General features: G+C 67.9%; 36 protein-coding genes and 1 pseudogene. 17 read left to right on the forward strand and 20 right to left on the reverse strand.

The features are described from left to right. Positions 1 to 397: 397 nt before the first annotated feature. The 16 genes and pseudogenes from ABT263_RS28075 to ABT263_RS28150 form a co-directional block, all read right to left on the reverse strand. Positions 398 to 559: pseudogene (locus ABT263_RS28075) on the reverse strand (family 1 glycosylhydrolase); the annotation flags it as partial. 292 nt (positions 560 to 851) lie between these two features. Then, positions 852 to 1106 carry a hypothetical protein gene (locus ABT263_RS28080; RefSeq protein WP_352294471.1) on the reverse strand — a complete coding sequence of 85 codons (255 nt, stop codon included), beginning with the start codon at positions 1104 to 1106 and terminating at the stop codon, positions 852 to 854. A gap of 4165 nt (positions 1107 to 5271) precedes the next feature. Beyond that, the gene (locus ABT263_RS28085; RefSeq protein WP_352294473.1) at positions 5272 to 6381 is read right to left on the reverse strand and encodes a type I-G CRISPR-associated protein, Cas3-extension family; all 1110 of its coding nucleotides are present in this window, start codon (positions 6379 to 6381) and stop codon (positions 5272 to 5274) included. Positions 6382 to 6383: 2 nt separating this feature from the next. Next, positions 6384 to 9461 carry a type I-G CRISPR-associated helicase/endonuclease Cas3g gene (gene cas3g, locus ABT263_RS28090; protein WP_352294475.1) on the reverse strand — a complete coding sequence of 1026 codons (3078 nt, stop codon included), beginning with the start codon at positions 9459 to 9461 and terminating at the stop codon, positions 6384 to 6386. Further along, a complete protein-coding gene (gene csb2 / locus ABT263_RS28095) occupies positions 9458 to 10930 on the reverse strand; it encodes a type I-G CRISPR-associated protein Csb2 (protein ID WP_352294477.1) in 1473 nt (490 codons plus the stop codon). The genes cas3g and csb2 overlap by 4 nt, the downstream gene beginning before the upstream one ends. Before the next feature lie 6 nt (positions 10931 to 10936). Then, the gene (cas7g, locus tag ABT263_RS28100; RefSeq protein ID WP_352294479.1) at positions 10937 to 12127 is read right to left on the reverse strand and encodes a type I-G CRISPR-associated RAMP protein Csb1/Cas7g; all 1191 of its coding nucleotides are present in this window, start codon (positions 12125 to 12127) and stop codon (positions 10937 to 10939) included. Positions 12128 to 13023: 896 nt separating this feature from the next. Further along, on the reverse strand, positions 13024 to 14361 hold the full coding sequence (locus ABT263_RS28105; RefSeq protein ID WP_352294481.1) for a GH1 family beta-glucosidase: 1338 nt from the start codon (positions 14359 to 14361) through the stop codon (positions 13024 to 13026). Between the two features lie 1183 nt (positions 14362 to 15544). Next, positions 15545 to 16138 (reverse strand): hypothetical protein, encoded by a 594-nt coding sequence (locus tag ABT263_RS28110; protein WP_352294483.1) that lies wholly within the window; start codon positions 16136 to 16138, stop codon positions 15545 to 15547. Continuing rightward, positions 16135 to 17445, reverse strand: coding sequence for a hypothetical protein (locus tag ABT263_RS28115; RefSeq protein WP_352294485.1), 1311 nt, complete (start codon positions 17443 to 17445; stop codon positions 16135 to 16137). The genes ABT263_RS28110 and ABT263_RS28115 overlap by 4 nt, the downstream gene beginning before the upstream one ends. A gap of 75 nt (positions 17446 to 17520) precedes the next feature. After that, positions 17521 to 18333 carry an ATP-binding cassette domain-containing protein gene (locus tag ABT263_RS28120; protein ID WP_352294487.1) on the reverse strand — a complete coding sequence of 271 codons (813 nt, stop codon included), beginning with the start codon at positions 18331 to 18333 and terminating at the stop codon, positions 17521 to 17523. 74 nt (positions 18334 to 18407) lie between these two features. Beyond that, the gene (locus tag ABT263_RS28125; protein ID WP_352294489.1) at positions 18408 to 19235 is read right to left on the reverse strand and encodes a zf-HC2 domain-containing protein; all 828 of its coding nucleotides are present in this window, start codon (positions 19233 to 19235) and stop codon (positions 18408 to 18410) included. Then, on the reverse strand, positions 19232 to 19762 hold the full coding sequence (locus ABT263_RS28130; protein ID WP_352294491.1) for an RNA polymerase sigma factor: 531 nt from the start codon (positions 19760 to 19762) through the stop codon (positions 19232 to 19234). The genes ABT263_RS28125 and ABT263_RS28130 overlap by 4 nt, the downstream gene beginning before the upstream one ends. 1084 nt (positions 19763 to 20846) lie before the next feature. Continuing rightward, on the reverse strand, positions 20847 to 21767 hold the full coding sequence (locus ABT263_RS28135) for a DUF3152 domain-containing protein (RefSeq protein WP_352294493.1): 921 nt from the start codon (positions 21765 to 21767) through the stop codon (positions 20847 to 20849). Positions 21768 to 22221: 454 nt separating this feature from the next. After that, the gene (locus tag ABT263_RS28140; RefSeq protein WP_352294495.1) at positions 22222 to 23160 is read right to left on the reverse strand and encodes an NAD-dependent epimerase/dehydratase family protein; all 939 of its coding nucleotides are present in this window, start codon (positions 23158 to 23160) and stop codon (positions 22222 to 22224) included. 131 nt (positions 23161 to 23291) lie between these two features. Continuing rightward, the gene (locus tag ABT263_RS28145; protein WP_352294497.1) at positions 23292 to 24350 is read right to left on the reverse strand and encodes a sugar ABC transporter substrate-binding protein; all 1059 of its coding nucleotides are present in this window, start codon (positions 24348 to 24350) and stop codon (positions 23292 to 23294) included. A 182-nt stretch (positions 24351 to 24532) separates the two neighbouring features. Continuing rightward, positions 24533 to 25327, reverse strand: a complete 795-nt coding sequence (locus ABT263_RS28150; protein WP_352294499.1) for an SDR family NAD(P)-dependent oxidoreductase — start codon at positions 25325 to 25327, stop codon at positions 24533 to 24535. A gap of 1294 nt (positions 25328 to 26621) precedes the next feature. Between ABT263_RS28150 and ABT263_RS28155 the strand changes: the two genes are divergently transcribed. From ABT263_RS28155 to ABT263_RS28200, 10 genes are all read left to right on the forward strand, one after another. Next, entirely contained in the window at positions 26622 to 27509 is an 888-nt protein-coding gene (locus ABT263_RS28155; protein ID WP_352294501.1) for a thiamine pyrophosphate-binding protein, read from the forward strand. 268 nt (positions 27510 to 27777) lie between these two features. Further along, complete coding sequence (locus tag ABT263_RS28160; RefSeq protein WP_352294503.1) at positions 27778 to 30216, forward strand: helix-turn-helix transcriptional regulator; 2439 nt, start codon at positions 27778 to 27780, stop codon at positions 30214 to 30216. Between the two features lie 437 nt (positions 30217 to 30653). Beyond that, positions 30654 to 32780, forward strand: a complete 2127-nt coding sequence (locus ABT263_RS28165; protein ID WP_352294505.1) for a helix-turn-helix transcriptional regulator — start codon at positions 30654 to 30656, stop codon at positions 32778 to 32780. A 389-nt stretch (positions 32781 to 33169) separates the two neighbouring features. After that, the gene (locus ABT263_RS28170) at positions 33170 to 33694 is read left to right on the forward strand and encodes a SigE family RNA polymerase sigma factor (protein WP_352294507.1); all 525 of its coding nucleotides are present in this window, start codon (positions 33170 to 33172) and stop codon (positions 33692 to 33694) included. Then, positions 33691 to 34392: a hypothetical protein gene (locus ABT263_RS28175; protein WP_352294509.1), complete on the forward strand. Its 702-nt coding sequence runs from the start codon at positions 33691 to 33693 to the stop codon at positions 34390 to 34392. Before ABT263_RS28170 ends, ABT263_RS28175 begins: the two co-directional genes overlap by 4 nt. Before the next feature lie 269 nt (positions 34393 to 34661). Next, positions 34662 to 35444 (forward strand): L,D-transpeptidase family protein, encoded by a 783-nt coding sequence (locus ABT263_RS28180; RefSeq protein ID WP_352294511.1) that lies wholly within the window; start codon positions 34662 to 34664, stop codon positions 35442 to 35444. Positions 35445 to 36863: 1419 nt separating this feature from the next. Further along, positions 36864 to 38276 (forward strand): GntP family permease, encoded by a 1413-nt coding sequence (locus ABT263_RS28185; protein WP_352294513.1) that lies wholly within the window; start codon positions 36864 to 36866, stop codon positions 38274 to 38276. Between the two features lie 223 nt (positions 38277 to 38499). After that, the gene (locus tag ABT263_RS28190; protein WP_352294515.1) at positions 38500 to 39366 is read left to right on the forward strand and encodes a hypothetical protein; all 867 of its coding nucleotides are present in this window, start codon (positions 38500 to 38502) and stop codon (positions 39364 to 39366) included. A gap of 135 nt (positions 39367 to 39501) precedes the next feature. Further along, positions 39502 to 40338, forward strand: coding sequence for an SAM-dependent methyltransferase (locus ABT263_RS28195; protein ID WP_352294517.1), 837 nt, complete (start codon positions 39502 to 39504; stop codon positions 40336 to 40338). Between the two features lie 222 nt (positions 40339 to 40560). Beyond that, positions 40561 to 41118 (forward strand): PadR family transcriptional regulator, encoded by a 558-nt coding sequence (locus tag ABT263_RS28200; protein ID WP_352294519.1) that lies wholly within the window; start codon positions 40561 to 40563, stop codon positions 41116 to 41118. 235 nt (positions 41119 to 41353) lie between these two features. On the opposite strand, the gene ABT263_RS28205 is transcribed toward ABT263_RS28200, so the two are convergent. The 4 genes from ABT263_RS28205 to ABT263_RS28220 are packed head-to-tail and all read right to left on the reverse strand — an operon-like array spanning position 41354 to position 45439. Continuing rightward, positions 41354 to 42331, reverse strand: coding sequence for an LLM class flavin-dependent oxidoreductase (locus ABT263_RS28205; RefSeq protein WP_352294521.1), 978 nt, complete (start codon positions 42329 to 42331; stop codon positions 41354 to 41356). Further along, on the reverse strand, positions 42328 to 43059 hold the full coding sequence (locus ABT263_RS28210) for an HAD family hydrolase (RefSeq protein WP_352294523.1): 732 nt from the start codon (positions 43057 to 43059) through the stop codon (positions 42328 to 42330). The genes ABT263_RS28205 and ABT263_RS28210 overlap by 4 nt, the downstream gene beginning before the upstream one ends. Beyond that, on the reverse strand, positions 43056 to 44141 hold the full coding sequence (locus tag ABT263_RS28215) for a zinc-dependent alcohol dehydrogenase (RefSeq protein ID WP_352294525.1): 1086 nt from the start codon (positions 44139 to 44141) through the stop codon (positions 43056 to 43058). Before ABT263_RS28215 ends, ABT263_RS28210 begins: the two co-directional genes overlap by 4 nt. Next, positions 44141 to 45439 carry an aspartate aminotransferase family protein gene (locus ABT263_RS28220; RefSeq protein ID WP_352294527.1) on the reverse strand — a complete coding sequence of 433 codons (1299 nt, stop codon included), beginning with the start codon at positions 45437 to 45439 and terminating at the stop codon, positions 44141 to 44143. Before ABT263_RS28220 ends, ABT263_RS28215 begins: the two co-directional genes overlap by 1 nt. A gap of 500 nt (positions 45440 to 45939) precedes the next feature. Between ABT263_RS28220 and ABT263_RS28225 the strand changes: the two genes are divergently transcribed. The 7 genes from ABT263_RS28225 to ABT263_RS28255 all read left to right on the forward strand — a co-directional run bounded on the left by ABT263_RS28225 (position 45940) and on the right by ABT263_RS28255 (position 54430). After that, positions 45940 to 46818, forward strand: a complete 879-nt coding sequence (locus tag ABT263_RS28225) for a LysR family transcriptional regulator (RefSeq protein ID WP_352294529.1) — start codon at positions 45940 to 45942, stop codon at positions 46816 to 46818. A gap of 453 nt (positions 46819 to 47271) precedes the next feature. Further along, on the forward strand, positions 47272 to 48402 hold the full coding sequence (locus tag ABT263_RS28230; protein ID WP_352294531.1) for an MFS transporter: 1131 nt from the start codon (positions 47272 to 47274) through the stop codon (positions 48400 to 48402). Positions 48403 to 48567: 165 nt separating this feature from the next. Beyond that, positions 48568 to 49065: a hypothetical protein gene (locus ABT263_RS28235; RefSeq protein WP_352294533.1), complete on the forward strand. Its 498-nt coding sequence runs from the start codon at positions 48568 to 48570 to the stop codon at positions 49063 to 49065. A 1154-nt stretch (positions 49066 to 50219) separates the two neighbouring features. After that, a complete protein-coding gene (locus ABT263_RS28240; RefSeq protein ID WP_502885877.1) occupies positions 50220 to 52133 on the forward strand; it encodes a 1-deoxy-D-xylulose-5-phosphate synthase in 1914 nt (637 codons plus the stop codon). Positions 52134 to 52159: 26 nt separating this feature from the next. Continuing rightward, positions 52160 to 52786: an MPN domain-containing protein gene (locus ABT263_RS28245; protein WP_352294535.1), complete on the forward strand. Its 627-nt coding sequence runs from the start codon at positions 52160 to 52162 to the stop codon at positions 52784 to 52786. Between the two features lie 4 nt (positions 52787 to 52790). After that, positions 52791 to 53651 carry an SgcJ/EcaC family oxidoreductase gene (locus ABT263_RS28250; protein ID WP_352294537.1) on the forward strand — a complete coding sequence of 287 codons (861 nt, stop codon included), beginning with the start codon at positions 52791 to 52793 and terminating at the stop codon, positions 53649 to 53651. A 575-nt stretch (positions 53652 to 54226) separates the two neighbouring features. Further along, positions 54227 to 54430, forward strand: coding sequence for a hypothetical protein (locus ABT263_RS28255; protein WP_352294539.1), 204 nt, complete (start codon positions 54227 to 54229; stop codon positions 54428 to 54430). Positions 54431 to 55118 lie beyond the last annotated feature (688 nt).

Below are 55118 nucleotides of genomic sequence, written 5' to 3' on the forward strand. Positions count from 1 at the left end.
GTGCCCGTCCCTGGATATGGGGCCGTCCAGCTCCGCCAATCCGACAACTACGACGCCGCTACGTATACCTGCTTTGAGGAACGTAGCACTAGCCATACCGCGGACGGTATATGGGTGCCCGCCGCATCCCGACCGCACTGATGGCATTGACGGGCCCGCGGCGCTCGTGATCAAGGCCGACCATCCTGGCGAAGCTCACCGTGCGCTGACGGCGTGCAGACCTGCCGCAGCTGCGACGTCCGCAGTCATGCCTCAGCGCCCGTGCGGCTCCCAGGCGGCGGTCGGTTGCGTCCAGGGAAGCGGTGTACGGGTCCTGCCCGGGTGGTCGTTTGGTGCGGCCGGAGTCTCCGTCTACTGTCTTGCCACGACGGACGACCGGAAGCTAACCCAGTTCGAGTCAAGCGATGCCGATCTGCGTCACCTTGCCCGGGAAGACCGGCCGGGCGTGGGCAGCGATCAGATCGCGGTACCAGGCATACGAAGCCTTCGGCGTCCGCCGCTGCGTCTCGAAGTCGACGTGGACGAGACCGAACCTCTGACTGAACAGCCCCTCGGCCCATCGAACAGGGTGTCATTGTAGTCGCGACCCTCTGCAGCCCCACTACCGCCGCGCAACCCGTGCTTGCAGTGTCCCCGAAGCAGAGGCTCCCCCGGCCGCCTGCGATGGAACTGACCCCTTGCCCCCGGCCGCCCGGCGAGAGCCATCACCGCACGTCAGGCAGTAGACAGCCTGCGCTGTTCGTTCCACGAGAAGTGACTCAGAAGCAGTGATGAGCAATGCCGGGTCCCCACCGGTCTGCCGCGCCGAAATTGGAGCGGAGCGGCAACCAAGGAGTGGGAGATCAGCCGCGTCACAGCGCAGCTGTGACGGTGCCGTACCGGGATGATGCGGAGCAACCAAGCTTGTCGGTCTGCTGGGCGGCGGTGCAGGTCGCACTGCGATGGTGCTGCGCCGGGACGGTGCGGAGGAGTATCCAGCCCTCGGTGCCTTCGTCGGCAGTGGTGATGCTGCGATGGTGCCGCACTGCCGCACCCGAAGGGAGCGGAACGACAACCATGTCGGTCACCTGGAGCTTGCGCGTCTCCAGGCTGCGATAGTGCCGCACCGGGACGGTACGAAGCCACGTTGCCAGCGGCGGTCTCCTCGCGGTCAACGCCTGACTGCGACGGTGCGGTGCGACGGAGGCCGAGGGGGTCCAGCGCGGGGCGACGTGTGGGCTGCGATGGTGCCGCACCGGGAGAGTATGGACCGACCGCGTTCGGCCACCGGACTCTGATCGCGGGCGACGTGCTGCGATGGAGCCACACCGGAGGTGCGGAGGCACCGTGCGCTCGGATCACAACCCGCGCACGGGCACGATGCTGCATTGAAGCCGCACAGAAGCGGTGCGGAGCCACGTGACACACCCGGCGTGGTCGACGTTGCCGCTTGCAGCTTCGATGGTGCCGCACCGAGGCGATGCGGAGCAACGCGGAGCAGCAGGCCGGACTGCAGAGGTGGTTCTGGACTCTGCGATGGTGCCGCACCGTGATGGTGCGGAGCGACGTGGAGACGTCGAAGATCTGGGCGACCGTGGAGCGGCTGCGATGGTGCCGCGCCAGTATGGCGCGGAGGGGCGTGTGCTGGCGTCCGAGCCGGTCAGGGCGTTCTGGGCGCTGTGATAGTGCCGCACCAAGAGGGTGCGGAGCGACGGCCTGCGACGCCGCACTCCTCGTTGAAGTACCGGCTGCGATGGTGCCGCACCGGGATAGTGCGGAGCGACGACACCCGCAACGGGGTGTTACGCCCGATCAGCCCGCTGCGATGGTGCCGCACCAAGAGGGTGCGGAGCGACGCGGGCAGCCCGTCCTATGGTCCGACGTGCAGCCGGTGCTGCGATGGTGCCGCACCGGGACGGTACGGAGCGACTTCCGCCGGGCTGGCATCAAGCTCGGTACGCCGAGTTGCTGCGATGGTGCCGCACCGCGAGGGGTGCGAAGTGACAGCCGGATACCTCCGCAACGACCGACATCGCCTGCTCGCTGTGATGATGCTGCACCAGGATGGCGCGGAGCGACTGAGCAGGGTCGCGTGGGTCGTAGGTCTGCAAGTCGCTGCGATGATGCCGCACCGATGAAGTGCGGTGGCAGCGGATGGTTCCGCCGGCGTGCGGGTACGCCAGAGTGGCTTCGATGGTGCCGCACCGGGAGGGTGCGGAGCGACGGCAGAGGCGACGCTCGAAAACCTCAGCGTGCTCATGCTGCGATGGTGCCGCACCCAGATGGTGCGGGGCGACCAGATCGGGTCTCCCGGGGTGTCCGAGAGCAGGCCGCTGCGATGGTGCTGCACCGGGATGGTGCGGTGCAACGGGGTGGTCGCTGGGGCGAGACGGCCCTTGCGGATGCTGCGATGGTGCCGCACCGAAGTAGTGCGGAGGCGCGACGAGGACGGCGGCATCCACTTCGCGTTCCAGGCGCTGCGATGAAGCCGCACCGACGGCATACAGAGGCGCTGCCGTGAGTAGGCCGTCATGCGGGGCGGTCGGCTGGCTGTGATGGTGCCGCACCGGGATGGTGCGGAGCAACATGGTCGACTTCTGATCGTCTGCCGCGCTGGCTGCGCGCTGCGAAGGTGCCGCACCAGGGTGGTGCGGAGGAACATCCTCGTGCTGGCGTGCGGCCTACGGCGTGTCGCTGCGATGGTGCCGTACCAGAAGCGGCGCGGGGGAGGCACTTGCCGTTGAGCCACTCGCCGGTTGGGTCGCACCGGGACTATGCAGAGCGACATGGCCTTGCCCGGTGCCATGGGCAAGGACCTGTGGCTGGGATGGTGTCGCACCGGGATGGTGCGGAGCGACCAGCGGGCCGTGCGGGTGGTGCAGGCGGTCGATCCCGGTGCGATGGTGTCGCACCGAGGTGGTGCGGAGCGATTGCGAGCTCGGGCTCGACGAGTTCCAAGACCTGCACCCGCTGCGATGGTGCCGCACCGGGAGGGTGTGGAGCGACCTGACACGGATTCGGGGCGACGGTCGGCCATGAAACGCGCTGCGATGGTGCCGCACCGGAAGGTGCGGAGCAACCCGGGCGAGACCCTCACCGTCACCCCATACCACATGGTCCTGCGATGGTGCCGCACCGCGGGGTGCAGAGGAGACCATGGCGCAACGCGAGAGCCGAAGCGAGCGTCAAGGACTGCAATGGTGGCGTACCGGAAGGGTACGGAGGGGACACTCTCGGCGGCAGCCGGCTGCTGGCCGCGACGCTGCGGTGGCGCCGCACCGGCACTGTACGGAGGGCCCCTCGGCCAGGCCATCCACTTCACGCCCGACGCCAAGCTGTGATGGTGCCGCATCGGGAGAGCTCGGGGTGACGGAGGCGGGGTGCGACGGGCACTCTCAGGTGCCGGAGCTGCTATGGTGCCGCACCGGCAAGGCGCGGAGGGACGAGCGGCTGGACCGGATCGAGCACGAGCTGCACCCGCCGCTACGGTGCCGCACCGAGGGGTGCGGAGGGACGGTCGAAATCCGGCGACCACTGCTGGCGGGTGACCCAGCTGCGATGGTGTCGCGCCGGCAGAGTACGGAGGGACACCAAGAAGGGCGAGCTCGCGGTCGAGGTCGAGGAGCTGCGATGCGGTCACACCGCGACGGTGCGGAGCGATTACATCGGCGCCCTGGCCGACATAGTCGGCGGCACATTGCGATGGTGCCGCACCAAGGTGGTGTGGAGGCGCTCTTGTTCTTGCCGCCAGGGGTTCCCAGCTTCAGGCTGCGATGGTGCCGCACTGGAATGGCGCGGAGCAACCAGGCCTGCGGCGACATTATCGACATCTACTACGCAATGCTGCGATGCTGCCGCACCGGGATGTACGAAGCGAACTGAGCTGGACCACTGGTGCCCTGATCAACCTGACGCTGCGCTTGTGCCACACCGAGACAGTGTGGAGTGACCAAGCATATGTCCGGTGGGGGTTAGGTGCGCTCGTCGCTGCGAAGGAGCCGCACCGGTGAGGTACGGAGCGACCAGCTCGTGCTGGACGCCTGGAGCTGGCTGAACCACCTGCGATGGTGCCGCACTGGAAAGACAAAGAGAGTCTGCTGGGCGACCTCGGGTCGGCCAAGTCCGTCCTGTGTACCGACTCCACACGGGTGACCCGCTGCAATGGTGCCGCACCGGCAAGGTGAGGAGGGATGTGCCGGCGTCCGAGCCCATGAACGCCTGGTCCGCGCGGCCATGGTGCCGCACCGAGAGGGTGCGGAGGGACTCCCGTCGGCGCCGCTGTAGCCGTGTTCGGCGACAACCTGTGATGGTGCCGCATCAGACAGGTGGACGGGCAGCGCGGCAGTCGGCTCAACCTCCGGCGGGTTGCTTCGATTCCCGTACCAGGAGGATGCAGAGGGATGCCGTCTGCATTCGCAGACTGGCCCAGGTCCAACTCGCTACGACGGTGCCGCACTGATGAGGTGCGGAGGCGCGCTCAGGAATACCGAGGGCGCGGGCCACAACTTCGAGCTGCAGTAGGGCCGCGAGCGGGTTAGGGGCCGTGCACAGAGCCCTCGACGTAGCTGCGATGGAGCTGGACCGGGATGGTGCAGAGCGAGCGGCCGGCGCGCGGGGCAAACGTGAGCCTGGATTCTGGTGGCCATGGAGCTGCAGCCGTGAGGCGCGGAGGAGCCTAGGAAGTTGTTGGCTACGCTGAACGGTACGAAGAGGCGGCGCGGGCGTCGGTTTCGCCGATGATGCGGTGGTCGCTGCGACCGTGCCATACCGGCAAGGTGCGGGCCGGACATCCAGCCCTCGGTGCCTTCGTTGGCCGTGGTAATGCTGCGATAGTCGTACCAAGAAGACATGGAGGAACCTTGCCCTTGCCCATGGCCGCCCAGGCAACGGGCAAGTCGCAACGGTCCCGCCACGGGAATGTGAGGAGAGACGCCGTGAGCCTGCTCGACCGCACTGATCCGCAGGTAACTGCGATTGTGCCGCGCCAGGAGAGCGCGGAGGGACGGCGGGTAGCGCTTCAGCTCTGTGCCAGCCCAGACTCTGCGATGGTGCCGCACCAGGATGGTGCGGAGCGACGACAGTTGAGCTGCCGGTTCGGTCGTTCAGCGGGCCAGTTGCTGTTTCAGCAGAGGCACTTTTAGGGGCAATTCGGGCCTACTGCTTCGGCGTGGTGGGGTGTCTTCATATGTGCTTGTGGTTCCGAAGCCGTGTCCGCCCTGGGTCTCGTTCTATGGGTTGGCGCTGTGGAGTTGTCAAGGATCGGGCTTTGGCGGGGTGGCCGCGGGGTGGGGTTCAGGGCCAGAGGTGGCGGCTGGCGGCTAGGGGTCCGTTGGATTGTTTAAGGCCGGTTCGGGGTGCGGTGTAGAGGGCGGTGACGCCGAGGTTGGTCAGCATTCTGGCATTGCGGTTCTTGCTGGGGTCGGTGGCGCGGACGGCGGGGTGTTCGAGCAGGACGGTCACGCAGGTGGTGGTGAGTGGTGGTGCCCAGGCTGGCCAGCGTAGGGCACCGCGGCTGTCAGTGGTGTCCCAGCTGGTGGCGGCTTGGGTGCGGCCGGTGGCACTGAGGCGGAAGGTGGCGAGGGCGTGGAGGGCGAGCCAGGTGGGGCCGGGGGCTCCGCGTTGGTAGGCCTTGCCTTCGGAGTTGGTGTGGGCGTCGCCGAGGGAGCGGTGGTCGAAGTTAGCGGAGGCGTAATCGGGGATGCGGCGCCAGCCGTCCAGGGCCGAGCGGATCTGCCGCGGGTCCTTGCGACAGCCGAGGACGGCTTTCTGCATCAGGCCGGTGATGGTCATCTGGCCGGCGGCGGCGATCAGCGGGGTGACGGGGGTGCGCCGCACCGTGGTGGGTCCCGGCTCCTCCGTGGGCTCCGGGTCGTTCTTGCCGGTCTTGGGTTTGGTGTCTTCGAAGCACATGACGTTGGCCAGGGAGGTGAACCAGCGGGCTTGGCGGTCGCCTGTCTCGCGTTCGGACTGGGCGAGTTCGCGCAGCGTCTGGTGCGCGGTGTCGACGCGCATGCGCAGGGCTTCGTTGGGGGCGGTGGCGTCCTCGCGTGGTCGGGTCAGGAGTCCGGGAACGTGCGGGAAGGAGTCCCAGACTTCACCCTCCGTGCCGGCTGCGTCGGCGTCCTCGCCCTCCCCGTCCTCCGTCTCGGCGGCGTCCGCGGGCTCCCCGGTTCCGCGGGCCGTCTTGACGGGCTTGGGCGGGAGGTGGGTGGTGAGGAGCTCGGTGAGGGTGTCGAGCGTGAGGGGTTGGTCGGTCGTGAGGACGGCTGCGCCGGCCGGGCCTTTCCAGTGGAGTAGGGGCTCGGTGGGCAGGGTTGCTGTGGTGAGTTCGAGGATGCCGAGGGCGGCGAGGAAGCCGAGTGGGTCGTCGGAGCGGAGTGCGGGGAGTACGAGCTGGTGCATGGTCAGCTGCCTTCTTCGGAGCAGGCGATGTCAGCGAGGCGCAGGACCGTCTCAAGGAGGGCCAGGCCCCAGAAGCCGTAGCGCCGGTTGAGATCACGGAAGCGGCGAGGGCCGTCCCAGTCGGTGCCGATCACGGTGCTGGAGACGGTGACGGTGGTGTCGTCGGGCATGGTGCACTCGACGAGGACCGGCTCGGGGTCGGCGAACGCGAGCAGCATCGGGCGGGCGTAGCCGTGATGGGCAGCGACGAGGTGGGTGACGAGGTCGTGGTCGACGCCTCGGGCGGTGAGGGGGTTGGTGGCGAGCCAGGCCTGGACAGCGGCGGCACTGAGGGCTTCGTGCCGCAGGTCCTTGGACCAGTTGGCCAGCCGGGCGGCGCGTCGGCGGGCGGAGCGGTCGGCGGGGTCCATGCCGGACTTGGCGAGGGGCTCGGGCAGGGATTCGGCAAGCAGGCGGTCACCCGAGCAGAGCATGCACAGGAACCGAGGGTGGTGTTTTCCGCAGTCGTGGGCCCTGGCTGCCAGCACGACGGCGTCGACCAGGTCGTCGGGCAGTCCGACGGCCCGGGCGAAGTCGCGGGCGCGTTCGCCGACGGCCTGGTGGTGGTGCTTGAGGGTGACGGTGCGGGTGAGGCTGCTGCTGTCCGGGTCCTCGTCGTCGACGGCGATCCGGTAGCGGTCGGCGTCGGTGAGCCGGGGCGGGACGAGGGTGATCCGGCCCGACCCGCCGTGGTCGAGCAGTACCACCCCGGCCGCCGCACGTCCGGTGCGCCAGGCGGGGACTGCCAGCAGGGTCTCCAGGCGCCGGCGCAGCAGGGGGGTGTGTCGGGTGGGGCTGTCGTGTGGGGTGTCGGTGGGCAGGGCGGTGAGCAGCCGGGTGATCGCGGCGCGGACCGCGTCGGTCGTGTTCAAGGCGTCCGGGTCGTCGGGGTCTGTGGTGAGGTCGGTGTGGGCTTGCTTGATGATCGGGGTGAAGTGCTCGGGGGTGGTGCCGGTGGTGCTGGCCAGGACGGCTGGGTCGAGGCGTAGTGGGGTGCGGGTGTTGTCGGTGGGGTGGTCGCCGAGGTCGGGGACGGGGGTGTCGGGGTTGGTGGTCCAGCCGTAGGCGTCGTGGCCGCCGGCGGTGGTGGGCAGGACGAGGGTGGCGCCGGGCTTCAGGTCTTGGACGAGGCGTGGGGTGGTCCAGGTGCCGTCGGTCTCGCGTTGGAGGACGGTGATGCGTAGGCGGGTGGGTGGGTTGCGGGGTTCGGGTGTGGTGTCGGCGTTGGTGCCTTCGAGGTCGCTGGTGTCGGGGGTCGCGCGGGGTTCGGTGAGGAAGCGGCGCACCGCAGCGAGGGGCAGGGAGAGGGTTTCGGCGGTGTGGACGGGGGTGGTGCGGATGTGTTCGGCGAGGGCCTCGGTGTCGGTGGCATGGGTGGACAGATCGGCGCGCCATAGGAGTTGGACTTCGGGCTCGCCGGTGTCGAGGCCGTGGAGGAAGGGGGCGGGGGATTCGTCGGGGACGGGGATGGGGCTGGTGCGGGCAAATGCCTCCAGGCGCACCTGGTGGAGCGGGGGGATGTGTTCGCCGGCGCGGGTCAGGGGCGCGGTGTCGGTGTCCTCCAGTAGGCGGGGCAGGATGGCGGGGTTGAGGACCAGGCCGTCGAGGAGGCGGGGGATCAGCTCGGCAGGGTCCTGGGTGTCGTACGGCGTGGTGTGCTGGGCGAGCCACTGCCAGGTGTTGGCGGCGGCCGGGCCGTAGACGGGGATGCGGTCGGGTTCCTCGGGGTTGTGGGTGCGTACGAGGATCGCGGGTACGGGGCCGAGTTCGCCTCGGCGGTCGAGGCGCCCGAGGCGCTGCAGGGCGGACGCCCAGTCGCCGCATTCGCTGACCATCGCCCCGAAGGTGCAGTCGATTCCCACTTCGAGGGTCTGGGTGCTGATCACGACGAGGGGACGTTCGCGGTCCGGGTCGATGCCGGTAAGGAGTTCGGCCAGCGGGCCGGTGACGAGCAGGTCGCGCTCCGCGGGCCGGCAGCGGCCGGTCAGCAGCAGCACGTCCACGTCGGTACGCCGGGCCAGCGCTTCGCAGGCGGCGCGGGCGTGGGTGATGGTGTTGGCGATCACCGCGACCGCGGGCAGCCTCAGGATGGGCAGGACGGCGTCCAGCCCGGTCTCGGCCGCCAGGGCGAACGCCTCGGCGGGCTTCTTCGACCAGCTGCCGGCGTCCAGCAGCGTCACGTGGCGCTCGGCCGCGATCCGGCGCCCGGCGATCGGATGGGCGCGGTCGTCTTCACCGATGCCCAGGCGGGGACGGCCGCTGTTGGCGCTGGTCGCCGACAGGCTCACCACCCGAAGCGCCCGTGCAGCCAGCTCCGTGCGCGCCGCGGTCTGCTGGTAGAGCGCGGTGTCGGCGGCGGTCGCGAGCAGGGCCTTCGACAGGTGGGCCTCGTCCAGCGCGAGCAGGGCGTCGTGCCCGGTCAAGGCGGCGTCGATCGGAGCGCGCTGGGGGGAGGTGTGGTAGCCACGGAACAGCAAGCGGCTGCCGTACTGGTCCACGGTCGAGGTCACCACCAGCGGCTGGGCCGGGCTGCGTACCCAGTTCGACTCCCAACGGGTGCCGCCGCGCATCCGCACCACCTCCAGCGGCGACTGGCCTGCGCCGAGGTCTCGCAGCACGGTGGCGATCTTCGCCCGCACCGAGCCGGGTGGTGCCTCGGCGAGCGCCGCGGCCAGTTCCGTGGAGTGCTGGTGGGCCTGGTCGACCACGAGGCGCCGGTCGACGCAGAAGAACAATCGCAGCGGCACCGTCCGGTGCTCGCGGCCCAGTCCGCGGGAGTGTTCCCAGGCCAGGAGAAAGAGCCAGATGTCGATGAACGTGGTCTTGCCCAGGGCGGTGGGGACGTCGAGGTCGGGCCAGTCGGCGCCGTCGGCCACGGCGTCCAGGTAGGCGCTCTGCCACGGGAACGGCGCCCAGCCCTCGCACCCGTCGCACACCGCGGTCGCGGCCCCGTCGGGGCAGTGGGTGTGGTGGTGGACCTCCCGGAAGAAGGCCGGGAACTCGGCCGCCTCGATCGCCGGCGGCCGCTCGGTGCCCGTCACTGGTCGTCCTCCTGAAAGCCGGGCTCCGGGCAGCACAGGCCCAGGCCGAAGTTCTTCTTGCTGCCCAGCACCACCGGCCCCGTCACCGGCACCGGGAAGGTCAGGCGCACGTGGCAGCTCGGCAGCGGTCGCTCTCCGTCCTTGCGGCGCACCGGGAACCCGTCCACGCCCCGGGACCCGGGGACGAGCGCGCCGCGCGGACTCACCTGCACCTGCGCGGGTTCGGGCAGCCCGGCCGCGGCGCAGCTGGCCGCGACCGAGTCCGCCCACGCGGCTTCCTCGTACTTCTTGGGGAAGCGGTCGAGGACCATCGGCAGCACCGTGGTCCACACGGTCGAGGGCCTCTGCCACGTCCAGGGCTGGACGGTCTGCGGCCACGAGTCCTGGTCGGCGGGACTGACCCGTACCAGGTCCAGCGGTTCCCCGTTCGCGAACCGGATCCAGCGCAGGCCCCCGTCGTGGCGAAGGAGGGCGGCGAGCAGTGCCTTGCGGTCCTGCCTGGGCATCTCGCGGGGCAGGGCGATGCCCAGGCCGCGCAGCATCCCGTCGGCGTGGTGGTGGCCGGTGAACGGGAGCGCGAGGTAGGCGACCGGGCGCGGGCCGTCCGGGCTGTTCTTGTGGCCGTGGACCGTGGTCATGGCCTCGACGTCGTGGCCCATCGCCTCCAACGTGCCCATCACCATGCTCCGCAGCCGGCCGGTCAGCTCCAGCGTCCACCGCGGGTCCAGCGCCACGCCCGGGGCGAACGAGAACGTCAGCAGGTCACCGAACGGCCCCTCCGCTCCCGGCGTTTCGGGCCGGTCATCGTGCTCGGGGTCGAGGTAGTGGTGGGTGAGCGACTGGCTCCAGGCCGGCCGCTGCTCCTCGAACGCCTCCTCCAGCCAGGCCAGATAGCCGCGGTAGGGGATCCGGATCGGCCGCGAGCCCTTCGGGTACTCCCCGTTGGCAGCCGGCCTCCAGCACTGCCGCCACCCGCCCTCGTCACCGGGCTCGTCGGGGCCGCACCAGGCATCCAGCAGCCCGGACCCGGTCGAGCGACCGAAGTACGGCACCCGAAAGGCCAGTTCCTTCAGCGTCGGGGATAGCTCCTCCCCCGGCTCCACAGCCCAGCTGAACACCATCCGTGCCCCGGACAGCGTCTTCTGCGCCCACGCTCGCGGCACGCCGCCGGCGGTGCGTCCCGGCAGCAGGCCATGGGTCACCTTTCCCGGGTCCACGGTGTTGGTCACCACCCACGCCGCACGCGGGTGCTCCGCCTCCAGCGGCCTGGCCGGCACCGTGACCACCGGCGGCTCCTGCGCCTCCAGCCAGGTCAGCGCCATCCGGTGCGCGGCGTCGTCGAGGTCGGCATGCGCGACCAGCGCGCAGAACAGGCGGGCCGGGTGGGGCGGCCACTCGGCCCGCTCGCCGTCCATCGCGGTCGCCTGGTAGAGCGGCTCCAGCAGCTCCACCGAGATGTGGAAAGGCATGACGCTCTACTCGCCTTCCGCCTCGCCGATGCCCTCCAGGCGGAAGGAGCGCTCGATCGCCTGCTGCACCTGCGCGTTCGGCCGCAGCCGCACCGGCTCCTTCGACCACACCAGGCCCGCCTCCTCGGCCCGCGAGCGCGCGAACTCGAACAGCTCCAGGGCCTGCCCCACGGTGTCCAGCTCCAGCGGCTCCGTCACCGCCACGCCCTCACGCCCGCGGCCGACCCACTCGATCCGCTCCGACACCAGCAGCAGGTCACAGCCCGACCGCAGCCGCACCGCCGGCGCCGCGAACGCCAGCCGGTCCCCCAGCAGCGCCAGCGCCGCCAGCAGGGCCCTGCCTGCCCGCACGTACTCCTTCGGCGCATCACCGAAGCGCAGCGCCCTCAGGCCCGCCATAGCCAGCGTCGCGTTCCGCTCGATCGCCCGGACCGTCACCCCGCCCATGCCCTCAACCGGCGGGATCATGCCGTGCCCGACCGCCGACGCCTTGAGCGTCTTCCCCTTGCCCTTCTTGCCCGTGCCCTCGACCGGCCTCCAGCCGTCGGCGGTCAGCTCCACGTTGTCGCCGGGGAAGTTCCACTTGTCGAAACGCCCCGCCGCCCTCCTCCCGGACAGCGGATCCAGGCCCACCATCTCCGAGGTGTAGGTACGCGGCACCTTCAGCTGCACACGGCGCTTGCGGTGCGAGTCCCAGATGCCGAACACCAGGTCCGACGGCGCCGACTCCAGGAAGGCCCGCACGTCCCCCGTCCCCGTGTCACGCAGCGCACGGCCCGTGTCCGTCTCGTCGAACTTCACACCGGCCTCGTCCAACGCGTCCCGGAAATAGGCGTCGCGGGAACGGTGCGGCGCATCCAGGTTCGTCATCCGAAGCGCCCGGCCTTCCGCGCTCACGTGCAGCGCCAGATGCGGGACCACCGCATCCCCCAGATCGACGGCCTCCAACAGGGCCGTCTCGCAGCGGTTCGCCTGCGACTGCCGCTGGTCCAGCAGCACCACCCTTGTGCGCTGCCCGCCGACCCACCGGTCCTCGAACAACTGGCCCGGGCCGTCGGTCTCCTTGAGTTTCACCGTCGGCGGCGCCACCGGCGCCCCCACGCCCGCCACCGGCTCGTACTGGGCCACGATCCGGATCGCACCGTCCGCCGACAGCCCGCTCGCCGCCTCAGCCAACCGCTCGTACAACGCTTCCATGAAAACCCTCCTTGGACAGAACCTCTCGGACAACTCGCATCGAAGCAGCTCCCACCGACAACCCCCACTCATTTGAGTGACAGATCGTCATAACTTCTTTGAGATAGATGAATTGGACTAAGATGCGCCGACCGGCGGCTGACGGCAGCCATGTCCGCAGGGCCTCACGTTGCCAACACCACGCCGATTCACAGCAGTTGACCTCCGAAACCACCTACCGCCCAAGGAGCAACGGCCAGAGTAGAGTGAGCGGGCGCCCTCGAAGCAGGATGCATCGCCCTGGTGGAAGCGACACTGCACACCCGCATAACGACTCCGCCAGGGCGAACCAGAAACACGCTTCGGGAACCGAGACCTGGTTGCCCTGGAGGCGCCCATCGGCAGTCTGGCGCCATGCGGACGCACAGCCAGATGCTCCAAATCGGTATCGCACCGCGGCCTTCACCAGTGGACAGTCGTGCCGTCAGTACTCGGAAGCCTCTGCCCGGACCTCCATCGTCGCGGCCACGGCTCCTGGTATCTCGCAATGCCGAGGCAAGCAGCCGTCGACGATCGCCGGTCCCGGCTGCGTCGGGGCGGCCATCGCACACAAGCCAATGCCGAACGCGCGCAAGCACGAGCAATCGTCAATACGGGTACACAGATCGGGCTGGAGGCGACCGCGAAGGTGGGACCGCGGCTGCGGCCCCACGAGCGACACCCCTGTCGCCACATGTGGCGGCGGACAGACTCGGTTGTCGTGCCGACATAAGCCCCGAGGTGGCGTCCAGGGAGGTGGTGTACGGGTCCCGCCCGGGTTGTCGTTTAGTGCGACCGGAGTCTCCGTCTACTGTGCTCCGACAGCCCGGTCAGGCGATGCCCACCCGCGTCGCCTCTCCCCAGGAGCGCCGCAAGGCCTACCTCGCATGCCGGGCCCGATGGGCCGCGATGAGCTGGCGATACCAGGCGAACGAGGCCTTCGGCGTTCGGCGCTGCGTGGTGAAGTCGACGTGCACGAGGCCGAATCTTTGAGTCAACCCCTCCGCCCACTCCAGGTTGTCCATCAGGGACCAGGTGTAGTAGCCGCGGACGTCGACGCCGTCCGCGACAGCGGCTGCGAGGGCGTCGAGGTGGCCGGCGAGGTAGTCGATGCGGGGCTGGTCGTCGAGGGTCGCGGTGGTGGAGCAGCCGTTCTCGGTGATGGTGACGGGCGGGAGGGCGGTGCCGTAGCGGGTGTGGAAGGTGGTGAGGAGTTCGCGGAGGCCGTCGGGGACGACGGGCCAGTCGAAGGCCGTGCGGGGGACGCCTTCGATGGGGGCCTCGGTGAAGGGGAGGCCGGGGTCGGTGGGGGCGGCGATGCGGGTGGGGTTGTAGTAGTTGACGCCGAGGCCGTCGAGCGGGGTGGCGGCAATGAGTTCGAGGTCTCCGGGACGGACAGCGCCGCCGAGGTCGGGGCCGACGCCGTATGCCGACAGGTCGGGGTAGCGGCCGAGGAGCAGCGGGTCCGTGAACAGGCGGTTGTGGAGGGCGTCGTAGGCCTGCGCGGCGGCGAGGTCGGCGTCCGAGGAGGAGGCGGACCACACCGGGGTGAGGTTGTTGGCGATCATCACCGCCAGGCCGCGCTCGGACAGTGCGGCGGCAGCCAGGCCGTGGCCGAGGAGTTGATGGTGGGCGGCAGGCAGGGCGTCGAGCATCAGGGTGCGGCCGGGGGCGTGGATGCCGAGGGCGTAGCCGTAGACCATGTGCACGAAGGGCTCGTTGAGGGTGATCCAGGCGGGGACGCGGTCGCCGAGCCGGTCCGCGACCACCGCCGCGTACTCGGCGAAGCGGTGCGCGGTGTCGCGGTTCAGCCAGCCGCCCCGGTCCTCCAGGCCCTGCGGGAGGTCCCAGTGGAAGAGGGTGGGCAGCGGGGTGATGCCGGCGGCGAGCAGGGCGTCCACCAGGCGGTCGTAGAAGGCAAGGCCGGCCGGGTTGACCGCGCCCGCGCCGGTGGGCTGCACGCGCGGCCAGGCGATCGAGAAGCGGTAGCCGTCCAGCCCGAGGCCCTGCATCAGCGCGATGTCCTCGGGGTACCGGTGGTAGTGATCGCAGGCCACCGCCCCGGTGTGCCCGTCCCGCACAGCGCCCGGGCGAGCAGCGAAGACGTCCCAGATCGAGGCCCCGCGACCGTCCTCCTCAGTGGCGCCCTCGATCTGGAAAGAGGCAGTGGAGACACCCCAGCGGAACCCCGCGGGCAGGTCGAAGCGGTCCGGCATGGCATGGCCCCTTGTCCCCGATGGCGATCGACGAAGAAAAACGTGAGGAGAACTCATATTAGTGGCTCCTCAACGAAACACCAGCCCTCACACGACGGCTCGTAGCGCAAGCAAGGCCGGGCTCACGAACAACGCACGCGCGACGCTGCCGGGCGGCTCGAATCGCCGTACAACCGGTGACTTCCTGGATATGGCAGAACACGCGGGCGCACACCGGGCTGGTCAATGCCCGCACGGCGCAATGCCGGCCCGACTGGCCACGGGCGGCAGTACCGGCCTGGCCACCTCTGCGCTCTACTGACTCAACAACGTCGACGCGATCAACTCAATGCGCGACCTGTTCCCTGAGTTCGGCCATTCATTGCAGGCATCGTATGGATCACACCGGCGGCATGGAGGCGGGCGGGGCGCAGGAACAGGCGGGAAAGACCGAATGGCACTGCCTCACTGAGCCGGTCGGAGGCACAGGCCCGCCGCGAGGAAGACTGTCGGGCCAGACAGCGCAGCCGCCCCTGCCTGGCCCGGGATCACCGGCACATAGGGTGCCGATTCCTGCAGGAATGCACCGAAGGCTTGCGGGTGGTGCACGGGGCGCGTTGCCGGGCAAATATGCCAATGGCTCCCGCTGCTCAACCGCTACCCTGGGCCTGTTGCGCCTGTTGGCTCCGCTGCGATCAGAAGCCGCCTCTCCATGGACACAGCCCTGCTCCTGCTTGACCACGCCGTGAGCCAGGCGCGCCGCGCCGCTCACGCCATCGCGTGCGCCGTCGTCAGACTCGATGCCCGAGTCGACGGTGTGGTACGCGCATGGACCCAGCCACACGTCGCGCGACTGCGGGCGGGCCTTCGGCCGGCCGTACGAACCAATCGTGCGAGCGCCGTCGCGCGATTTCGTTCCGCCGATGCGCAGCGCTCCCCAGGCTTCCCGCCTGACGGCTCCTGAGGAGCATTTCCTTCCCTGTCTCGTCCCACGCCACCAGACCGGTTGCCAGTCATCCTCATGCCCCGGGGCCAGGGCCGGGCCCGGGGCCGGGCACCCACCGATGGAGCGAATCGGCTGGGATCGTGGAGGAGCCTGCTACGGACGACCAGCGGCTCCGGGCCCGCTATCCGGCCCCCGAAGCCCGAGCTGCGGCACCATGCGAGAGACCCGCTCACACCCGGAGGTCGGCGGGGGCCGGGCTCACCCGCGGCTCCCGCGCTGCGTGTAGGCGGCGACACCCACGACGGTCAAGAGGGCTGCCACTGTCGTAGAGGTGACAGTCCGAGGGTCCTGGACCATCCAGGTCAGTGCCTGTCCGCCGACGGAGTTGCGAGGTCCCACCACAAGCATCAGCAGAGCCCAGCCGATGGCTGGGACCCAGGCCGCCTGGGCCCCGACGAGCGCCGTGGCGAGGGCGGTCACGGCGGTGAGCGCCAGGACGGCCCACAGGAGGTTGCCGAAGGGCACGGCGTGAGCCCGCTTACCGGCGATCTGATGGACCGCAGCGAGCAGACCGAGGAGGGTCCCGCCGAGCAGTGACACCTGGAGGAGACGGATGAGCCGCCAGGGGACGGGTGTACCGTGTTCCAGTTCCTCGTCCGGGCCGGAGAGTGTACGGGCGATGGCGGCGATACCCAGCACTACGGCGATCAGTCCGACCATGCGGGCTGTCATCGGATCGTCCGACAGGTACCCGGCACAAGTAAGGCCGGCTGCGGCAAGAAAGACCAGGACGGTCGAAGGAATCGCCCGGCTACGGAGGTACAACGCGATCCCGCGCATGCCCGCCGTCATCGGCCCGCTCCCTGGTCCATGACGACGGCCAGCGGGTCCCCGCAGGTCAGCCCGGCCTTCCGAGCCTCCCCGATCCGGGGGTAGCGCTCCTCGACAGGAATTGCACGCAGGATGTCGTAGGCCTTGCGGGCGTCGGGGCTCAGCCTGTCGGCGGGACCGTCCAAGAGCAGTGTGGCGATCGCATCGGCGGCATAGCTCGCGTTGATTCCTTCCTGATCCCCGGTGTAACACCTGATGTCGATCGTGGCATTCCGGGCCACGACGGCGAGGAGTGTGTCGGGATCCCAGCGGATGCCGCCTTCCTGAGTTCGATAGGGAAGCTGGACACGGACCGTCGTGAGATCAGCGGAGTCGCCCGCAGGCTTACCGTCGTCCAGCAGGTGGCTAAGCGCCTCCTCCTGAACCCGCTTCGGGCCGCCGGGCACCTTGGCGAAGACGTCGAGCACCTTCTGTGCCGGACCCACGAGATCGGGGAGGGTGTTGCTGTGCACCTTGGTGACACAGATCCGGCTCTCTGCCGGTGTACAGACCAGAGCTGCGGCCTGCCGGTCAGGAACGATCGCACCGGACGGTGCCAGAAGCGTTCCGACGGCCACCCCGGCCACGGCCGGCGCCAGGGCCAGCGCCCGGGCGCGCGCAGTGGCGGCGACGGTCAGCAGGACGCCGGTGATACCGAGGGCGGCGAACCAAACGCCCTGAGCCACGGACAGCAACGGCAGCACCCGATGGAACTCGTCCGTCACCGGCAGCATCGGCAGTACGGTGTCCAGCAGTCGGTTGGCTGACCGGCCATCCCGCATCTGGCTGACCGTCAAGATCAGGAACAACAGCACTGCACCGACCGGCGCCGCGGCGGGCGCCGGCACCGCACGGCCGACACCGAGCCCGAGCACGGCCACGGAAGCTACGGCGAGCAGTCCCACCAGAACGCCGAGCGGCCACTCACCGGCACTGTAGGTTGCGTGCCCGGTGACCACTACGACGGCCCACCCGAGCACCGCCGCCACGGCTAGCACTGCCGCGCCGACGATCACCAGGAAGGCGGGAAGCAGCCGGACCGAGCGTGGCCGCGGCGTGGCGGCGAACAGCTCCGAGACCTCACCGCGCTGCTCCCGCCCGCCGTGCCAGATCGCGGCGGCCAGCGCCACCGGCAGGACGATCCAGGCGGTTCCCCGCATCGAATAGACCAGGGGTGCCCAACTGGCCGCCCATTGCTGGACATCCATCCAGAGAAATACCCGGGTCAGGGTGGCCAGCACCAGGAACAGCGCCAGGGCGATCGAACGCTTCGCCTCCAGACGCACCATTCGAAACATCGCAGTCTCCAACTACTAGGGGGCTCAGGACGTGCAGGGGTATCGGAAGGGGATCGCGTGTGCCGCCTATCCCTTCGAGCTGGCCATCAACTCGCGGTACTGGCGGAGGATTGCGGAGTAGCCGCGCTCGATGTCACTGTCGCCCGGGTCCATGTCGGTGCCGGCGGCACGGAGCTGGTCGACGTGGCCCGCGAAGACCTTGCGCCCCCCGTCGATCAGCACGACGCTCGCGCAGGCCGCGGCGACGTCCTCGACGAGGTGCGTGGAGACCAGGACGCAGGCCTGGGCACCGATGTCGCGCAACAGGGCGCGGAACTCCATGCGCTGGGCGGGGTCGAGGCCGACCGTGGGCTCATCGAGCAACAGGATGTCGGGGTCGTTGACGATCGCCTGGGCGATGCCGGCCCGGCGCAGCATTCCGCCGGAGAGCGATCCCATGCGGTCCTCGGCCCGGTCGGTCAGGTCGACCCGGTCGATGGCGTGCTGCACCGCGTCAGCGGACCTGCGACGGGGCACTTCCTTGAGCCAGGCCATGTACTCGACGAACTCGCGCACCGTGAAGCGCCGGTAGTGCCCGAAGGCCTGCGGCAGGTAACCCAGTCGGCGGCGGAGTTCACGCAGTTCGTTACGGCTGCGACAGGCGCTGCCGAGGAGCTCCAGCTCTCCGCCGTGCGGGGTCAGGACCGTGGCGAGCGTTCGGATCAGGGTGGTCTTTCCCGCCCCGTTGGGGCCGAGCAGGCCGTGGACGCCGGCGCCCAGGTTCAGGTCGATCCCGTCGACAGCGGCGCGGCGGCCTCGTCGCACAGTCAGCGCGCGAGCCTCGATATGGTGGGCGTACCTGGTGGGGGTGATGTCGCTCGCGATCCCGTTTTCGGGCATGGTCGTCTCTCCTCGCTGTGCGGGTGATGGTCGGTGCACGTGAAGGGCCGTGCCGACGAGGGAAGGTCCGGTGTTCAGCTCCGGCGTGTACGAGCTTCCCGGGGGTGCAGATAGGCGTTGCGGCACAGGCCGACGGCGAAGGCCAGAACCGCGGCCGCGGCCGCCCATCCCGGGGCGGCGGACTCCTGCAGGTAGAACGGAACGGTTCCGCCGTTGATGGCGGGGACGGCCACGAACAGGGTCCAGCCGGCGCCCAGTCCGGCCGTGGCGCGTTGGACACCCAGCACGCTGCCCAGCGCCAGGGCCGCACAGGTCAGCGCGAGCGCCGGCAACAGGATGAGCGCGGGCGCAGCGCCGGTGATCCAGCCAGCGGCCGCCAGGCCCGGGATGACGAGGGCCAGCACGGCCACGGTACGCCGCAGGACCAGGCCGAGCCCCGACCTCGGGGTCACGGAGATCAACTCATGAACCGGGTCCGAGTGTGCGCCCCAGCTCAGGGCCACTGCCAGCAGCGGCATCACCGGGGCCATCAGCAGGAGCATCGGGGAGTTGCGCGCGACGGCCGAGGGAAGGACCAAGGCGCCGAGCACGATCAGGACGACCGCCGCAGCCCACGGTCCCAGCGCCGGGGCCGCCCACCGGGCCAGTGCACCCCGCACCCGTCGCCACCGTCGACGGCGTACCGGCGACAGCGTCCCCGTGAGGCTCTCACGCACCTGGTCCATCAAGGCTGTGTCGGCCGGGCAGTGGGCGAGGGACACCTCACGCAGTTTGGCCTGGCAGTCGGCACACCGCTCCAGATGCGCCTCCAACGTCCACAGAGCCCCGGCGCTCGGCCCCGCGTCGGCGCCGGCGTCCAGCACGTAGCTCACCAATAGCTCGCGGGGGACGTGCGCAGTCATGACAGGGCCTTTCGCAAGTCGAGGCGGGCACGGCGGGCACGGGTCTTGACCGTACCTTCGGGAATCTGTAGCAGCGCGGAGGTTTCCCGTACCGTGAGCCCGTCGAGCACCATCGCGGTCAGCACCTGGTGCAGCTCGGGGGCGAGCCGGTCCAGTGCCGCACCCAGATCACCGTCGATCACGGCGTCCAGTGCCTCATGCTCGGCCGACGGCGCGGGGCCCGCGGCGGCGGCCGCGGGCGGAACGGTGCCGTGCCGCCCGCGCACCCGGAAGGCATCCACCAGCCTGCGGGCGGCGATCGTCCACAACCAGCCGCCGGCCTCTTCGCCGCGCATACTGTCCGCGAAGGACCCGGCTGCGCGCCAGACCGCCAGGTAGGTCTCCTGCAAGACCTCGGCAACCATCTCGTCGTCCGCACAACGCCGACGCAACCGCGCTGTCAGCCACGGGGCGCTGCGCCGGTAGAGCTCGTCGAACGCCGCGGTGTCTCCGCGGGAGATCCGTCTTACCAGCTGCGCCTCGGTCATCGAGGTCGGTGAGCGTTTCACGTCCTGGCCTGACGGAGCACTGGGCTCCGGGGTTCTTCTCGACAATGTGACCTGCACCACACCCCTGGGTTGCGTTGGTCCGGGGCAGCCGCGAGACGTCGGAGGAGCCTCTCCCCCACGGCCGAGGAGACCATCCATTGTGCGGCTTGGAGGTCACCATTGCCCGCGGGCCGGTGACGCGGCACTGCACCAACCCATCGAGAGGCGGGACGGCGAACCCACCCCAGTCGTCCCCGCCACAGCCTCGAGGATCAGCACCAGGCCATGGCACCGACCTGGGCGGTGGCCTTCGGGGAATCCCTGAGTGTGGGCCGCCGGGGTCGCTGCGCCGGAGGGAGCCGAGGGTTGGTTGGTCCCGCAAAGGTCTCCGAGGTACCAGAAGCGGTCGAATGTGGGTCGGAGCAAGCCACGGCGACAGGCGTGAGCACCGGGACGTCGACCCAAGGAGCTGCGGCAGCGGTGCACCGAGAGCATGGGGCGGATGGCGTCGGCCCGGCAGGAGATGAGGTGGACACCAACGAGCACATGTTGGGCGACGTACGACAGCCCGACCATCGATCCGGTCGGCCGTCCGCCGATCGGGCGCGAAAGGCGAAAGGCGTCGAGGTGCAGTGGGCGCTTGAACCTCGTGGGCTCGCTGCGCGCCGCCGGCCAACTGGAGCGTCTCGCCGACGCGGCCCTTCCCTGGCAAGTCCTGAGGCGGATGTGCCGGTGGTCCATGTCCTCGGCCACGGCATTCTCTCGGAGAAGAGCGACCGGCTCTCCCCGACCGCGCGGGGAATCCCGTGGAGCCGGCCGTCAGCGCGTGGATCGACGCGATCGAGGGGCACCCGCACAAGCCACGGCCGATGACGCTGCTGATACTCGACGTGTGCCACACCGGTGAGCCCGCCGTCCTGCGGTGGCACGCGCGCATGGACGAGACCGCGCGCCGCGCGCTGTTAGCGCCAACGCGGAGCAAGACGCCGCCACCGGTCGGGGATACCGCTCGCGATCACGCACCACATAGAACAGCCCGAGCCGGACCCTTGCCAGGATCAGGGCGGAACCGGGAAGAGGTCACTCAGGGAACTGCCGGACCTCCGAGGTAGGTACCCTTCGCATCGTACGGCCAGGCATTGGCCACGCAGCCCTTGAGGCCGTCGATCTGCTGCATCATGGCGGGCGCCGGCTTGCCCGGGCCAGGACATGTCTCATGCCCGTGGCCGATCCGGTGGCCGACTTCGTGGTTGATGATCAGCGCGCGGTACTCGTCGACCGGCCCACTGAACTCCGGCGAGCCGGTGTTCCATCGCTTGATATTGACGACCACCTGGTTTCCGACGCTGCAGTTCACCTCGCCATGAGTGTTGAGCCCGCCCTCAGCACAGATGGCATCGGTGGTTGCCGGTGAGGCGATTTTGACGACGAAGTCGTACGGACCACTGTCCACCAGCTGAAAACCGTTCTTTCCGTCAGTGATCCAGCTACGCTTGTCACTGAGGATGGAGTGGATCTGCTGAGCTGCGGCGTCCGCATCAACCCCCATGCCTTCCTCGGACTCCACGCGGTATCGCCTGATCTTTCCCTTGCCGACAGACGAGGACCGGCCGGTGGCAGTGACAAAGATGCCGGTGCCACGAGCGGTGGTTGGGGTCGGTGATGTGCTCTGGACCAGCCCGGGGGACGCACTCTGGCTGGGACCGGAGGCACGCGTGGACGGTAGGCCTGCTGGAGCTGACTGGGTGGCCGACCCCGACGTCGAGGGATGCGAGGGGACCGAAGTACGAGACGGCGATGCAGCCGCTGGTGAAGCCCCATCGTTCGAGTGCTGGCCTTGAAACCACAGAGCACCGCCCGCGGACACCGTCAGCACCACGACTATCGCCACGAATCCCATTCTGGGACGGTGCGGGCGTCGGCGCCGACCGCCCTCACTGGTCGCACGCGGGGGAGTCTCAAGGCGAATGTCCAAGTACCTCTGGTCGGATCCGTCGACGGCCATGGGCAGAACAGTCCAATCCTCCGGATATACCGGCTTGTTCCAATAAGGATGGGTTTGCGCTGATGAGTGGTCATAGCCGGGGCAGGCTGAACCTCAGCCGGACAATTTCCGAGAGACATGCCCATGCCATGAGCACCCAGAATCGAGTGAGCCGACTGTCGGTCGCGGTGGAGTTCGATCCCGCGGTTCAGCCCTGACGAAGGGAAGCCTCCCGGGCAGGCAGGATCCGACTCGAGCTTGGCCTGCTCAACGATGCAGCTCGCGGTTGATCTCCCCGCGCTTCCGCAAGTGGCCCACTGCCCATTTCACAAAATCGCCTGCGCGGCGCCGACGAGGAGGACCAGGCGGACCATCGGTCCCTCTGCTCCTGAAGGCGGTCGGCACCGGCTGTCGAAAACTGCAGGGCCCTCATGTCCGGTACAACTCGTCGTCCTGCACCTGGCATCGGAGTCTGTCAGTGCGTGGCGGTGTGGTCGTGGGGGTCGACTTTGTGGGCCCAGATGCGTCGGTATGAGCCGTGGGTGATGTCGTCGAGAAGGGTGGGACCGGTGGGGTTCCAGCGGAGTTCGGTGCGGGCTTTGGTGGAATCGACGCGGCTGTTGCTGGAGAGGGCGATGTCGACCCAGCGCTGGCCGAAGGCGGCGTAGGCGGTTTCGGGGCTGCAGCTGGTAGGGGTGGGGAGGTCGAGGAGGGTGGCGATGGCCTGAGCGATGTCGTGGAGGCTGGCTTCGTCGGCGGCGATGTTGTAGAGGCTGCCGGCGGTGGCGTACGTGAGGGCGAGGAGGTAGGCCTCGGCGAGGTCGGCGATGTGGACGTTGGCCCAGCGGTTTTCTCCGGGGCCTACGTAGAAGCTGCTGCGGTGGGCGATGGCGTGACGGATGAGCATGGGGAGCTGTTCGCTCGCACCGTCGCCGTAGATCATGGAAGGTCGGATGACGATGGTGTTGATGCCGCGGGAGGCTGCGGAGACGACTTCGTGGTCGGTCTTGACGCGGGTGGCGACGAGGGGGTCGGGGGTGAAGGCGTCGTCCTCGGTGTAGATGCGGTTGCCGGGGTGGCCGTGGGCGAGGTCGGTGTAGACGCCGGTGCCGCTGGTGCGGATGTAGGTCTTCCCAGTGCCGTGGAGCGCGTCGAGCATGGCGTGGGTGGCGGGAGCGTGGTCGGCACTGGCAGTGTCGATGACGGCGTCGACTTCGTGGGTGGCCTTGGTGATGGCCTCGGAGTCGTCGAGGGTGGCGAGCAGGGGACTGATGCCTCGTGCGTACAGGCTGCGGGCGGCATGTTCGGAGCGGACCATGCCGGTGACGTGGTGGCCGGCGATCTGCAGGCGGGTGCTGACGGCCTGGCCGATGTAGCCGTTGGCGCCGGTGACGAGGACCTTCTGTCGGGGCATGCTCACTGTCCGATCCGTGGAATGGAGGTGGTGTGGGGCTCCGGGGCGGTGCCCGGCGGTGGGCAGGTGCGGGGGCTGACGGGACGGGGTTCGGGTGGACACGGCACACCCGTGGCGGCCGTCCGGGCCGGCTAGTTGAGCTTCAGGGCGAAGCGGTCCGTGGGAGCTGAAGGGTTGTACGCCAGCGACAGTTGCTTCGCGTCGTAGCCGGTGGGAGTCGATCCGAATCGGGCTAGGTACTTGTCGACGTTGGCCTTGGTGACGACGATGCCGTCGAGGACCACCTGGCGCTGCGGCGGCATGAAGCCCTTGACGGCGTCGTAGGCCATGATGGTTGCGAACCCGCCGTCGATGTACTCACCGCCGGCCGCGCTCGCCAGCAGGTCACCCGACTGGACAGCCTGGATATTGTCGGGGTCGGCGTCCAGCCCTGAGACCTTCACCCTGGACAGCGCCCCCTTGGCCTTCAGAGCGCTGATAGCGCCGGTCGCGGCGTCGCCGTTGAAGACGAACGCGCAGTCGAAGCCCGGTCCGGGGTAGGCGGCCAGGAAACGCTCGGTGACCTGCTGCCCCTCGGAGGCGACCTCGGCCGGCCGGAACGTGTTCAGGATCTTCACCCCGTGGGCGGAGGCGTAGTCCTGGAAGCCCTTGAGCCTGTCGTCGGCAACGGAGTTGCCCTGTTCCCCGCTCATCGCCACGCAGGAGTCTGCACCCGCGTCCGTCAGCGCGGCCGCGGCGGCTTCGCCGTCGGCCCTGTCGTTTCCGACCACGTAGCCGACGTTGTACGCGGCGTTACTGCTGTCGGGGGTGACTCCCGGCCGGCGCGTCATAGCCACGCACTTGATCTTGGCTACCTTGCAGGAGCTGAGGATCGACGGCCCCACCGACGCTGTCACCGGGGCATAGACGATGGCGTGCACGCCCTGGCCGATGAGCTTCTGGATGTTCGTCAGCTGGATCGACTCGCTGCTGTTGGCGTTGACCACAGCCAGCTTCACCGCCAGCTGCTCGGCCACCTTCTGCGCGAAGGCGACGTTCTGTGCCCAGTGCGGGTTGGCCAGGGCGGGGACGGCGTAGCCGATCTTTATGGTCTTCCCGCTGTAGTTCTCCGTGTCTGCATCCAAGCTGCAGGACGACGCGGTGAGGCAGGTGGCCACAACCATGGCGGCGGCGGGTCCGGCTCTGTTCACGTTCTCCTCCTGGGTGGATGGTGCGGGGAGGTGTTACTTGACGGCCCCGACCATGCGCCGGTCCAACGCGACCAGAACGGCAACGACGATGAAGGACCATTTGTCGGGGCATGCTTGCTGTCCGACCCGTGGAGTGGTGGGAACAACCGCCAGGAGACGCCGAGGCGTCGAGCGACAGGACGTCAGAAGACGCTGCGGATGAGACCTCCGTCGATCCGCAGCGCGGCTCCGTTGATTTCGGAAGCTCTGGGGCTGCAGACGTACGTGACCAGGTCCGCTATTCCCTCAGGAGCGATCAGACGCTGGATCAATGATGTCGCCCTGGGGCTGCCCGGCCCCATGAACCTCCGCTCTGCCTCGTCCTCAGGCGTATCGGGGTAGAGCTGGCGGAGAAGCCCCGCGACGCCTTCGGTCCTCGTGGACCCGGCGACGATCGCGTTGACCGTCACCTCCGTCCCCTTCGAGAGTTCCGCAAGGCTGCGCGAGAGGGAGAGCAGCATGGTCTTGGTCGCGCTGTAGGCCGCCATGTCCGGCGCCGGCATGACAGCAGCCTCACTGGCCATCAGGAGGATTCGCCCCCTGCCGGACGCCAGCATGCGAGGCATGTAGTGACGCGACAGACGTACTGCGCTCATCACGTTGACGTTGAACATCCGGAGCCACGCTTCGTCGGACTCACTGAACAGGCCGGCAGCCTCGTAGATGCCCAGGTTGTTGATCAGAATGTCCACATCAGGGACTGCCGCGACGGTCCGGGCAGCACCGTCCGCGGTGCCGTTGTCGGCCATCACTCCCTCGAGCGAGGCCGATGGCACTGTCGCTCGTATGTAGTCCAACGCCGCAGCGAGTGAGCCCGAGGTCCGACCGTTGACGATGACGTGCGCGCCTTCCCGCGCGAGGCTGACCGCGATCTCGCGACCGATGCCACCCGTCGACGCGGTCACAAGGGCCCGCCTGCCCGTGAGGTAAAGATCCATAGGTACTCCAAATCACCCTTCGCGACGAGAGCTGCTCATCCGTTGTGCTGCATGCCCCAGAGGCCGGTCGTGCGGTACGACGACGGCGTCGCTGGACCGGGGACCCGACAAGGAACACCACATGAGGCATGCCCCTGGTTGCCCCAGCGGAATGTGGTCTTCCCGAGAGAACGCCGGACCGCAGTCCGCGACGGGAGGCCGGTACCCCTTCGGGCCTGCCTGTGCGGCCGGGAGAACCTTCCGCCGAGGCCCTCCGCACGGGCAGGACCAACGGCCGGAATCGAGTGCTATTCAGCTAGTCCGGGCCGCGGGCTGCCTCAGTCTGCGGCTGACCGCACAGCCGATACCGCCGGCCGAACTCTCCGCATGTTCATCCGACCGGACCACACTCCGCCGGAGCGGTTCGCCCTCCAGCCCCTCGGGGTCCGTCTGACGCGCGCCCTCCGGAGCACTTCATGGCCACGTTCGCACAAAACCGGACTGGTCTGTACAGGCCCCGCAGAGGCATACGCAGTATGCACAACGACTCCACACTAGAGCACTGAATGGACTAACCGTCTGCTGAGCGGGATCAATCGTCGAGGAACTTCTCGACCCCAGGACCCTGCATGCACCGCCGACCCAGGTCTCGACAGGACCTCCGCCCACCTGGCCACTCACACCGCACCAGCCACACGGACATCGCCCCGCAGCTGGCGCCACTCACACAGCACCGCCGGCGTCTGCTTCGACCGCCCGACCGCGCCTGTGCATCGATCGATCGCTTAGAGCTCGCCCCGCAGCGAATCTCCGCACCCTACTTCAACGTGGGAATCGGGAGGGCAACGGTCGAACCGCGGACGGAAAACCTCTGCGGCCAGGAGCACTCAGGACCTCGGATTGACAGCAGATCCTCATTTCTGCTTATGTCTTCCCACTTCAAGTTCAACGTTGGATTCCGGAAGGAGCGAGCATGCTGCCAGTCTCGGCCAACCTCTCTTGGCGCCGACCCACGGCCAACGCACCGACCAGCTGCGGCATCGCCGTCGGCGGGGCCCGGCAATGGTCACACCACTAGAACTCCCCTGCCGCCGACCAGGGTTGCCCACCGGCTAGTGATCGACCGGGAGAAGTCAGCGCCGGCTACCCCCAGACGAAGTCCGGCGCCGCACGAAACCCCCGACCCCGTTCTGCCCACGGACAGCACCAGAGGGGCAACCCCGACACGCCATGGCCGGCCACCGACCTGCAAGTCCCGCACTCAGCGGCGGACCGATTTCTGTCCAGCAGACAGTTTGTCCATACGGTAGGAAGAGTGAACGAGAAACATCCTGCCCACCCGGTCAGCGTGCCACTGGACCCTTGGCGCGTTCTTCTGATCAAGGAGAAGGCGAACCTCAGCCGCCGGGAAGCGCCGCGTCCGACCGGGGACTCGACAGCCCCCCCGTTCTCCTCCAGCGAGATCCTGGCGACTCTGTACTACGGCGTCTTGCGCATCCGACCCGCCGAGCCCGAGTGGCCCGACCGCGACAGATTCGTCTTCGGCGGACGGGCGACTGCGGCAGCACTCATGCCACTCCTCACCGACCGGGGCTTCCGCCCACCGAGTTCGCCGGACCAGGACCCCGGACCGGGCGCCGGATTCGGAGGACTGCACGATCCGACCCGAGTCCCGGGGGTCGACTTCGGCTCCGGATCAGCCGGTGCCGCCCTGCCAATCGGAGTCGGCATGGCGACGGCCGCGTGCCTTGCCGGACGGCAGTACCGCACCTTCGTTCTCCTGGACGAGAAGGAGCGGCAGGCGGAACACGTGTGGGAGGCAGCACTCGTCGCCGGCCGCCATGCACTCGGTAACCTCATCGCTATCGTCGGCCACCACGACCAGGGGCCAGACGGGCGATTCGTCGACACAGGACCCACCTCCCACTTCGCCGACAAGTGGACATCCTTGGGATGGGACGTCTTCCATGTCGACGGGCACAACGTGACCGCGCTTCTGCTCCTTCTACGAGCTCTTCGAGTGACAGACCGGAGTGCGCCCGCGGTGGTGCTTGCCAGAACGCACGGGGGAGAGTGGCTTCCACCCGATCGCCAGTCGCTACGACGCCTCTCGGAAGCAGCACCGGCACTGGGAGACGCCCTGACCGATTCCCACCAGGAGAGCAGCGAGCGCCTCACACATAGCAGATTGACAGGCCCATGAAGCCGTGAGTCGCACCCCCGAGCCCTCTGGCCCAATGCCGGTGCACCCCAACCGGACAACCGGCCGACGGAAGTTTGCATCAACTCCCGCCCGACCGCCCCTCGCCTCCCAGATCCAGCCTGACCGGCGAGCCATCCGCCCGATCGCGCAGGCCAGAAGATGACATGTCGAGCTCAAGGAAGCGTTGCCAGCATGCCACGTCCTCGTCACCGACCGGATCCCCTCGGAGTGCAGTCGGGCTCTGGCTAGCTTCTAAGGACGGAACGGAATGAGAACGGCAGATACGCATCAACTACGGGGCAGACAGGCTCAATTGAACAACCTACGGCTTGCTGCCGAGATACGCGGGCGGCACGGCTGGCTGGTCGCCCTTCGCGGGCATTCCGGCAGTGGGCGCTCGGCACTGCTGCGCGCGACTGCGCCATTGTGGCGCGCCGACGGCCTCCGGGTCACCCGTGCACCCCTGGAGCGGCCGGCCGTGGGTGTCCTGCCCGGCACCGTGCTGGTGGCGGACCAAGCAGACGTCACGCTGGACGCTCTCCTGGCGTGCAGGAAGCCGGGGTGCCTACTCGTAGTCACCTGCCTGAACGAAGATGCAGAGCTGACGGAACTCGCTGACCTGGTCATCGATCTTCCTCCCCTCGATGACGGCACTGCTGCGGCGTTACTCTGCGACGACTTCGGGCTGGATGCCGCCGCCGCCGCCGCCGTGCGCACGGCGCTCGGCCCCTGGTTCGGCAATCCCGGCACGCTCGTCGCTGTGATCGAGGACCTGGTGGCCAACAACCAACTCCGCCCAGTACGCGATCGCATGTGCCTCGCCGACCTCGAGACGCCGATCGCGCTCCCCGGCGACCACCCGTTGCTGCGCCGTGCCGCGAAACTGGGCGGTCCGTCCCAGTCCGTCCTGGACGCGGTTGCCGTGCTCGGCAGCTGTGATCTCGCCGATCTGCCGCACATCGTGCTTGCGTCCATGCCGGACGCCGGCCACGCGACAGATGCACTCGTTGAGCTCGGCGTCCTCAAGGCCGACAACGACGGGCGCCTGGGTGTCTCCTTCCCCGCCTTGGCAGCCTCCACGACCGCCCGTCTGGACCGACAGAACGTACGAGCCACGCATCGCCGGTACGCACGGCACCTTCTGCAAGAACGACGCCACGGACAGCCGATCGACGACGACGTCCTCGCCGACCACCTGGTGGCCTGCGAGTCGCCCCTGCCCGAGGCCGATGACCTCCCTGCCTGGCTGGCCGAGCAAGCACAGGAGGTGGCGAGGTTCGACCCGGACCGGGCTGCCGCACGCTGGACGGCCGCCTGGCGCCTCGGAGCTCCTGTCGACCCATTGCACTACACACTCAGCACGGGGAGGTACGAGGTGCTCCGCGAACTTCGTGTCGACGAACCTGTCACCGCAGACAGCGCACGGCGATGGGACCTCGCAGTTGTGGCCATGCTGGTCGAACTCAGCGGAGGCGAGCCGCTGCCCGCCCTCGCGAACGAGCAGCCGTGCCAGCTGGCAGCGTGGTGGATGGGACGACGAACATCTTGGAGCCCCGTGGCGCCCCGCCCCGACGACGGCGAACGACTCATGTCCACCGCGGAACTCAACGCACTCTTCCACGCGCTCAGCGTGCAGCCACGCGAGTGCATCGAGACGCTGCGGTCGGTGAGGGAACCGCAGGCCTTCGCCATGCGCGACGATCTCATCGAGGCCGGCTCCGCAGGGGACGTGGCCTCCGTACTCGAGATCGTGCTCGGGTCACGCTATCGCGTACCGAGAACGGGGGTGATCGCCGAGTACCAGCGGGTCCTGCAGAATTACGCATCGGCCGACTGGGAAGGTGCCCTTCAGGCCGTGCGGCAACTGGAGCTGTTGGGAGTCGGCACGAGCCCCGCACACCATCTCGCCCGTCTCTACGCGGCAGGCATCCACATCGCGCGCGGTGAACTACGGCAGGCCGGCACGTGGTTGGCTGCCGTCAGCCCGTCCCCCCGATTCGCCGTCGCCCGGGCAACGGTCGAAAGTATGTTGCTGCACCGGCGCGGGGCCTCGACCGCAGCGCTGAATCTGGCCCGGCGCGCACTGCACCACGCCCGGCGGGACGGCTTCAGACCGGGGCAGGAGCGCTTGCTGCTGATCGCCCTCCAGATCGCACTGCGCGCTGGAGACCGACTCCTGGCCAAGACACTCATGAAGGAGATAGAGGACCTCCACCGCCGCGAGCACTCCCGCTGCACCCGGCAGATACTTCTCCTGGGACGTGCTCTCCTGCACGGTGACCTGTCCAGCGCCGCCGCAGGAGTCGCACTGGTTCGCGAGCGGGGTCACCGCCCGGACCTCCTCTGGGCCTGCCACATCCTGGCCCAGTTCTGTGACGACCCCCAGCACGTCATCGACGAACTGAACGCCATTGCCCAGCACGACGGCCCGTCCTCGCTCCTGCCCGCGCAAGTGGACTCGCTGCTCGCGAAGTTCGGTTCACGCATTGCCCGTCCAACCGCCCGCGGGGCCTTTTCCGCCTACGACTTCCAAATCATCGGGATGATCACGTTGGGTTGGACCAACCGGCGGATCGCCATGCGGCTCGACGTCAGTGAGAAGACCGTGGAGAACTACATGACAGGTCTGCTGGCCCGCGCCGGATGCCGCTCGCGCGTGGAACTGGCCGCCGCCAACCTTGCCGGCAGGCTCCCGGAGAGCAACTGATGGCCGCGGTCGTGTACCCACGCCTCGGCGAAGCGATCGACACCGCCGTTGCCTCGGTCATGTCGGGCAGCCCTGGGTTGATCATCATCGCGGGAGCCTCGGGAGTAGGTCGCACGCACAGCCTCAGCACGGTCCAGGATGCTCTCGGGCGAAACGGCGTGGGCACCGTTCACCTCCCCCTTCCGCGTGACGACCGGAACTTCACAGAGCGCCTCTCCAGCGCAAGAACGCAGTCCTCATCGTCCGTGGTCCTGGTCGACGATCTCCAACACGCAGGCCGCGGGACCCTAGAGACCCTCGCCGGCCTCCAGGTACCGGTAGTGGGGACGTACTGCACTCCAGTCCGCCCAGAGCACGCCGGACTGCAGCACCTCGCACGCACCATCATCGCCCTCCGCCCGCTCGGACGCACTGACAGCGAACGTCTGATCGCGACGATGATCGAGGCGACGCCGACGCCCGAACTAGTGGACGCCCTCCATTCCAGCAGTCGGGGGCGTGCCGCCCTGTTGCGCCTGGCCATCGACGCTCACCGCGCCGGCGGGTCCCTGCGCGTTCTCGACGGTACCGCCTATCTGGCAAGGCCGGGCACGGTATCTGTCCCCGCCCCGAACCACCCTGTGCTGCAGCGGCTGCGGCTGCTCGGTCGGCCCGAGTGGGACGTACTCAAGGCACTGACCGTCCTGTACCCGCTGGGACCCACAGCTGAACAACTGCTCACGGACCGGCTGCGATTGTCGGCATCGGAGCTGTGTCACGTCCTTGCCCGTCTGTCACCCCACATCACTCGCACAACGGGCACCTGGCGCTTCCGGGTCCCCCTTGTCGAGGACTGCCTGCGGGAGCGGCTCGGACCCTGGGAGCGCCAGGATCTCTCGAGGTCGGCTGTCATCGCGTTGTGGGACGGAACCACCACCTGTCTCGATCCCGCCTACCTGCCGGACCGTCTGGTCGATGCGGGACGCCTGGTCGACACCGGGCGCGCAGGCCTCGAGCTCCTCGCCGCCGGACGCGCGGCGATGGGAAACGATCCCGTCCACGCCCAGCGATGGCTGCGTGCGGCGGCCAGGTCCCTGACCGATCCTGCGATGCGGGCTACGGCCCTCGCCCTGCATGCCGTGGTCTGTGGAAGCCGCCACGACCATCACCTGACGGTGAACAGCGCCGACCAGGTACTCCGTCAATGCGCTCACCTCGTCTCCTCCGACGTACTCCAGGAGATGCAGGTGACACGGCTGATCGCGCTCGCCGCCGGCCGGGAAACGGCAGCTCTGCATACCGTTGCCGAACGTGAATGGAAGACCCTTCCCGGCAGTGACGGCTGCAAGGCCGTCACCGCAGCGCTTGCGCTGTCGCTGCTCGGACGCTGGGGGCAAGCATCACGGACACTCTCCAACACCAGGGCCGCGTGGTCATCGGCCAACGCCACCACGGCCACCCACGGTGAGCTGCTCCGCGTGGAAACGGCGGCTCTCGCAGGCCGCACGACCGCTCTGAACCAACTGGTGGACGATCCAGCGCTGCTGCCACTGTTCCGGGAGCAACGCCACCGAGTCACCCTGCTGCGGCACCTGGCGCGGATCCTGGTCGGTCTGGGCGAGACAGCACGTGCCGAGCACCTTCTGGCCCAGCACGGCGGACAATCGATGCCGCTCTCTGACGCCGACAGTGCACTGATCGGGCTACGCACGGGGCAGTGGCGCCCAGCCCTCCGAGAGGCGAGGCCGGCGCTCGCCGACTCCGTGTCGGTCGGCCAACCGATCCCCCACACCGCGCTCCTCCGGGAGACCGCCATGGCTCTCGCGGCAGGCGGATGGCTCAGGCGCGCCCGAGCGGTCATCGAGCAGGGGCGGACGAGTCAGGCTGCCGTTCCTCATGTCCTGGACCTGGCCGAAGCCGAGCTCACGTTGCTGATCAACCACAGGGATCAGGCCCGGCGCCTCCTCGAACGCGGCTTGGCGAACGCCGCTCAACAAGGCCTCATGGTCAACACCGACGACATCTGGTTGCACATCCTCCTGCTGTGTCCGGACAGAGCGCACACCGCGCTGGCCGAGCTGAAAAGGGTGGCGAGACAGATGGGCACCGGGCGCGCCCGCCGGAACTACCTACTGGGGCGCGCCGTCGTGTACAAGGACCGTGGAGACCAAGCCGTGAGACTCGCCAAGGACCGCGATCAGCCGGCCGAGGTCGCGGAGACGCTCGAACTGGTCGCGCTGTACACCACCTGCGGAAGCACCCGCCTGCTGAGGGAGTCCTACGAGATCTACGGCGACCTCGACGCCCTGCTCCCCCGGGCACGACTGCGTCGAATCATGGCCACGAAGTCGATCTCCGTACCCGGCCGTACGGCAACGGTGGCGGAGACCGAACGACTTCTGGCGACCTTGGTCTCGGAAGGGCTAACGAACCGCGAACTCGCCAGAGTGCTGTGCACCACCGAGAAGAGCGTCGAGAGCAGGCTCACCCGTCTCTTCCAACGGGCGGGCTACCGGTCACGGGTTGAACTCGTGGCAGCGATGATGACCGGCCGCTACCCGGAGACACCACAGCCACGGGGCTGACCGGGACGACCGCGCCCTGCGCGAGGTGAGCCGACGAAAACAACAGCCGGCCAGCGGCGCCCGCATGCCGGCGGGCCGCATCCTCAGCAAGCCGGAGGAACAGCCCCAGGCTGGCAAGGAGCTGCGACAGTAGGCCCCGCCGAACGAGGACCGGGCTGCCGGGAACACTCCCGGCGTACGTGGTCGTCGCAATCCGCCCCCCTGCTACGCGGCGGACACATGCCGTGGCCACCGCAGTACGCAGCCTGCCGATGAGAGCACTCCTGCCGCTCCCCAACGAGCGGACCACTCGGAAGAAAGAAATTACCTCGCACCGAGGGCAACCCCGACAACTGCCGGGGTTGTTCCTTCAAGTGTGAGGCCAACGAAGACGGCAAAGGCAGAACTGCGTGAGTCACCAGCAGACCAATGAGGAACCGACCTTCGAGGAGTTCGTGACCTTTCGTGGAGACCGCTTGCATCGAATCGCATGGTTTCTGACCGGCGACGTCCACCTCGCCGAGGACCTCGTCCAGACAGTACTGGTACGTGTCTGGCCGAAATGGAACCGTGTGAAGGGGAACAACCCCGAAGCATACGTCCGTCGTGCCTTGATCAACACCCACGCGACCTGGTGGCGACGCCGTTGGCGCGGTGAAACTCCCACGAAGGACCTTCCGGACACCATCACCAGCCCGGATGTCTTCGGCGACATCGATCTGGAACATGACTTGGCCTCCGCGCTTCGCATGCTGCCGCCCCGACAGCGCGCCGTGGTCGTGCTCCGCTTCTTCGAAGATCTCAGCGTCGAGGAAACCGCGGACGTTCTGAACTGCCACCCGGGGACGGTCAAGAGTCAGACGTCCAAAGCATTGCGAAACCTCCGTCGGCATCTCTCCGAGCCGGAATCGATTTGCATTGGTGAACGTGTATGAACCCCATCGACGAAGAGTTGCTGCGCACCGTCCTGGAGCGGACCGCTCCGATCAGCTCGAACCCGCAACGCTTCGAGGAGGTGAGTGCGCGCTTTCGCACCGCCCGACGACGTCGCAGGCGCGCGACGGCTGCCGGTGTGACACTCGCCGTGACCGGAGCCTTCATGCAAGTAGTCGTTTTTGCGGGCCCTGAGAAACCAGCCTCCGTTACCCCTGCTTCCTGGGCCCCCACCGGCTTCGCCGAACTCAAGCAGCTCTCCCCTGTTCCCCGGCACCTGGCGCCCGGCTGGCACACGGTGCAGGGCCTACCGACCCGCACAGGCTCCCAGGTCGTGATCACCTACACACACCCCGCCGGCGCCTGCCCCGAAACATCTGCATCGACAACCTGCGCTGCGCGTCTGGACACCGTCGCTCCAGGCAGCGCCCTGGTGCTCTACACCCCCGCCCCGGGCGGATCCCGAACCGAGGTGCGCGCAGTCAGTCCGGTCGACCCGTGGTGCTACGCAGCAGGGGGCACCCAGGAGCTGGTCCGGACCGCCGGGAACTCCAGAAACACAAACTCCACCGGGGATGCGGACAGTTACGCCTGCCTCAACGGTGCGCCCGCCGAGATCACCACACAGGCAGCCGAGCTGCTGCGCACCGGCACACTGGCAGACGGCTCTGCTCTGCCTGCACCGGGCCCGACCGGCTAGGCCCTCTCTTCCGAATCTTGCCGGATCAGCGCGGGTTGTTGGGCGCCCAGCTGCGGGTGCCGGCGGAACGACCTCGTAGTGGGCGTACGTGAACGTTTCGCCGGTGCTACCAGGTGGGGGTACCTCCCGGCCGGAGGCTGGGGGCGGATACCCGGCGGCGTGCACCCGGCAAGAACTGGAAGCGATGGCCCACGCCGGGCCCTTCCAGCTGGCAAGCCCTGCCCGACTCATCCTGGTCAAACCCATACCTACAGAAGGGTTCCTTTGTCATGCCCTCCTACTCCGCACGCCGCCTGACGCCGCTGATCATCGCCGGCCTCACCCTCGTGGCCTGCTCACCAGACTCCAATTCCACGGCCTCCGACGCCGTGCGTCGTGGCCGCGCGGCGACTTCCCACACCAGCGCAGCGAACACCCCGGTACCCACCTCGACTCCCACGCCCTCTCCCACGGCGACGCCAACTCCCGCAGGGATACCAGGGCTGGGAACGGAGATCCTGGGGCAGATCCCGGCCGACTCTTCACAGGTCGTCGTCGTGACCGGCGACAGCATCACCAGTTCAACCTCCAAAGTCGTGCTTTACCAACGCGACTCAGCCGGATGGCACGCCGGTCCGACCTGGCCGGCCCACAACGCACTGCGCGGCTGGAGCGCCAAACACCGAGAGAACGACCTGCACTCCCCTATGGGTGTCTTCACCCTGACGGATGCGGGTGGCCTGAAGGCCAACCCCAACACCAAGCTTCCGTACAACCAGTCTTCACTCTTCACCATCGGTGGCAAGGGCTTTGAAGGAGAACCCCTCGCCGGCTCCTTCGACTACGTCGTCGCCATTGACTACAACCGCAAGACCGGTGTTTCCCCTCTCGACAACACCCGCCCCCAGGGGGACTCGGCCGGGGGTGGCATCTGGTTCCACGTCGACCACGGCGGCCCGACACATGGCTGCGTCAGCTTGCAGACCGAGAACATGAAGCAGCTCCTGCAGGCTCTCGATCCCAGCCGACGACCGGTGGTAGCCATGGGCGACGCGCCCTTCCTCCAGCGCTGACTCCAGCCAGACCTGCACACCGCTCCGCCCCTCGCCTACCCGGCGGATCACAAAGCACCAACAACCGCGGGGCATAGCGCCTTTGCCGCCTCCGCGTGTTAATCAAGGTCACCGAACAAGCCGCCACGGACCATACTCACTACGTAGCCGGCTCCGTCAGGATCGACTCCGTGCCCTGCTTCCGGCACGCATCTGGCCGGCGCCGATCCGGGTCCAGGCCAGGCGCCGGGCCGGTCATCGCGTTCGGCACCCGATCGATCCAACAGCAGGCAGCGATCGCTCAGCACGCGGGACTCCCACGACGTGACAGTGCGTCGAGGTCGAGGTACACGCGCTACCGATGTCCCACGACTGTCGCCGGCCCTCACCTTGCCCGTGGCCAAGCTCGACAGTTCCAGAGGACGTCGGGGCCAATCGCACTGCCGGTTCCCCCAGGAGGCCACCGTACCCACCTCGGTGCGGTGGCCTCCTGCGATCCGGGGGATAACCCTCAGCAACACGAAAATGGGGTCCCACACACAGAGCACGGCGTGAAGTCCTGACACGAAACCCGGGCGGGGCACTACCGTGTCGGGCACAGACTCCCACACGGAGTCCTCACTCGAAGCAGCAGCACCCACCAGGCACGAGCCCCGGCCAACAACACAGATCTACTCCGGATGCTCGAAGGGGCGGCTGACCCCACAATGGCCAGCCGCCCACGTGGGAGCAAGGGTCCCCACCCTACGGAGGTGCGCGCCGATCTCGTGCTCACCTTCGCGGATCAGGCATGCCCAGGCTCTGCCGATTGCGCTCCGCCGGCGTTCCCTCCCCGGGAGCCTCGCGTCCCGGCGACGTCCGCCTCGGCCAGGCGCCGGCCATCCGAAGCAAGCACTGGTTCGGAACCGTGAAGCGGCTCCGCCCCGCCCCAAAGCCGACCCCAACTCCTCTAGCACAGAAGCAAATTCGCGCACAAGTCGCAGATGACTTCGCAGATCAGACCGTTGACCACTGCGAATCCCGATGCTAGAACAGTGCACCACGACACAAGCGCTTCGTGCAGCGCATGCCACACACGGCGTCACCCCGACGAAGGCCGACAAGGGGTGGGCCCGAGGCCGGAGCCTCGTCACGGACCTCTTCAGCACTTTGCGACCCGGAACCGGTTCTCCTGCGACAGCCGGGCCGAACGCACTGGGAAGAGCCCCACTGAATCCTCATCCCATCGAACCTCAAGGCAAGGACGCCGCGTCAGGCATCGCTGCGGTCCGGACTTGGCTCCTCGCGAACTCCGCGACGCCGATCGAACAACGGCCGGCCCAGGCCCTGCAACCGTTCGGCGACGCTGCCCTCCCCCGACTGCGACCGACGCCGTGATCAACGTCCGCCAGGGCGCATGTACACCTCTGAAAAACCCGAGCACCAACTAGGGGACCCCGAATGGCCGGATTCATCCACTGGCTTCAAAGCACCGCCGGCGGTCTGCTCACACTGTGCGGCGCAGCCATTGCCGTGCTTCTCTTCCTGATCATCAAGGTCAAGCTCGAACCATTCATCTCACTCATCGTCAGTGGTCTGCTCCTGGCCCTGGCCGCGGGCCTACCGGCTTCGAAGATCATCGGCAGCGCACTCTCGGGCAAGGACTCCCTGCTCGAGACCGGATTCGGAGGGATCCTCGGCCACGTCGCCGCCATCATCGGTCTCGGATCGTTTCTGGCGGCACTGCTCCAAGCATCGGGTGGCGCCGACGTCCTCACTCACCGCCTGCTGTCCGTCTTCGGCGAGAGACGCGCCGGAGTCGCCACAGGGCTGGCCGGCCTGATCTTCGGCACACCAGTGTTCTTCGACATCGGCATCTTCGTCCTTGCCCCGCTGATCTACGTGGTGGCCCGGCAGACCGGGAAGTCGCTGCTCCTCTATGCACTGCCTCTCCTGGCGGGCCTCTCCATGGCTCATGCCTTCCTCCCGCCCCACCCTGGTGCAGTCGCGATCGCGAGCCTGCTCGGCGTCGACCTGGGCTGGCTGATCGCCATGGGCCTGCTCTGCGGCCTCCCGTCATTCGTCCTGGCAGGCCTTGTGTGGCCCGCCTGGATCGGGAAGCGGATCATGGTCCGTGTTCCCGACGAGTTCTCCCGACCGGAGGAAGCCTCCGTCAGTCACCCACCGGTCAGTAGCCGGCAGCCCGTCCCACTGAGCACGGTGATGCTCATCATCTGCACTCCACTCGTCCTCATCCTCGGTGCCACGTTCGGAACCGTCCTCCTCAACAAGGACGCGGCCGTGCTGCCGTACCTCGTCTTCTTGGGCAATCCCGCCGTTGCTCTGGTTCTCACATGCCTCCTGGGAATCAACTTGCTCGGAACTCGGAAGGGAATGACAAAGGCACAGCTGACCGAGATCGGTGCCGCGTCGCTCAGACCAGTGGGTATGATCCTGCTCGTCGTCGGCGCAGGAGCCTTCTTCGGCTCGGTCGTCTCGGCCACCGGAGTCGGTACGGTGCTGGCCAAGTCCCTTGCGTCCGCCGGCCTGCCTCTTGTCGTCATGGGCTACGTGATATCCGGAGGCCTGCGTCTGGCCCAGGGTTCGGCGACCGTCGCCATTGTCACCACCGGGGGAATCCTCGCCCCCTTGGTGAAGAACGGCTCCTTCTCGCAGCCTCACCTCGCGCTGGTCGCCGTTGCCGTGGCGGCCGGTTCGATCGTCGCCTCCCATGTCAACGACGGCGGCTTCTGGATCGTCTCCCGGTACTTCAACATCAGTGTCAAGGACACTCTCCGGACATGGACCGTGCTGGAGACCATCCTGTCCGTCGCAGCCTTCGCCATGGCAGCAGGCCTGAGCCTGGTCCTCTGAGTTCCGATCCCTCGCCGCAGCTTCCTGAAGCGAGCGCGCGACTGCTCCAGCGCTCGACGAGGAGTGGCACTGGATGTAACGCGCGAACCGCCCACCTCCCACTGACCCGCAACCGACCTACTCGAGAAGGCCGCCGGCTGTGCACGTTTTCCGCAGGCACCGAACACCCAGGCCCCGGCTGATCCCCGAACTGGACGACGCCGGTCTGGGCAAGGCGCTGAGAATGATCAACTCGCCCCCTGCCTTGGAGGGCGTGATGGATATTCAGATCGAACTCATCCGGCACGTCATCGAGGAGACCGGATCGGACTGGGACCGGCGGGCGCACAGGTTCGCGGTGCTGGCGGAGTCGGCAATCCATTCCGGGCTGGCGCGGGCGTGGCGGACGTCACGCCCGCGCAGCCCCGATGCCCTGGTCTTCGAGGCTTGGGTCGAACTGGCCCGGGCACAGCTGGCAGGACGGTTCCGTGATCCGCGGGCCGTCATCGACAACTGCTACCGTGCCGCTGCGCTGAGGCCTGAGGACCCGACACCGTGGGTCGTGACCCTCAGTGTCCTCCGGTCGACAAGGGGCCCCTACAACAACGTTCTGAGCATCTGGCACGAGGTGGTCTCCCGCGATGCATGGCATCGCGAGGCGCACCTGCAGATGCTCCGCTACCTGTCGCCCGAAGAGTGCGGGTCCCAGAGCAGAACGCTTGACTTCGTCGATTCGGCCCACGCGGCCATGCCCCTGAACGCACCGACGGTCGCACTCGAGCTGACAGCAACAGTGGATCAGCATCACCGGATCGTCGCCCGCGGTGGAATCGATGCCCTGCTGGCTCGGCAGCACTTGGCCTATCCCCGCACTGCAGAACTGCTGAACCGTTCCTTGCGGGAGTGGACCAGCCCTGGCGGTCTGACCCACTCTGCGGCGCTGGCCGACCTCAACACCCTGTCCTACCTCTTGATGCAAGCGAATCGCCTGCGCGACGCGAGGAACGTCTTCGACCTTATCGGGGAGACGGTCACCCCATGGCCGTGGAAATTGGAAGGAGACCCGGTCGAAGTATTCATTCACAAGCAGGAACAGGCAACACGTACCTAGTTCCTCCTGACACTCGAAGGGCTCGCTCGGTTCACTTGACGGCGGTCCACCTGCCCCTGACAACGGCACGCCATAACGTCCAGGCTCTCATTGGATGACGCAACGCTGGAAACAGAGGAATTGAGAATGTCGAGCATGAACTGGTTCTCCCTGCCCGTTTCAGCGGAGCAGCAGCCAGCCTCCGACCTCCGGATGGACCTGCCCCAGTCAGCCCGGATCCACGACTACCTTCTCGGCGGAAAGAGCCACTTCGCGGCAGACCGGGAGGCCGCTCAGGCATCAGTGACAGCCTGGCCGGCCCTGCCGGCCACCGCAAGGGCCGGTCGTTCCTTCATGCAGCGCGTAGTTCGGGTCCTGGCCGCGGAGCACGGTGTGCGTCAGTTCATAAACATTGGCACCGGATTTCCGGCATTTCCCAACGTGCACAACATAGCACAGGACGTTATCCCGGATACCCGGGTCGCCTACATCGACAACGATCCTATCGTTTTGGCCCACGCGCGAGCGCTGATGCCGAGCGCCAAGGAAGGCGGAACCTATTTCATCGAGGCGGACCTGCGGGACCCCGACACCATTCTCTCTGCGCTCAGGCTGTCCGGCGCAGTGGACTTCACCAGTCCCACTGCCGTGCTGTTGACAGGAATCATGCACTTCTTCGTGGACGCCGAAGAGCTGCGAGGCGTGGTTCGCCGGCTCCTGGACGAGGTGGCTCCGAGAAGCTTTCTGGCACTCACCGCTTTCACCGCGGATCACAACGCCGAGGGCCCCTGCAGGGTGGCCGGCGAGTACAACGCCCGCGGCATACCCCTTCGGGTCCGGAACCGCCAGAGTCTCCTCTCGTACTTCGACGGCTGCCATCTTCTCGATCCCGGCGTCACGCTGGTCCATCGCTGGCGGCCGGACGCCGGTGCCGTGCCCGCCCCTGATCGGGACATCGCGGTGTACGGGGGTGTGGCAGCGAAGCCGTACTGAGGTGCCGGCATCGTCTGCTTCACCGGGGGCCACCGGTCCAGGACCGCGTGTACGAACGCGCCGGCCGCACACAGCGGTGGCGGCGCCTGATCGCTTCCGGGTCTGCAATCTGCGCCTCAGCCCGCTTCCCTCGCCGAGCCCGAGCCGCCGGGGTCCAGGGCGACATCCTCGCTCTGGCCGCTGCAGAGCACCTACCTGAGTCACATTGGATGCCGGGGAACCATGTCCATCCGTCACGCCCTTCTTGCTCTCCTCAGCCAAGAACCGCACTATGCCCATCAGCTCCGGTCCAAGTTCGAGGCACGCACTGATCGCATGTGGCTCATCAACGCAGGCCGGGTGTACGCAACACTTCGCCGCCTGGTCCGCGACGGGTCGGTCGAGCCCTCCGGCAAAGACACGGACGGCCATCGCCTCTACGCCGTCACCGAGGCCGGCCAGGCCGAACTGCGAGCCTGGTTCGGCAGCCCTGTGAGACGGACCGAGGCGCCCAGGAACGAACTGGCCATCAAATTGGCCATGGCCCTGCTCGTCCCTGGAGTCGACCTCGGCGCGGTGTTACGTGACCAGCGGCTTCACCAGGTCAAGATGCTTCAGGACCTGACCGGTCAAGAGGGGAGCCAGTCGAGCCCGCCTCTTCGTCCGGATGCCGCTGACTTCGAGGGACCCAGCCTCGTCAGACAGCTCGCTACGGCGCGACGAATCCTTCAGGTCGAGTCGAACATCCGATGGCTCAATTGCTGTGAGACCCGGCTTGTCGGGGAGAGCTGGGAGCCGTAGCCCAGCCGGCCGATCCCGGGCGAAGAACCGCCTGAAGTCGGCCCCGAGGCTCCCGGGGGCTCCCCGCAGACACAGCACACTGAGGACGTCGCGGAGCCGTCACTACGGTCTGCCGGCCCCTGACCCGGCGCACAGCTTGGCCCGCCCCACCGGGTGAGGCGGGACGGGCCAAGCTGTGCGGAACCGGGAGTGGCTGCTCACTCGGGGCGGTAAACGCCGATCTCACATTGTCTGATCAGCCTGACGGTTGCAGAACCGTGGCGAGCGGAACAAGTGACGCGACGTAGTCCGGGCCCACCGGGGTGAGAACAGCGCTCGTGACGCCGGCGTCGAAGAGCTCGGCAAGCTGAGCCCGTGCCTGTGTCGGGGTGCCTGCCACGGCCAGTTGACGCACCCACTCGTCGGGCAGGCTACGAGCGAAATCCTCCGGTCCGGCGCATCGAGAGCGCAGAGCCACGAGTGCGTCACGGAAGGGAAGTGGAGCGATGTGTGGCCGCCAGTCCTCTTCCGCAACGACGGCCAGGAGCGGGCGGACGGCCTCCAAGGCGACAGCCGGATCGTCGTTGACTGCTGCAGCGTTGTAGGCGACGACGCGATGCGGTCGTGTGGGTGCGATGTGCCGAAGTGCGCTGCGAACGTAGGCAGGGGTCACCGGCTCGGCAAGGACGGTGCCGTCGGCAACATGGCCCGACACCGCCAGAGACCGGGGTCCTCGCACACCAGCCAGAACGTCGGGTACGGATGAAGGTCGTGCTGTCGGCTGTAATTGGAGTCCGTCGACATGAACGTAGCGTCCCTTGTAGTCGGCGACGTCTGCACGCAGAAGGGCCTTCAAAGTCGTGATGTATTCGTACAGCAGCGTGAGGGGGCTCGAAGGCCAGGCGCCGACAGTGCGCATCCAGGCAGGCATTCCGTGGCCGATGGCGATGTCTAGTCGGCCGGGGTGGAGGTGTGCGAGGGTGGCCACGTCCATGGCGGCGAACGCCACGTTGCGGGCACCGGCCGGCATCAGTCCCAGGCCGACCCGAATCCGACTGGTGACACCGAGTACGGTCGCCGCCTGCGCCAGGCCCCCGTGGAAGCCCAAATCCTCCACCACCCAGAGTTCATCGAACCCGAGCTCTTCGGCCTTCCGGGCGAAGGAGACGATCTGCTGAACCGGAGTGTCCGGCGGAAGCATCACGCCGATCGAGCCGCCGTGCTCTGACGTCATTCGCGCTGCTCTCCTGTGTCGTCATCCGGACCGTTGCCCGGGGATTGCCGGTTCGAGGTTTGGAGGATCCCGAGTCGCTGGAGGCTCAGCTCCTGGAGACCGGTGACTTGCCGGCATCCGACGAGTCTCACCGTGGCATCGGCGTTCACCGCGGTGACCCGGAGTCCGGCGGCCAGGGCAGCGTCCACGCCGGGCTGGGAGTCCTCCAGGGCGTGTGTCGATGCCGGTTCCACGCCCAGGTGCGAGCAGGCCGTCAGATAGAGGTCCGGTGCGGGTTTGGGGGCGAGCTCCGCTCCGGCAGCCACGACAACGGAGAAGTGGCTTCGCACGTCGGCTCGCTGCAGAAGGCGCTGAAGCAAGGGTTCCGGCGTGTTCGACGCGACAGCCAGTCGCACCCCGGAACGCGCGAGCGCATCGACGAGCGCCCCCGCGGCGGGCATCAGCGGGACTCCTGCTTCGTCGGTCACCCGCTCAAAGTGCCATATCAGGCGGTCCACTGCCTCGTCCTCCGCGATTCTCACGTCTGCGACCTCGGTCAGGAGGCGTGCGCTGGCCAGCAGCGAGAGCCCGCGAAGGTGCTGCCGTATCGACGGGCCCCACACACCGCCCAGCTCGCGCAGAAACCTGCGCTCGGCCAAATCCCAGCGTGGCTCGGTGTCGAGGAGCGTTCCGTCGCAGTCGAAGACGACGGCTTCGGTGGGCGGGATCCCGGTGTCGCCGCCGTTCACGGGACGAGCACCACCTTCAGGGCGTCCGCGGGGGCGACACGCCTGCGCTCAGCCAGATCCACACCCAGGAGGGCGAGTGCCTCGCGGTGGGCCGACAGCGGAAGCACGTGGCTGACGAGGCGGTCGGCAGGCACACGACCGGTGGTAATCAGGTCGAGAGCGGCGGCGAAGCTGCCGTTCAGCGAGTCGATGGAGCCGACGATCCGCTTGCTGTGGTCCGCGAAGACCACGGGATCCACCGTAACGGGAGTACCGCCCAGGCCCACGGACAGCAGCTGACCGCCCCGGGCCAGAAACGCGAGGGAGGATTCCAGGGCGAAGCCGGACGTGTCCACGATGATGTCGAAGCCGAGGTCGCGGAGTGACTCTCCGTTGCCACGGCCACCACCGGCACCGTAGGGCTTCCGGGATCCCTGCCGTAGGGCGGCGTCCAGATCGCGGGCGACCATCCACCCTGCGGGTGCGGCCTGCTCGGCCAGCGCACGCCGCTGCGGTGAGATCTCGATCAACGTGCCCCGGACACCTTGCACCGCCAGCGCGTGCGCGTACAGCAGCCCCATCGGGCCCGCACCGATGACAGCGGCGTGGTAGTCCGTCCGCAGGAGCAGCTGGGCGACCCCGGTCAGCACACAGCTGAGGGGCTCCGTCAGGGCGGCATTCTCGAACGGAACGTGCGGGGCGATGCGGTGGACGAAACGTCGCTGGGTGAGGTGGAGTTTGCGGAACATGCCGTCGGCACTCACGCCGCTCTCCGTACCGTCCTTGCGCAGGCAGTGGTTGGGCCGGCCTGTTGTGCACATGTGGCAATGCAGGCATGCGTAGGTGGGGTCGATGGCGACCCGCTCGCCCGGAATGAGGTCCTCGATTCCGCTGCCGACCGCATGAACGACGCCGACGGCCTCATGGCCCAGTACGACCGGCGGGCGAACCGCCGGGTACTGGCCGGCGATGATTCCGAGGTCCGTGCCACAGATACCGACCGCCTTCACCTCGACCAGGACGTCGTCCGGCTTCGACAGCCTCGGCTCCTCCGTCTCGACGACGCGGACGGTCCAGGGGGCGCTGTATACAAGCGATTCCATCAGCGATGGTCCTTTCCCTCGGCGTGCTCGACCCGCACCAGGACGCGCTCGAGTCGCTGTGCGATGTCCGCGATCTCATGGTCCTCAACGGTCAGGGCGGGGCGTACCTTGACGACGTTGCCGAAGCCGTAGCGGGACGGCCGGAGGATCAGGTCTTCGTGGCTGCGTGCGACGTCGATCACCTGTCGGGCAACCTTCGGAGCCGGCGAGCCGTCCGCTCCTGAGAACTCCAGGCCCCACATCATGCCGAGGCCCCGTACGTCGCTGACCAAGTCGCTGCTCTTGGCAAGTCTCTGGAGCTCCTGGCCGAGCAGTCCGCCCTTGCGCCGGACTTCCGAGAGGAACTCATCGTCGGTGATCACCGCGACTGTTGCCTCTGCGGCGGCGAGTGCCAACGGGTTGGCACCGGAGGTGAACGAGTGCTCGTAGCTCTCCAGTACGTCGAGCTCCTCGCGCATCAGGACCGCAGCCACGGGCACGCCGATGCCGCCCAGTCCCTTGGCGAGGGTGATGATGTCGGGGCGAAGCCCCACTGCGGTCGAGCCGAAGACCTCGCCGAGCCTGCCCATCCCGGTCTGGACCTCGTCCGCGATGATGAGGATGCCGTGCCGGTCGCACAGTTGACGCAGGCGCTCGAAGTAGCCTGGCGGGGGAACGATGTTGCCGCCGTTACCCATGACGGGTTCCACGATCACTGCGGCGACCGACCCGCTGCTGGCGTACTCGATGAAGTCGTCGAGACGATCAACGCACATCAGGCCGCACCCGGGGAACGACTGGCCGTAGAAGCACCGATGGCAGTACGGGGCGGGCACTTTGACACCCGTCGGGGGGCCTGCGGGGAACTCGGCGCGTCGGAACGCGTTGCCGGAGAGGGCGGTCGTGAAGAGGGTTTGGCCGTGATGGGAGAGGAAGAGACTGATGACCTCGTGCCGGCCCGTTGACTTCTGCGCTATGCGAACGGCGCACTCGTTCGCGGTGGATCCGGTGATGTCCCGCATCCAGGCCGCAGTGATGCCCTCCGGTGCGTACGGCAGTAGCGGTTTGAGGAGCTGAGTGGCCCGCTCACGGGTGTACTCCGAGGTGAGGTGGAGCAGGCCTCGGTCGAGTTGTCGGCGAATCGCACTCACTACGCGGGGGTGGTTGTAGCCCAGGGGGACGTTGAAGGTCCCTGAGGCTGCGTCGAGGAGGGTCGTTCCATCGTCAAGCTCGATGGTCACCCCACGGCCTCGGGCTAGTGTGTAGGTGCGTGCGTCGGTACTTTCCTGGCGGGCTGTCTTCGACGTGGATTCGATCATGACGGCCTTCCTGCGATCGAGGGGGGTCTCCCCGCGTCCGAACTGCAGTGTTTCCCGGCGTGCGTGGTGTGGCGCTAACGCCGGAGGCGTTCTGAGGGCAGTCCCGGGCCCAGCTCTTGCATGTAACATGACAAGTTGAGGCGCGCAGAACGCCCAAGGATTGTGGGCGGGCTCCGTTGCCCACCGCCGGCGGATCAAGGTGAGAGCCGGCCCGGGTGCTCACTCGGCCCGCCGTTCGACCCTTCGGAGCTGGTCGACAGCGAGTGCATCGATCGTCCTCCTTCAGGTGCGTCGCGCCCCGGAGGTGGTCGCCCTGGTACCTGTCGTGACAGTGATGCGGTCTGGGTCACTGCCGACACACCGGTCGGAGCTCCTCGTGATCGTGGCGCGCCGTGCTGCCGGCTCATCGTGCTACCCGCGCGAGCGGGGTGTCACTCGGTGAGTCATCACGGTTCTTATAGTGCGAGGTCGAATTGTCTGCACCAAGTCTGGACCTACTGGTGGCGTTCCTCGAGATCTACCGTTCGGGGTCCCTGTCGGCCGCGGCGGAGCGCCTGGGAGTCAGTCAGCCTGCCGTGAGCGGCCAGCTCGCCCGCCTGGAGTCGCAGCTCGGGGAGAAACTCTTCGTACGCTCCACCAGGGGCGCGGCACCGACCGCACGGGCCGGAGCTCTTGCCATACAGGTCGGACTGCACCTCGACCGGGTGCGGGGAGTCCTGCGGCCGGACGGCGAGGGTCCGTTGGACGGCGTTCTGCGGATCGCCGGCGCGAGCGAGATCATGACGTTGCGGGTGCTGCCTGCGCTGTCCGGCCTCATCACCCGCGGCCTACGTGTCCGGGCGACACTCGGCCTTTCGCCCGAGCTGCTCGACTCTCTTGCCTACGGCCACGTCGATCTTGTCGTCGCCTCCACTCGTCCGAGGCATCCTGAACTCAACGCCGTACCATTCGTCGACGAGGAGTTCCTGCTCGTGGCTTCGCCCTCGCTGAAGCACACCATGGACTTGGGCCGGCTCGTGACCGAGCCAGTGAAGGCGCTCGCACATCTGCCACTCGTCGCCTACTCGAACGAACTGCCGATCATCCGACGCTACTGGCGCAGCGAATTCGGGTGCAGGCCCTGCAACTCTGCTGCTCTGATCGTGCCGGACCTACGGGCCGTGCTCGACAACGTCATCGCGGGAGCGGGCTTCTCCGTACTTCCGCGATACATCGCACACCAGGCCTTGGCGGACGGGTCGATCGAACAGATCCACCACCCTCCTTACCCGCCGCTGAACACCTTGTACCTCGCCACGAGGCGCGGCGCCGAGAGCCCGGGCCTGTTGGAAGCCCGCAAAACACTCCTCACAGCGGCGGCGGCCTGGGGGGCTCTGTAGCGGGTAGGGCGGCCGGTGTTTGCCCGGGGACGGCTGCTATTGGTCCTCCGTCACCAGCCTCACCGACGCCGTGTCAGCATGCGGGCCGACGATGTCGGCGCCGCTCCGTAGTGGGTGACGTGGAAGGCACCGTCACCTCTACGTATAAGAACCTGCATACCTGCGGTGTGGCGAAATCGGGATCGGACTTGGAACATGGCTGAGTTCGCTGACTCCCTGCGGCACCGGGAGGCCGGCACTGACACGTTGATTTCGGGGCGGAATGGAGTGATCCGATGGCAGAGTCGTCGAGCATGCATCGACTGGGAAGACCCGCTCCGACCCTGACCTCTGCAGCACGCGGGGTGGTGTCCTGGGAGACATCCGGGGCGTTACATGACTGATCCGACCTCGGGCGTATGTGATACTCCTGCCGAATCCCACGATCGCCCCGCCGGTCTGCGCTCTGCTCATGTGGCGATTTCCACGATCTTCGCGGTCAACGGTGCTCTGCTGGGTACCTGGGCACCGAGAATCCCCGAGGTCCAGAAGCGACTCGGCATCGGGGACGGAACCCTTGGGATCGTTCTCTTCGCCCTAGCAGCAGGAAGTCTGACGGCGATGCCCGTCGCAGGATGGTTCATGCAGCGATGGGGCAGCACCCGTGTCTTACGCCTCTCAGCAGTTACAGCCTGTCTGCTTCCGGCCGGAGTCGGTGCCGGCCATGGCCTGGCCGTGATCTGGACGGCGCTCTTTGTCTGGGGTGTGGCCCTGGGCGCGATGGATGTCGCAATGAATGCTCAAGCCGTTGCCGTGGGTCGAGCCGCTGACAGACCGGTCATCAACGGCATCCACGCCTGCTTCAGTGTCGGAAGTCTGCTCGGGGCTGCCATTGGTGCCGGCGCCGCAGCACTCGCGGTGCCTCTCGCCGTCCACCTGTCAGGCCTGGGCGTGCTGGGCCTGGTCTGCTGTCTCCGCTCCCTGCCGCGTGCTTCGCTCGCGGCGACTGCTTCGGATCCTGGAACCGATTCACTGGTAGGAAATTCTGATGGCCGATCATCACAAGTGCTCGCCTTCACGGTCTTGTGCACATCGGCTTATGCGGCCATGTTCGCAGAGGGTGCCAGCGCGGACTGGTCAGCTGTCCGCCTGAAGGAGAGCGGAGTGTCCGACGGTGCTGCGGGTCTCGGCTACGTGGCGTTCGCACTGACGATGCTCCTGGGTCGGTTCAGCGGCGATGCTGTGGCACGCCGCATGGGACAGGGCAGGATGGCGTTGGCCGCCGTCATCGTCGGCGCTGTGGGCAGCGCCGTCGGGTTCAGCTCCTCGGGAGCGTTGCCCGTGATCTTCTCCTTCGGATCCCTGGGCCTCGGCCTCTCCTGCCTCATGCCGTACCTGTTCACCGTCGCCGGGAACGTGGGGAGCTCTGCACATGTGGCGGTGACAGCAGTCAGTACCAGCGGGTACGTCGGATTGCTGTCCGGCCCGGGGGTCATTGGCTGGCTGGCCGAGCTGTCGAGTGTGGCCAAGGCCTTGTGGATTCTGCCAGTGCTGCTGCTGATCGGCAGCTTGCCGGCAGTGCTACGGACGGCCCGTGGGAAGTGAGCTGCACCGAAGCACTCTCCGACGGGAGATCCGTCTCACTCCCGGCCGACGATCGCCCATCCTCCCCGCAGCCCGCAGCCCCGCGGCTGCCAGGCGCAGGCGACATCGGCAGGTACTCGGCTGCCGCCGGATCCCCTGCCCTGCCTGATCGACGTAAGGACCTCGATGTACCGGACGCACAAGCTCGACCGCCGCGACTCGTACCTCGTCAACGGCGCGAAGTGGCTCGCGGCCGCGAACCTGCAGCCGCAGAAGGTCTTCGAAAAGTGGCAAGTGGGCCAACTCGCCGGCATCGAGACCGGGTACCTCTTCAACGTCGTACGCGTCACCAACGAGCGCGTAGGCCTGGTCGCGCTTCGGGACCTGCAGCAGGCCGACGTCCATGTCGGACCCGTCCTGCACGACCGGGCACGCGCGAGGCTGGAGTTCCTGGTCACCACCCGTGCCGCCGGACAGTGGCAGATCTCGGACACCGAGCTGCTCTCGCGACAGAACGACGGTCTTACGCCGACAACTGTCGCGATGCCCGCACCGGGGCTCCGTACGTTCGCAGGGAAAGGATGGATCGTGCTGCCCGACGGCGTGCGCGGGCCTACCGATCCCGGTGAGCTCGCAGTCGCCCTGCGCCGCGCGCGAGAGCGCCTGCGTCTCCTCGAAAGCTGAGACCCGTCGCAGCCGGGAGCACTACCGGCCACCACGGGCACCCGAAGCCGGCCGTTCTCCTCTTGCCGAACAGCCGGACCACGAGCGGATCGGCCTTTCCCCGGGGCCGGTTCGGGAGCCGACCGCCCCCAGCAGGCTGGGGTGGGACCCGCCTGGGGGCGGTCGGCTTCAATCCGCCCAGCGGGGCCAGTTCAGGACTGGCCGGCGAACGATGACTGTCCGGCCTCACAAGCCGTGTCGTGAAGCACACGGGAGAGTCCGCCCACTGTCGGACTGCACCCCCGATCCGTCTGCGCCCCACGAAGGGGCTGCGAGGGAGTCGGGGGAAGCACTGGCACCGGAGGGCGCATCGGGGGTTGTGCGCCCTCCGGTGGGTCTGCGATGGCACGTGTCGATGCACGAGGACACGTGCCGTGATCTGCTTACCCAGTTGCGGGGCCTTGATCGATCGCAGAATTGATCTTACAAGCGCTTGATCACGGCCTTCGGTCCAGAGGGAATTCCCGCACGAACGATCCATGAGGTGTGTCCCGTCGGCTGGCAGTACACATGACTGGAGCTCAGGGCCGCCGCGGGCCGACCTTTGGCCCGGGACCGCCAAGTAGGCTGCTGCACGGGTGATTTGATGAGCACCCAGGGTCAGTGACCGACCCGTGCCGTGGCGTCCGCAGATCGACCGCGGCCGCCGGCGGCACTCACTTCACCCATCCCGGACGCTCGTGCAGTCGCGTGCTACCCACAGGTCTCATCGAGTGCCGCCGCAACAGGTGACTCGGCCCGCAGCAGATACATACTCGGTATGTATAGTTGTGGGCGCCGATCGGCTCCACCCGGCGTCGCCGCAGAGCGGCCGCACCCGACTCCGGTGCGGCCGGCGTCCTGCCCGAACCGGTCATCGGCCCTACGGCCGAAGGGCTGCCAAGGCTGTTCGGCAACGCTCGTCAGGGCGCCCGCCCCGGGCTGGGGCACCTTGGCGAGGAGTGCCAGCCCGACGCCTTGAAGCGGATGACAGCACATCCACCACACAACCGGACCACCGCCCGTCGACAGCAAAGGCCCCCTACGGGCCGCGCCCGACCACCCGGCCGGCCGCACTCGACCGCAACGGAAACCAGCCGCAACATTCAGTCAGAGCAGGCAGACGAGGCACGATCATGCCACTGGTACAGCGTGTATTCGCGATTGGACACCCCCGTGGCCGACGCCACACGGTCGGCAGGGAGGGTCGCCGCGGGTCTCTGCTGAACGACATCAACGGCCCTGAGGACATCAGGGCACTGTCACCGTGCGAGCTCGAGGCACTCGTGCCGCGGATTCGCGAGTTGCTCGTGGAGACGGTCACCGCTGCCGAAGACGCTCTCGGCCCCAGTTTGAGCGCCGTCGAGCTGACTCTCGCTCTGCACCGCGTCTTCGAGTCTCCGCGGGACAGGATCCTGTGGGACACCGGCCACCAGGCCGCCGTGCACAAGCTCCTGACCCGGCAAGCCGGTGGACCGGAGGCGATCCGCCGACTGGCCGGCCTGTCCGGCTACCCGATCCGCAGTGAGTCGGGTCACGACATCGTCGAAAACTCGCATGCCTCGACCGTGCTCTCCTGGGCCGATGGCCTGGCACGGGCTCACCACCTCCACCACGTGAGCGGCCGCGCCGTGGTAGCGGTCATGGGCGCCGGGGCGCTGACCGGGGGAATGGCCTGGGAAGCCATGAACAGTCTGGGTTCGGCATCGCAGCGGCCGGTGGTCATCGTGCTCAACGACAACAGCGGTTCGGCCGCACCGGACCGATGGGCGTTCACCGTGCACCTCGCCGCGTTACGCGGTCCGGATGCCCCGCAGACCCTGTTCGAGAGCATCGGCCTGGCGTATCTGGGCCCGGTCGACGGGCACGACATCACGGCGCTGGAAACCGTCCTGCGCGAAGCAGTCGAGCTCGGCCGACCAGTCGTCGTCCACTGCGTCACGGACAAGGGGCGCGGATACCCCAAGGCAGAGAGGACAGCGCGAGGCGTCGGACGTGCACCCACCGAGGGGGTCTCGGGGCAGGCAGACAATGATCTGTCCTCCTGGGCTTCTGTGTTCGGACACGAGCTGGCTCACCTGGCCACGACTCGGCCCGATCTCGTCGCCGTCGCTACAGGAGCGATCGAGCCGGCAGGTCTCGGCGAATTCGCCCGGCGCTTTCCGGACCGCATCGTCGATGTGGGTCCCGCTCTGCAGCACGCGGTGACCACGGCAGCGGGCTTGGCGTTGGGCGGCGCACACCCGGTGGTGACGCTGAACGCCAGCTCCCTGAATCGTGCGTTCGACCAAGTCCTGCTCGATGTGGCCTTGCACCACACACCGGTGACCTTCGCGCTCAACCACGCCGGTGTGACCGGCGAGGGTGGAGCTCCGGGCCACGGCGTGTGGGATCTGTCGCTACTGAACCTGGTTCCAGGCCTGCGCATGGCAGCGCCACGCGATGCCACCACCCTGCGCTCGGCCCTGCAGGAAGCGGTGAGCTATCAACGCGGACCAACTGCTCTCCGGTTTCCGAAGGGACGGACCGTCCGGGCGGTCCGGGCTCTCAGCAAGCTCGGCGGGGTCGACGTCCTCCAGGCCTCACAGAGGAAGGACATCCTCCTGGTATCCGTCGGCACCATGGCTTCGACCTGTCTCGAGGCTGCGGGAAAGGTCACCGCCCGAGGTCTGGGGATCACCGTCGTCGACCCGTGCTGGGTGAAACCGCTCGCGCCTGAACTGATCTCGCTGGCCGAGCAGTTCCGACTCGTCGCGACCGTCGAGGAGAACACACTGGCCGGCGGCGTCGGCACGGCGATCGCACTGGCACTCGGCGAAGCCGGACTCCAACGTCCAGTCCGCAACTTCGGCATTCCGCAAGGCTTCCTCGAGCACGGCTCGCGCGCGGACACCCTGGCGTTCAGCGGCCTCACCGCCCAGTACATCGCCGACCGGCTGATGAACATTCTCCAGGCAACGGCGGGGCTTCCGAGGCCGCCGCGGACCTCGCCGGCACCGAGCACCCCGCCCAAGGGCAAGCCCACCCGTGGCTTCCTCACCTCCAGCTAGGCCCAACCTCTCAGCAAGGATTCGATATGGACAGACCAGACGCGCCATGGTGTGAACCACCCACGGTCCTACTCCGGGATCAGGCACTGCGGGACTTCCTGACCGCAGCCGTCGAGACGTACCAGCTCATCACGCCCAGCACCCCGCTGCCGTGTTTCGCGCTCCTCCTGGGGTCGGCGCACGGCACGACCTACGCTGTGGAACGCATAGCCTTCGGACGCAACGCCCGAGCCGAAGACCCGGCCGCACGCGTCGAGTTCGCCGCATCGATCATCCCCCGCTTCGGCACCGCCTACGAGAACGAAGCACGCGGCTGGTGGGTCAACTCGCGCGATCTCCTGAGGATCTCCCGGGAGGCCGAAGCCGATGGTCTGGAGCTCCTGGGGTCGATCCACCTACACCCCGACTGGCACCGCATCGGTCCCCCGTCGGAGCGGCAGCTGGTCCTCAGCGACCGTCCAACCCCGATGGACCATCACACCTTCGGCCACACCAGCTGGCCGGTGAACCTCATCTGCTACCTGGAACGCCGAGGTGATGCGACGTACCACTCACTCGCCGCCTGGGCGCCGCCCAACGAACCCGATGGCCCCGACAACCAGTGCAGCCGAATCCCCCTTCTCGTGACGGCTGACGTAACAACGGAACGGTGACTCAGTGAACTCGACCACGGACAACCAGATCGGCGCCCTGTGGGATGCGATGAGGTCGGCCTGGGCCGCCAGAGACGCAGACGCATTCGCGGCAGTCTTTTCGGCGAACTGCGACTTCACAACTGTGCAGGGCGAAAGGATTCAGAGCCGGGCGGACATCTCCGCACGCCACGGACGCCTCTTCCGATCGACCTACCGTTCCACCACGCTCGACACCGTGATCCGGTCCATCCGGTACCTGTGCCAGGACCTCGCCACCGTGGTTGTGGAATCCACTGTCACCACGTTCGACGGAGCCACCCTTGCCGGCACGCACGCCTTGGCGGTCGTGGAGCGCACGACGGTCTCCGGCACGGAAGCCTGGCAGATCACGGCCTTTCACAACATGGTTCCTGTCCGCGTGCCGCACTCTGACCCCACCAGCGAAGCCCAGGAGACGCGCGTGTCCGATCTTCCCACCACCCCCGCGCCGCGGCTCCGGCACCTCGCCATCGTCGTTCGGGACCCTGAGAAGCTTGCGAACTTCTACACCGAGATCCTCGGAATGCGCCTCTTCCACCGCGACCCCGACGGCAGTTGCTTCCTCTCCGACGACTACTTCAGCCTCGCTCTCATCAAGCACCGGTTGAACGGAGACACTCCGTTGGGCATCAACCACTTCGGGTTCCACGTGGCCGATGTGGCCGAAACATCCGCGGCCCTGATCTCAGCCGGGAGCCCCCAGCCGGCGGAACGCTTCACCACTCGGCCCTTCGCCGAGTACCGGGCCATCGATCCGGAGGGCAACTGGTTCGACCTGTCGGCACATGGCTTCGGCGGCACAGAGCCGCCGCGGTCAGGGCAACCCGCTGACGACAGCAACTGAGCCACCGCGCCTTGGCCCGGGGGCGATGATGGGTACTTTCCCTGCCGCTCACGGGCCGGTGGGCGGGAACGTCCTACGGCGGGCCGACTCGTCCGCGCGGGTATCCGTCCACACCTGGGCGACACTCGGCGAACCCGATCCGCTCCCGGTGTACCTGCTGGAGCTACTGGTCGAGCAGTGCCCGACGGAGAGCACTCGTTAGCTCTGCGACGAGCGGGTGGATGGACCCCACTGGAGCAGGGCCGAAAACGGGGCGGGGGGAACCTTGGGGCGAGCGGCGCCGAACCGGCAGGCCAGCGTCACGCGAGGTGCGTGATCGTGAAGACAGCCGAGCTGGAGATCGTTGTGGCGTCGTCCCCCTGGCCGCCGACCTCGCAGCTGAGGGAACGTTCACCGTCATTGAGTGTCCCCCGGTTCACACGACCGCCGCCACCCTACGCTGGGCAACCGCTGAACCGCCGACTGAACGACGGTACAGCGATGCCTCCAGGAGGGCCATTCGCCGGAGGCAGCGGTGCACGGTGAGCGGTACCCATCAGACAACCCCACATCGACGCCGGGGACAGGAGAGACGCATGCCAGTCAGACCTGAGATCGAGGCGGTACTGCGCGGTATCGCCGAAGCTGTCCACGACCACGACGACCATGTCCTTCGCCGCCTCCTGAGCCGCCTCGCCGAACAGGCCACCGCTGACGATCTCTACGCTTTGCGCGACGTGCTGCCCCGGCTGCGCCACGTCTCCGAGTCATCGTTCGCCGGAACCGACGCCACATGGTAGGTCGCCCTCGTCCCACGGCGACTTTGGCTTCTCGCTCGTTCTACCCCGTGTGCAGAACCACGGGTTCGACCATGCGAGGGCCCTGTCTCGCCGACGGTTCGACGACCGACAAGCCCATGGTGGCCTCCAACGGTCAGCGCATCACTGCTGTTCTGATGGCCCGCGACCTGCACCAGGTATTCGGTCCCCCGGCCCAATATCGATGCCTGGGCCGAATTGACGGTGCTCAATGGAATGCAGGGCGGGTACGGACACCCCGGAATCGGTTCTCCTGTGCTGGTCCCGGAGTCGTCACGCCGGGACCAGCACTTCGATGGGACTTCGTGATCTTGCGCCGGACCCCACGTGAGAACGGCAACGGCCACCGCGTCATCATCAAGGGTCGTGTGGACTCATGCCGATCCCGCGGCGGCCGCGGGTCACAGTGCAGACGCCGCCCGCTCGCGGCAGTGGTCGACCAGGCCATTGGCCAGGATCGCGCCCAGGGGCAGGAATGAAGTTCCACCTTGCGGCTGGACACCTGGACACTGGGCCCCGGACCTGATCGGTCGCGACTTCACCGCACCGCGGCCCGGGATGCGGCTGGTCGGCGGCATGACCTTCCTGCCGACCGAGGAGGGCTGGCTCTACCTGGCCACCGCGATCGACCTGGCCACTCGCGAGGTGGTCGGCTACGCGATGGCCGACC

Origin of the sequence: Kitasatospora sp. NPDC001603, from assembly GCF_040298365.1 — a bacterium.
Lineage (GTDB): Bacteria > Actinomycetota > Actinomycetes > Streptomycetales > Streptomycetaceae > Kitasatospora.

Excerpts from the sequence above, each read along its gene's own strand:
- ABT263_RS28125 (WP_352294489.1), bottom strand. The coding sequence starts at position 19,235 with ATGACTGCGCACGTCCCCCGCGAGCTATTGGTGAGCTACGTGCTGGAC.
- ABT263_RS28150 (WP_352294499.1), bottom strand. The coding sequence starts at position 25,327 with ATGGATCTTTACCTCACGGGCAGGCGGGCCCTTGTGACCGCGTCGACG.
- ABT263_RS28180 (WP_352294511.1), top strand. The coding sequence starts at position 34,662 with ATGCCCTCCTACTCCGCACGCCGCCTGACGCCGCTGATCATCGCCGGC.
- ABT263_RS28135 (WP_352294493.1), bottom strand. The coding sequence starts at position 21,767 with ATGGCCGTCGACGGATCCGACCAGAGGTACTTGGACATTCGCCTTGAG.
- ABT263_RS28220 (WP_352294527.1), bottom strand. The coding sequence starts at position 45,439 with ATGATCGAATCCACGTCGAAGACAGCCCGCCAGGAAAGTACCGACGCA.
- ABT263_RS28215 (WP_352294525.1), bottom strand. The coding sequence starts at position 44,141 with ATGGAATCGCTTGTATACAGCGCCCCCTGGACCGTCCGCGTCGTCGAG.
- ABT263_RS28240 (WP_502885877.1), top strand. The coding sequence starts at position 50,220 with ATGCCACTGGTACAGCGTGTATTCGCGATTGGACACCCCCGTGGCCGA.
- ABT263_RS28175 (WP_352294509.1), top strand. The coding sequence starts at position 33,691 with ATGAACCCCATCGACGAAGAGTTGCTGCGCACCGTCCTGGAGCGGACC.
- ABT263_RS28120 (WP_352294487.1), bottom strand. The coding sequence starts at position 18,333 with ATGCCCGAAAACGGGATCGCGAGCGACATCACCCCCACCAGGTACGCC.
- ABT263_RS28085 (WP_352294473.1), bottom strand. The coding sequence starts at position 6,381 with ATGCACCAGCTCGTACTCCCCGCACTCCGCTCCGACGACCCACTCGGC.
- ABT263_RS28140 (WP_352294495.1), bottom strand. The coding sequence starts at position 23,160 with ATGCCCCGACAGAAGGTCCTCGTCACCGGCGCCAACGGCTACATCGGC.
- ABT263_RS28115 (WP_352294485.1), bottom strand. The coding sequence starts at position 17,445 with ATGGTGCGTCTGGAGGCGAAGCGTTCGATCGCCCTGGCGCTGTTCCTG.
- ABT263_RS28185 (WP_352294513.1), top strand. The coding sequence starts at position 36,864 with ATGGCCGGATTCATCCACTGGCTTCAAAGCACCGCCGGCGGTCTGCTC.
- ABT263_RS28105 (WP_352294481.1), bottom strand. The coding sequence starts at position 14,361 with ATGCCGGACCGCTTCGACCTGCCCGCGGGGTTCCGCTGGGGTGTCTCC.
- ABT263_RS28165 (WP_352294505.1), top strand. The coding sequence starts at position 30,654 with ATGATCGAGGCGACGCCGACGCCCGAACTAGTGGACGCCCTCCATTCC.
- ABT263_RS28245 (WP_352294535.1), top strand. The coding sequence starts at position 52,160 with ATGGACAGACCAGACGCGCCATGGTGTGAACCACCCACGGTCCTACTC.
- ABT263_RS28195 (WP_352294517.1), top strand. The coding sequence starts at position 39,502 with ATGAACTGGTTCTCCCTGCCCGTTTCAGCGGAGCAGCAGCCAGCCTCC.
- ABT263_RS28160 (WP_352294503.1), top strand. The coding sequence starts at position 27,778 with ATGAGAACGGCAGATACGCATCAACTACGGGGCAGACAGGCTCAATTG.
- ABT263_RS28255 (WP_352294539.1), top strand. The coding sequence starts at position 54,227 with ATGCCAGTCAGACCTGAGATCGAGGCGGTACTGCGCGGTATCGCCGAA.
- ABT263_RS28190 (WP_352294515.1), top strand. The coding sequence starts at position 38,500 with ATGATCAACTCGCCCCCTGCCTTGGAGGGCGTGATGGATATTCAGATC.
- ABT263_RS28110 (WP_352294483.1), bottom strand. The coding sequence starts at position 16,138 with ATGACGGCGGGCATGCGCGGGATCGCGTTGTACCTCCGTAGCCGGGCG.
- ABT263_RS28130 (WP_352294491.1), bottom strand. The coding sequence starts at position 19,762 with ATGACCGAGGCGCAGCTGGTAAGACGGATCTCCCGCGGAGACACCGCG.
- cas7g (WP_352294479.1), bottom strand. The coding sequence starts at position 12,127 with ATGGAAGCGTTGTACGAGCGGTTGGCTGAGGCGGCGAGCGGGCTGTCG.
- ABT263_RS28235 (WP_352294533.1), top strand. The coding sequence starts at position 48,568 with ATGTACCGGACGCACAAGCTCGACCGCCGCGACTCGTACCTCGTCAAC.
- csb2 (WP_352294477.1), bottom strand. The coding sequence starts at position 10,930 with ATGCCTTTCCACATCTCGGTGGAGCTGCTGGAGCCGCTCTACCAGGCG.
- ABT263_RS28205 (WP_352294521.1), bottom strand. The coding sequence starts at position 42,331 with ATGACGTCAGAGCACGGCGGCTCGATCGGCGTGATGCTTCCGCCGGAC.
- ABT263_RS28200 (WP_352294519.1), top strand. The coding sequence starts at position 40,561 with ATGTCCATCCGTCACGCCCTTCTTGCTCTCCTCAGCCAAGAACCGCAC.